Annotated in this window: 44 protein-coding genes and 1 pseudogene; 19 read left to right on the top strand and 26 right to left on the bottom strand. The window is 66.3% G+C overall.

Going from position 1 to position 57,671, the window contains the following annotated elements:
* Window positions 1-102 precede the first annotated feature (102 nt).
* The 3 genes from PI246_RS10655 to PI246_RS10645 are packed head-to-tail and all read right to left on the bottom strand — an operon-like array spanning window position 103 to window position 2,463.
* Window positions 103-1,104 (bottom strand): YheT family hydrolase, encoded by a 1,002-nt coding sequence (locus tag PI246_RS10655; RefSeq protein ID WP_320551275.1) that lies wholly within the window; start codon window positions 1,102-1,104, stop codon window positions 103-105.
* Window positions 1,101-1,901 (bottom strand): lysophospholipid acyltransferase family protein, encoded by an 801-nt coding sequence (locus PI246_RS10650; RefSeq protein ID WP_320551274.1) that lies wholly within the window; start codon window positions 1,899-1,901, stop codon window positions 1,101-1,103. Before PI246_RS10650 ends, PI246_RS10655 begins: the two co-directional genes overlap by 4 nt.
* A gap of 52 nt (window positions 1,902-1,953) precedes the next feature.
* Entirely contained in the window at window positions 1,954-2,463 is a 510-nt protein-coding gene (locus tag PI246_RS10645; RefSeq protein WP_320551273.1) for an Lrp/AsnC family transcriptional regulator, read from the bottom strand.
* A gap of 135 nt (window positions 2,464-2,598) precedes the next feature.
* Between PI246_RS10645 and phhA the strand changes: the two genes are divergently transcribed.
* Window positions 2,599-3,486, top strand: a complete 888-nt coding sequence (gene phhA / locus PI246_RS10640) for a phenylalanine 4-monooxygenase (protein ID WP_320551272.1) — start codon at window positions 2,599-2,601, stop codon at window positions 3,484-3,486.
* Window positions 3,487-3,556: 70 nt separating this feature from the next.
* Window positions 3,557-3,784, top strand: a complete 228-nt coding sequence (locus PI246_RS10635) for a hypothetical protein (protein WP_320551271.1) — start codon at window positions 3,557-3,559, stop codon at window positions 3,782-3,784.
* Between the two features lie 553 nt (window positions 3,785-4,337).
* Here PI246_RS10635 and PI246_RS10630 read toward each other — a convergent pair.
* The 6 genes from PI246_RS10630 to PI246_RS10605 all read right to left on the bottom strand — a co-directional run bounded on the left by PI246_RS10630 (window position 4,338) and on the right by PI246_RS10605 (window position 9,468).
* Window positions 4,338-5,045 (bottom strand): SGNH/GDSL hydrolase family protein, encoded by a 708-nt coding sequence (locus tag PI246_RS10630; RefSeq protein ID WP_320551270.1) that lies wholly within the window; start codon window positions 5,043-5,045, stop codon window positions 4,338-4,340.
* A gap of 19 nt (window positions 5,046-5,064) precedes the next feature.
* Entirely contained in the window at window positions 5,065-5,763 is a 699-nt protein-coding gene (locus tag PI246_RS10625; RefSeq protein ID WP_320551269.1) for an RES family NAD+ phosphorylase, read from the bottom strand.
* The gene (locus PI246_RS10620; RefSeq protein WP_320551268.1) at window positions 5,760-6,161 is read right to left on the bottom strand and encodes an MbcA/ParS/Xre antitoxin family protein; all 402 of its coding nucleotides are present in this window, start codon (window positions 6,159-6,161) and stop codon (window positions 5,760-5,762) included. The genes PI246_RS10625 and PI246_RS10620 overlap by 4 nt, the downstream gene beginning before the upstream one ends.
* Before the next feature lie 69 nt (window positions 6,162-6,230).
* Window positions 6,231-7,955, bottom strand: a complete 1,725-nt coding sequence (locus PI246_RS10615) for a DUF885 domain-containing protein (protein ID WP_320551267.1) — start codon at window positions 7,953-7,955, stop codon at window positions 6,231-6,233.
* Window positions 7,956-8,046: 91 nt separating this feature from the next.
* Window positions 8,047-8,751 (bottom strand): helix-turn-helix transcriptional regulator, encoded by a 705-nt coding sequence (locus tag PI246_RS10610; RefSeq protein WP_320551266.1) that lies wholly within the window; start codon window positions 8,749-8,751, stop codon window positions 8,047-8,049.
* A gap of 69 nt (window positions 8,752-8,820) precedes the next feature.
* The gene (locus tag PI246_RS10605; protein WP_320551265.1) at window positions 8,821-9,468 is read right to left on the bottom strand and encodes a glutathione S-transferase family protein; all 648 of its coding nucleotides are present in this window, start codon (window positions 9,466-9,468) and stop codon (window positions 8,821-8,823) included.
* A gap of 233 nt (window positions 9,469-9,701) precedes the next feature.
* Between PI246_RS10605 and PI246_RS10600 the strand changes: the two genes are divergently transcribed.
* Together PI246_RS10600 and PI246_RS10595 are read left to right on the top strand one after the other, a co-directional pair.
* Complete coding sequence (locus tag PI246_RS10600; RefSeq protein WP_320551264.1) at window positions 9,702-10,727, top strand: class 1 fructose-bisphosphatase; 1,026 nt, start codon at window positions 9,702-9,704, stop codon at window positions 10,725-10,727.
* Window positions 10,728-10,836: 109 nt separating this feature from the next.
* Window positions 10,837-11,760 (top strand): patatin-like phospholipase family protein, encoded by a 924-nt coding sequence (locus tag PI246_RS10595; RefSeq protein ID WP_320551263.1) that lies wholly within the window; start codon window positions 10,837-10,839, stop codon window positions 11,758-11,760.
* A gap of 17 nt (window positions 11,761-11,777) precedes the next feature.
* Here the strand turns inward: PI246_RS10595 and PI246_RS10590 are convergent, their stop codons facing one another.
* Window positions 11,778-12,374, bottom strand: coding sequence for a TetR/AcrR family transcriptional regulator (locus PI246_RS10590; protein WP_320551262.1), 597 nt, complete (start codon window positions 12,372-12,374; stop codon window positions 11,778-11,780).
* Window positions 12,375-12,574: 200 nt separating this feature from the next.
* On the opposite strand from PI246_RS10590, the gene PI246_RS10585 reads away from it, so the two are divergent.
* Window positions 12,575-14,014: a glycoside hydrolase family 19 protein gene (locus PI246_RS10585; protein ID WP_320551261.1), complete on the top strand. Its 1,440-nt coding sequence runs from the start codon at window positions 12,575-12,577 to the stop codon at window positions 14,012-14,014.
* Window positions 14,015-14,035: 21 nt separating this feature from the next.
* Here PI246_RS10585 and PI246_RS10580 read toward each other — a convergent pair whose 3' ends face one another.
* Complete coding sequence (locus PI246_RS10580) at window positions 14,036-14,995, bottom strand: glycoside hydrolase family 43 protein (RefSeq protein ID WP_320551260.1); 960 nt, start codon at window positions 14,993-14,995, stop codon at window positions 14,036-14,038.
* 55 nt (window positions 14,996-15,050) lie between these two features.
* Window positions 15,051-17,153 carry a TonB-dependent siderophore receptor gene (locus PI246_RS10575; protein WP_320551259.1) on the bottom strand — a complete coding sequence of 701 codons (2,103 nt, stop codon included), beginning with the start codon at window positions 17,151-17,153 and terminating at the stop codon, window positions 15,051-15,053.
* A 193-nt stretch (window positions 17,154-17,346) separates the two neighbouring features.
* On the opposite strand from PI246_RS10575, the gene PI246_RS10570 reads away from it, so the two are divergent.
* Window positions 17,347-18,429: an XdhC family protein gene (locus tag PI246_RS10570; protein ID WP_320551258.1), complete on the top strand. Its 1,083-nt coding sequence runs from the start codon at window positions 17,347-17,349 to the stop codon at window positions 18,427-18,429.
* A 15-nt stretch (window positions 18,430-18,444) separates the two neighbouring features.
* On the opposite strand, the gene paoC is transcribed toward PI246_RS10570, so the two are convergent.
* From paoC to paoA, 3 genes are read right to left on the bottom strand one after another with little or no spacing between them, the layout of a single operon-like run.
* Entirely contained in the window at window positions 18,445-20,637 is a 2,193-nt protein-coding gene (gene paoC, locus PI246_RS10565; RefSeq protein WP_320551257.1) for an aldehyde oxidoreductase molybdenum-binding subunit PaoC, read from the bottom strand.
* 4 nt (window positions 20,638-20,641) lie between these two features.
* Entirely contained in the window at window positions 20,642-21,595 is a 954-nt protein-coding gene (locus tag PI246_RS10560; RefSeq protein ID WP_320551256.1) for an FAD binding domain-containing protein, read from the bottom strand.
* Window positions 21,592-22,230: an aldehyde dehydrogenase iron-sulfur subunit PaoA gene (gene paoA / locus PI246_RS10555; RefSeq protein WP_320551255.1), complete on the bottom strand. Its 639-nt coding sequence runs from the start codon at window positions 22,228-22,230 to the stop codon at window positions 21,592-21,594. The genes PI246_RS10560 and paoA overlap by 4 nt, the downstream gene beginning before the upstream one ends.
* 121 nt (window positions 22,231-22,351) lie before the next feature.
* Between paoA and PI246_RS10550 the strand changes: the two genes are divergently transcribed.
* The 4 genes from PI246_RS10550 to PI246_RS10535 all read left to right on the top strand — a co-directional run bounded on the left by PI246_RS10550 (window position 22,352) and on the right by PI246_RS10535 (window position 27,192).
* Window positions 22,352-22,942, top strand: a complete 591-nt coding sequence (locus PI246_RS10550; protein WP_320551254.1) for a nucleotidyltransferase family protein — start codon at window positions 22,352-22,354, stop codon at window positions 22,940-22,942.
* Window positions 22,943-23,175: 233 nt separating this feature from the next.
* The gene (locus tag PI246_RS10545; protein ID WP_320551253.1) at window positions 23,176-24,174 is read left to right on the top strand and encodes a glycosyltransferase family 9 protein; all 999 of its coding nucleotides are present in this window, start codon (window positions 23,176-23,178) and stop codon (window positions 24,172-24,174) included.
* A 140-nt stretch (window positions 24,175-24,314) separates the two neighbouring features.
* Window positions 24,315-26,249, top strand: coding sequence for an LTA synthase family protein (locus tag PI246_RS10540; RefSeq protein WP_320551252.1), 1,935 nt, complete (start codon window positions 24,315-24,317; stop codon window positions 26,247-26,249).
* Between the two features lie 238 nt (window positions 26,250-26,487).
* On the top strand, window positions 26,488-27,192 hold the full coding sequence (locus PI246_RS10535) for a FadR/GntR family transcriptional regulator (protein ID WP_320551251.1): 705 nt from the start codon (window positions 26,488-26,490) through the stop codon (window positions 27,190-27,192).
* Between the two features lie 27 nt (window positions 27,193-27,219).
* Here PI246_RS10535 and PI246_RS10530 read toward each other — a convergent pair whose 3' ends face one another.
* Together PI246_RS10530 and PI246_RS10525 are read right to left on the bottom strand one after the other, a co-directional pair.
* Window positions 27,220-28,407: a glycoside hydrolase family 27 protein gene (locus PI246_RS10530; RefSeq protein WP_320551250.1), complete on the bottom strand. Its 1,188-nt coding sequence runs from the start codon at window positions 28,405-28,407 to the stop codon at window positions 27,220-27,222.
* Between the two features lie 25 nt (window positions 28,408-28,432).
* Window positions 28,433-31,321 carry a TonB-dependent receptor gene (locus PI246_RS10525; protein ID WP_320551249.1) on the bottom strand — a complete coding sequence of 963 codons (2,889 nt, stop codon included), beginning with the start codon at window positions 31,319-31,321 and terminating at the stop codon, window positions 28,433-28,435.
* A gap of 397 nt (window positions 31,322-31,718) precedes the next feature.
* Here PI246_RS10525 and PI246_RS10520 point away from each other — a divergent pair, with 397 nt between their 5' ends.
* A complete protein-coding gene (locus tag PI246_RS10520) occupies window positions 31,719-32,096 on the top strand; it encodes a VOC family protein (RefSeq protein ID WP_320551248.1) in 378 nt (125 codons plus the stop codon).
* 18 nt (window positions 32,097-32,114) lie between these two features.
* Here the strand turns inward: PI246_RS10520 and PI246_RS10515 are convergent, their stop codons facing one another.
* Window positions 32,115-33,560, bottom strand: coding sequence for a S41 family peptidase (locus tag PI246_RS10515; RefSeq protein ID WP_320551247.1), 1,446 nt, complete (start codon window positions 33,558-33,560; stop codon window positions 32,115-32,117).
* A 152-nt stretch (window positions 33,561-33,712) separates the two neighbouring features.
* On the opposite strand from PI246_RS10515, the gene PI246_RS10510 reads away from it, so the two are divergent.
* From PI246_RS10510 to PI246_RS10500, 3 genes are all read left to right on the top strand, one after another.
* Window positions 33,713-34,687 carry a serine hydrolase gene (locus PI246_RS10510; RefSeq protein WP_320551246.1) on the top strand — a complete coding sequence of 325 codons (975 nt, stop codon included), beginning with the start codon at window positions 33,713-33,715 and terminating at the stop codon, window positions 34,685-34,687.
* 125 nt (window positions 34,688-34,812) lie between these two features.
* Entirely contained in the window at window positions 34,813-35,256 is a 444-nt protein-coding gene (locus PI246_RS10505) for an Rrf2 family transcriptional regulator (RefSeq protein WP_320551245.1), read from the top strand.
* Between the two features lie 2 nt (window positions 35,257-35,258).
* The gene (locus PI246_RS10500) at window positions 35,259-35,996 is read left to right on the top strand and encodes an NAD(P)/FAD-dependent oxidoreductase (RefSeq protein ID WP_455429788.1); all 738 of its coding nucleotides are present in this window, start codon (window positions 35,259-35,261) and stop codon (window positions 35,994-35,996) included.
* A 521-nt stretch (window positions 35,997-36,517) separates the two neighbouring features.
* Here the strand turns inward: PI246_RS10500 and PI246_RS10495 are convergent.
* The 3 genes from PI246_RS10495 to PI246_RS10485 form a co-directional block, all read right to left on the bottom strand.
* Window positions 36,518-36,955 carry a DUF3617 domain-containing protein gene (locus PI246_RS10495; RefSeq protein ID WP_320551244.1) on the bottom strand — a complete coding sequence of 146 codons (438 nt, stop codon included), beginning with the start codon at window positions 36,953-36,955 and terminating at the stop codon, window positions 36,518-36,520.
* 78 nt (window positions 36,956-37,033) lie between these two features.
* Window positions 37,034-39,070, bottom strand: a complete 2,037-nt coding sequence (locus PI246_RS10490) for an alkaline phosphatase family protein (protein WP_320551243.1) — start codon at window positions 39,068-39,070, stop codon at window positions 37,034-37,036.
* Window positions 39,071-39,274: 204 nt separating this feature from the next.
* The gene (locus tag PI246_RS10485; RefSeq protein WP_320551242.1) at window positions 39,275-40,918 is read right to left on the bottom strand and encodes a multicopper oxidase family protein; all 1,644 of its coding nucleotides are present in this window, start codon (window positions 40,916-40,918) and stop codon (window positions 39,275-39,277) included.
* Window positions 40,919-41,427: 509 nt separating this feature from the next.
* Between PI246_RS10485 and PI246_RS10480 the strand changes: the two are divergent.
* Both PI246_RS10480 and PI246_RS10475 read left to right on the top strand, forming a co-directional pair.
* Window positions 41,428-41,815 (top strand): annotated as a pseudogene (locus PI246_RS10480) (transposase); the annotation flags it as partial.
* Between the two features lie 227 nt (window positions 41,816-42,042).
* The gene (locus PI246_RS10475; protein WP_320551241.1) at window positions 42,043-42,477 is read left to right on the top strand and encodes an aspartate 1-decarboxylase; all 435 of its coding nucleotides are present in this window, start codon (window positions 42,043-42,045) and stop codon (window positions 42,475-42,477) included.
* 55 nt (window positions 42,478-42,532) lie between these two features.
* Here the strand turns inward: PI246_RS10475 and PI246_RS10470 are convergent, their stop codons facing one another.
* The gene (locus PI246_RS10470; protein WP_320551240.1) at window positions 42,533-43,588 is read right to left on the bottom strand and encodes a hypothetical protein; all 1,056 of its coding nucleotides are present in this window, start codon (window positions 43,586-43,588) and stop codon (window positions 42,533-42,535) included.
* 63 nt (window positions 43,589-43,651) lie between these two features.
* On the opposite strand from PI246_RS10470, the gene PI246_RS10465 reads away from it, so the two are divergent.
* Together PI246_RS10465 and PI246_RS10460 are read left to right on the top strand one after the other, a co-directional pair.
* Window positions 43,652-44,428: a hypothetical protein gene (locus PI246_RS10465; RefSeq protein WP_320551239.1), complete on the top strand. Its 777-nt coding sequence runs from the start codon at window positions 43,652-43,654 to the stop codon at window positions 44,426-44,428.
* A gap of 41 nt (window positions 44,429-44,469) precedes the next feature.
* Window positions 44,470-45,213: a hypothetical protein gene (locus PI246_RS10460; RefSeq protein ID WP_320551238.1), complete on the top strand. Its 744-nt coding sequence runs from the start codon at window positions 44,470-44,472 to the stop codon at window positions 45,211-45,213.
* A gap of 33 nt (window positions 45,214-45,246) precedes the next feature.
* On the opposite strand, the gene PI246_RS10455 is transcribed toward PI246_RS10460, so the two are convergent.
* Complete coding sequence (locus tag PI246_RS10455) at window positions 45,247-46,077, bottom strand: thioesterase II family protein (protein ID WP_320551237.1); 831 nt, start codon at window positions 46,075-46,077, stop codon at window positions 45,247-45,249.
* A 58-nt stretch (window positions 46,078-46,135) separates the two neighbouring features.
* Here PI246_RS10455 and PI246_RS10450 point away from each other — a divergent pair, with 58 nt between their 5' ends.
* Complete coding sequence (locus PI246_RS10450; RefSeq protein WP_320551236.1) at window positions 46,136-47,278, top strand: alpha-hydroxy acid oxidase; 1,143 nt, start codon at window positions 46,136-46,138, stop codon at window positions 47,276-47,278.
* A gap of 15 nt (window positions 47,279-47,293) precedes the next feature.
* On the opposite strand, the gene PI246_RS10445 is transcribed toward PI246_RS10450, so the two are convergent.
* From PI246_RS10445 to PI246_RS10435, 3 genes are all read right to left on the bottom strand, one after another.
* Window positions 47,294-48,940: a cyclic peptide export ABC transporter gene (locus tag PI246_RS10445; RefSeq protein ID WP_320551235.1), complete on the bottom strand. Its 1,647-nt coding sequence runs from the start codon at window positions 48,938-48,940 to the stop codon at window positions 47,294-47,296.
* Window positions 48,937-53,667 (bottom strand): non-ribosomal peptide synthetase, encoded by a 4,731-nt coding sequence (locus PI246_RS10440; RefSeq protein ID WP_320551234.1) that lies wholly within the window; start codon window positions 53,665-53,667, stop codon window positions 48,937-48,939. Before PI246_RS10440 ends, PI246_RS10445 begins: the two co-directional genes overlap by 4 nt.
* A partial coding sequence (locus PI246_RS10435; protein ID WP_320551233.1) for an amino acid adenylation domain-containing protein occupies window positions 53,664-57,671 on the bottom strand: 4,008 nt, incomplete at its 5' end. The genes PI246_RS10440 and PI246_RS10435, both read right to left, overlap by 4 nt.

Raw genomic sequence — 57,671 nt, 5'->3', positions numbered from 1 at the left:
TGAACCGGTTGCCACCTCGCGTGGCGACGTGAGCGAGGACGACCGGGGGCGGACAGGCTCCGGTGGGGCGGTCACCTTAGGCCCGCCTTCGCGAAGGCGAGGTCAGCGCCGGATCGCGTCGAACCGGGCCGCGATGTAATCGTCGGTGAAGCTGGTCATGCCGAAGTCCCGGATGAACCCGCAATGGCCGCCATACCGGGCGATGTCCAGCTCGACGTTCGGCGGCAGGCGCAGCTGGTCGAAGGCGGCGACCGGGATCACGGGATCGTCGCGCGAGGTCAGGATGGTAGCCGGCAGGTGCAGATCCATCAGGCGATCGCCGGCGACCGAATAGCCGTCGAGGTAGGCCTCGAGGGAATCGAAATCGGTGTGGCGGACCACCAGCGAACGGGTGAGGTCACGCATGTTCTGGTTCAGCTCGGCCAGCTCGAAATAGGTCTGCTGCGGAAACGCCTGCTGCTTCAGGCGCAGCGAGCGGCGCCATTTCTGCATGAAATACGCCTGGTAGAACCACGGCGCGGCACTCTCCAGCGAAAACAGGCCTTCGCTCGGATCGATGATGGGGCACACGGCCATCACGTAGTCGAGCGTTATGCCCTTTGCTTGCGCCAGCATGCCGGCGCGCAGCGCAAAATTGCCGCCAAGCGAGAAACCGGCCACGCCCACGGCCTTCGCCGGGAACTGGCGCACGATCTCACCCAGCGCCACCACCACCTCGTCGATGCGGCAGGAGTGGAACAGCGCCTCGTTGAGCCCGTGGCTGTCGCCGTGATCGCGGAAATTGAGCCGGAACACGTCCCAGCCGTCTTCCAGCAGGCGGCTGCCGGTCTGCAGCACGTAGGTCGAATCGACGCTGCCTTCCCAGCCATGGAACAGGATGGCCAGGCCGCGGGATTCGCGCCCGGTGACCTGCGCGGTGTAGCGACCGCTGAGGCGATCGCCGTGGCCGACGTCGATCAGTACCTCGCGGGCGTTTTCCTGCACCTTTCTCGCGCGCCGCGGCAGCAGGCGGCGACGCACGCCGCTGGACGACAGCATGGTCTGGATATGACCGCTGCGCAGCGGCCAGGGCGGAACGAAGTCGGCGCCCGTCGGCAGGCTCATGACGACACGCCGTCTTCCAGCGCGGCGGCGATACGCTCGCGCGAGGTTTCGGCCATGCGACGGCGGCCGTCCGGCGACACCGGCACGGGCTCCAGGAAGTGCACCTCGACGTCCAGCGGCGCTTCGCCGAGCAGGCGCAGGAAATTGCCCATGAAGCTCTCGCCCACGCGGAACCCGGCATCGACGACGCGGCGGCCGTCGCGGGCGAAACGCAACGCCACCGGCTGCACCGGGACCTCGGCATCGAGCGCAGCCTGGAAGATGCGGGCGTGGAACACGCGCAGCACGCCCTCGTGCCCCGTGCCACCCTCGGGGAACACGGCTACCGAGCGACCCTGGCGCAAGCGCTCGACCATCACGGCCATCACCGACGCCAGGGAGTGGTTGTTGCCGCGGCGATGGAAGATCGTGCCCCCACGCGAGGCCATCCAGCCCACGAGCGGCCAGCTGGCGATCTCGGCCTTGGCCACGAAACAGGCCGCGCGCTGGGAATGCAGCAGTTCGATGTCGAGCCAGGAGGTGTGGTTGGCGACGAACAGCACCGGATCGGGCAGCGGCGTGCCGAAGCGGCGGCTGCGAAAGCCGAACACGCGCAGGAGCAGCGTCGACCACAACCGGATGGTGCGGTGCGCCAGCGGCTCGCGGCCGTTTTTCATCACCCCGCCCGCCCAGCTCAGGATCAGCGCGCAGATCACGATGCCGAACAGCACGTGGAGGATCAGCAACGGCACGCGCCACAGGTAACGCAGCGGACGCAGGCGGTCGTGAGGGGTCGGGTTGGTGGTGGCGGCGTCCATCGAGCGCACAAGATTAACGACGCGGCGGATCGCCCGCTAGGGGAAATCCCTATTACCTTGTCTGTCCGGGGTTTGCGGACCCCGTCGACGGCGCCAGGCCAAGGGGTAAGGCCGTGGAGGCCTTGACCGTGCGCAGCACGAAGCTGGTGTTCACGTCGGCGACGCCGGCGGCGTTGAGCAGGCGGTCGAGCAGGAAGCGGGAAAAGCCGTCGAGGTCGGGCACGTAAACCTGGAGGAGGTAGTCCATGTCGCCGGTGAGCGCGTAGCAGGAGACGACCTCGTCCCACGCCGCCACCCGCTCGATGAAGGCGTCGATGGCCTCGGACTCGTGATGGCGCAGCTGAACGCGGACAAAGGCCTGGAGGCCCAGCCCGAGGGCCCGCGGCTCCAGTCGGGCGCCGTATCCCGCGATGACCCCGTCGGCCTCCAGCCGCTGCATGCGACGCAGGCAGGCCGACGGCGAGAGATTGACCGCGGTGGCGAGGTCTGCATTGGTGATGCGTCCCTGGGCCTGGAGCACAGCGAGGATGCGCAGGTCGGTACGATCCAGCGAGGCTTGCACGATTCTGTCTCCTAGAGCGACCTAATGAGCACATTCTTGCACGATAGGCCGAAGTAATTGCAACAAAACAACCTCATTGCGCACCGTCGGCCCTAAGCTGTTGTGGTATCCCCACCCGCTCCTCAGGAGGCCGTCATGGACATCCCCCGTCGCGTCGAACACCAGCAGACCGATCGTGGCTATGTGCCCGTCTACGCGACCGGCACCGTGGAGCAACCGTGGGCAAGCTATTCGAAGACCGACCACGACGTCTGGGACACCCTCTACCGTCGGCAGCGCGAGCTGCTTCCCGCTTACGCCTGCCAGGCATTTCTGGACGGCCTGGACGCCTTCGGCATGGGCGAGGGCGGCATCCCCCGGTTCGAACACCTCAACGAGGTGCTGGGCAAGGCCACCGGCTGGCGGATCGTCGCGGTAGAAGGCCTGCTGCCGGACGAGGTGTTTTTCGACCACCTGGCGAATCGCCGGTTTCCGGTCAGTTGGTGGATCCGCAAGCCTGAACAGCTCGATTACCTCTCGGAGCCGGATCTGTTCCACGACCTGTTCGGCCACGTGCCGCTGCTGCTCAACCCGGTCTTCGCCGACTACATGCAGGCCTACGGCAAGGGCGGCATGAAGGCTCACGCCATCGGTCCGGAGGCGCTGATGAACCTGACCCGCCTATACTGGTACACGGTGGAGTTCGGCCTCATTCGCACCGACGCCGGGCTGCGCATCTACGGCGCCGGCATCGTCAGTTCGAAGGGCGAGTCGGTCTACGCCATCGATTCGGCGGCGCCCAACCGCATCGGGTTCGACCTGGAGCGGGTGATGAACACCCGGTACCGGATCGACACCTACCAGCAAACCTACTTCGTGATCGACGATTTCGAGCAGCTGTTCGATGCGACCGGGCCGGATTTCACCCCGATCTACGCCCGGCTGGCCGACAGCTCGCCCGTAGCCGCGGCGGACGTGTTGCCGACCGACACCGTCTACCAACGGGGCACCCGCGAGGGCTTCGCTAACGGCGCGGACAACTGAAACTCAACGGCGGGCTAACGATTCGACGTTTACGATGGCTTCCAGTTGTTGAAAACAGGGTGGAACCATCGTGGTCGTATTCGATATCCCTTTTGCTTCCGTCGGTCCGGGGCTCTGGTTGCTGCAGAAGAACGAGGCCGAGTTCGGTGAATTCTGTTCGCGCGATGACGCACTGGCCTGCGCCATCGCCGAAGGGCGCCGGATCGAAGCTGCCCGGGCCCGGGCCCGCGTGGTGCTGAACATCGAAGGCAACGACGGCCACTGGCGCGCGTTCGATACCTCGATCAAGCCGGTCTAAAAGGCCGCCCCTCCCCACGCCCCGTACGGGGCCGTGAGACGACGAAGCCGCGCGGCGCGACCCGTGCGGCTTTTTCTTACGTCTGCACGGATAACCGGACCCATCCCAGCGATCAGCACGACGAGCCGGTGGATGGTTCGACTGGGAGAGCCGTGGGGCTGTCGCGACCTTGTGGCGCCAGGGCACGTGGCACCTGGGGCGGTGTCGCAGGGAGACCTTGGTGTCCACCGTCGAGGCGAGTTCCGCGCTAGGGAGCGGCCGAAGGCCCTTTGGATATACGGGCCGCGCAAGCGGCTCATCTCTATCGAACGCGGAGGGCCTGTCCGAGCAGCGAGGGGGACATCGAAGGCTCTGGCCTTAACGCCTCACGCTCCGTGCGGACAAAATAAAACCCCGGCAGCCAGGGGAGGAGCTGCCGGGGTCGCGTCGGGTCCAGGCTATCAGGGGAAATAGCGGGACCCGGGACAGAAGGCGAATGGATCGGCCCTCTGCCAACAGGTCGCCTCTCGGCGATCGAAGACTTAGATAGGGCCGATGCCGTGAAGTTCCCGTATCACGCCCCCGGTGCGTTTGGACTCTGTTTAACTTCGGCGGCCGCCGCATGGGTGGCGAGCCACGGCCGCACCTGGGCGATCCATAGCGCGTAGCCCTTGGGGTTCATGTGCAGGCCGTCGCCGATGAAGAGCTCCTTGCGGGGTTGGCCTTTGGCATCGAGCATGGCCGGCGCGACATCGAGGAAGGTGACGTCCTTCTGCCGGCCGGCCCAGTCGCGGATCAGGTCATTGGCCTGGGCCACTTTCGCCAGCAGGGCCACGCGGGCCACGCTGGGCTTGATGGAAAGGAAGGCGATGGGCACGTCCGGCTGCGCCTGGCGCACCCGGGCCACGAAGGCGGCGAAGTCGTCGCGCACCTTCGCCGGCGTGTCGCCGCCTTCCAGGTCGTTGTCGCCGGCGTAGAGCACGATCGCCACCGGGTGATACGGCGTGACGATGCGGTCGGCGAACGCCGTGGCGTCGTCGAGATCGGAGCCACCGAAGCCGCGGTTGATCACCCGGTAGTTCGGGAAGTCGTGGGCCAGGGACGTCCACATGCGGATCGACGAGCTGCCGACGAAGAGCACCGCGTTCCGCGGCGGCGGCGTGGCCCGGTCGGTGGCCTCGAACGCCCGGATGTCGGGCTCCCAGCGAGCGTGGTCGTTGTCACGGGCGGCGGCGCCGAAAGCGAGGCCGAGGAGGAACAGGGCAAGGACGGGCTTTTTCATTCCTGCGACCGTACGCCTTTCAGGGCGTCGGGGGCAAACCGCGCTCCACCGCCGTCACCTTGAGCACCGCCTCGATGCGCCGGCCGTTCCAGCGGTAGATGAAGTGTTCGGCCTGCACGCAGGGCGCGACCAGGTCGGGGTAGAACAGCGCCGCGCATTCGCCGCCCGGGTGCCGCGCGCTGTCGTAGACGATGCCGTTGGAGCCCGCCTCGCGCAGCATCCGCGCCAGGCGGACGCTGGCCACGTAGGAATCGGCGTCGTGCTCGGCGGCCCAACCGCCGCGGATGTCGTGCAGCCGGCCGGCGACGGCCGTCCGGTAGCAGCGCACCTGCACGTCGGTCGGGGGCTCGTGGGTGGCCGCGAGAAAGGCCTCGCGATGGAAGACCGTCTCCTCGATCGCCGTCGGGATGCTGTGCGCGGCGTAGAACACGCCCCAGTGACCGTCGGAGAAGCGGCTGCCCTCGGGCGGGACGTGCGCGAACGCCGCCATGATCGGCGTGGTGCCGGGGCCGGATACCCGGCGCTCGGGTGGCACGAGGCTGAGCGCGCCCATCTCGTCGCGCAGGCGCGGGTTGGTCAGCGATTCGATGGCCATCACCGCGTCGATGTCCTTCGGATCGGCGATGCGGTCGAACAGCCCCACCGGCGGGAACCGGCTCGGCACGATGCGGTAGGCCTGGGTCCAGCGGATCCGTCGCTGCGGGGGCAGCGCGTTCATCCGTTCCAGCCGCGTTGCGCGTCCAGGTATTGCCGGACGACGTACAGGTCGGCCACGTTGCCCGAGAGCATGCGGTCGAGCGCGGACCGGCCGCCGAACAGCGCGGCCTGGTTGGGCCGGCGCACCCAGGCATCGGCCTGGGTGGGGTCGGGGAAGAGGATCTGGAGGTCCTTCCAGATACCCAGCAGGTAACTGATGCGCTCGACGACATCGCGCGACGGGGCGCCGTCCTGCTGTTTCTTCCACTTGAAGTAGGTCGATTCCGGCGGGTCGCCGAGCAGCGTGCGCTGTTCGGCCGCCTTGAGTTTCCAGTGTTCGGCCAGGGCGAAGAAGGCGCGGAGGGCGGCGCCGCCCAGGTCGGCGGCGTGGACGGGTTCGGCATGGATGGCGGGTCGCATCACGGCTTCACCTGTGGAGTTGTGATGCAGTCTACACCACAGGTGGAGTTTTTGCGATACCGCGCCGGCTTACCGCCGCGAGGCGATCCACGCGTCGATCTGCGCTTCGAGCACGGGCAGCGGCACCGAACCCAGCGCCAGCACGGTGTCGTGGAACGCGCGCAGGTCGAACTTCGGCCCCAGGGCTTTTTCCGCGCGCTCGCGCAGTTCGAGGATCTTCAGGTAGCCGAGCTCGTACGACAGCGCCTGTCCCGGCCAGCTGATGTAGCGATCGACCTCGTTGGCGATCTCGCGCTGGCTCAGCGCGGTGTTCTGGGTGAGGTAATCGATGGCCTGCTGGCGCGTCCAGCCGTCGTGGTGGATGCCGGTGTCGACCACGAGCCGACACGCACGCCACATCTGGTAGGTGAGGTAGCCGAAGCGCTCGTAGGGCGTGTGGTAGATGCCCATCTCGTTGCCGAGGTATTCCGAGTACAACGCCCAGCCCTCGCCGTAGGCCGAGATGTAGCCCTCCCGGCGGAACGCGGGCAACCCCTGCTGCTCGGCGGACAGCGCCAGCTGAAGGGCGTGGCCGGGCATCGACTCGTGCAGTGTGAGCGCGGGCATGTTGAACAGCGGGCGCGACGGCAGGTCGTAGGTGTTGACCAGGTAGGTATCGGGGCCGCCGCGCCCGGAGGTGTAGTAAGGCGCGATGTCGGCTGGCACCGGTTCGATGGCGAAGCGCTGGCGCGGCAACAGGCCGAAGTAGCTGCCCAGCTTCGCGTCCACCTGCTTGGCCACCCAGGCGGTGCGCATGAGCAGTTCGTCGGGCGTCTTGGCGTAGAACTGCGGGTCGGTGCGCAGGAAATGCAGAAACGCCGGGAAATCGCCCTTGAAACCGGTGTCCTTCATCGTCTGGAGCATCTGCGCGTGGATCGTCGCCACCTCGCGCAGGCCGATGGCGTGGATCTGGTCAGGCGAGAGGTCGAGCGTGGTGTACTCGCGGATCTGCTGGCGGTAATACGCCTTGCCATCGGGCAGGGCTTCGGCGGCCAGCGTGGGACGCGCCCGCGGCAGGTAGTCGTTGCGGAAGAACGCCAGCAGCTTCACGTAGGCGGGAATCACGTCGTTGGCGATCGCCGCGCGCGCCTGCGCCCTCAACGCATCGGCGTCCTTCGCCGGCATCGTCGCCGGCATATGCGCGAACGGCGCGTACAACGCGCTGTCCTCGGGAGCCTTCAGCCCGGCCACGGCGGCGATGGACGCGTCACGCCCGTCGAGCACCGCGCGCGGCACGGTGAAGCCGCGCGCCAGCCCCAGGCGCATGTTGGCGATTTCCTGGTCCATCCACGCCGGGACTTGTTTCAGCCGCGCGATGTAATCGCGGTATTGCGCCTGGGTGCGCAGGTCGTCGCCCTGCAAGACGTAGCCCACGTCGGACCAGAACGCCGAGTCGCTGTTGAACGGCATCTGCCACTGCATGAACCGTTGCGCGGCGGCGAGGTTGCGGATCTGCTCGCGGTACACCGCGTAGTCGACCCGCTCGCCGTCGCTCAGCGTCTTCGGGTCGATCCGGTCCAGCTGCGCCAGCACGTCGTTCCAGTAGGCGAGCCGCCGCGCCTGGCTGGCGGCGTCGACGTTATCCAGGCGACCCTCGCCCGGCTGCGCCTCGCCGGAGGCGAGGATGCCGGCCTGGCCATTTCGCCAGGCCCATTCCTTCGTATAGATCGACTTGAACGCGTCGTCGGCGGTAGAGGCATGGGCGGCGCCGGCGACGAGGCCGGCGAAGGCGAGGGTGCGTATCCAGGCGGACATGGGCGTTCCGGGGAGGGAAAGACCCCGATCATGGCACCGCCCATGGCAGCGCTCCACCGCCATGGGTCATACGTCGGCCCGATCGCGGCGGTTATTCGAGCCCGACGTAATGACGATGCATCGTATCGAGATAGGCGCGCAGGTCGCGACCAACCGTGTCGGTGAACGTCTCGCCCGATTCGCGGCAGGCTTCGACGCGGTCGGGACGGAAATTGCGGAACGCGTGGCGGTGACGGCACCACGCGCCCAGCGTCCACGACCCACCCCAGAACGACAGGCACAGCGGCTCCACCTCGCGCGTGCTGGCCCGGCCCTCGACGTCGCGGTAGTCCAGGCACAGCACGCGACGGCGCAGTACCGCGTCGTGCAGGCCGTCGAGCATCGACGCGATCTGGCTCTGCGTCGCATCGCGCCAGATGGGAGCGAAGATCTTCGACTGCGCCGCCCGTTCGCGCAGGTCGGGCGGGAGCACCGCTTCGATCTTGATCAACGCGGCCTGCGCCTCACGGGCCAGCCGTTCGCCGGCGAACGCGCGGACGAAGCGCGTGCCGGCAACGAGGGCCTCCAGTTCGTCGGCCGAGAACATCAGCGGCGGGATCTCCGAGCCCTTGCGCAGCACGTAGCCGACACCGGCTTCGCCCTCGATGGGCACGCCCGAGCGTTGCAGGTCGGCCACGTCGCGGTAGACCGTGCGCAGCGACACCTCGAGCGTGTCGGCGAGCTGCCGCGCGGGCAACGCCGTGCGGCGCCCGCGCAGGGCGTTGATGATGAGGAACAGGCGATCGGCGCGGCGCATCGGCGCATCATCGCTTTCCGCGCGGCGCGCGGGAAGCGATCGACGTCACGGTCGCGCATGACCGCCGCCTCACGCCGCCGTGCGGCGCTGCGCCCGGGCCAGCGCCTCGTCCTGGTCGGCGGCGCGGCGGATCGCCGGGCGCGCCATCAAGCGGTCGACGTAGGCCTCGAAGACGTCGCGTCGCGGCACCAGGCCCATCCCCAGCGCCCACGAGAGCGCATTGGCCCACAGCACGTCGGCGGCGGTGAAGCGTTCGCCGAGCAGCCACGGCCCCCTGGCCAGTTGGGCGTCCACCGTGTCGATCACCGTGTCGAAGTCGCCGTACGGCGAGAACGAGGTCGGCGCGGGTTCGCGCTTCATGTGGCGGTCCACCACGGCCGGTTCGAAACAGCCGCCGTAGAATGAGAGCCAGCGCAGGTAAGGGCCGCGCAGCGGATCGGAAAGGGCGGGCGCCAGGCCGGCCTCCGGGTAGAGGTCGGCGAGATAGACGAAGATCGCCGGGCGCTCGGTGATCAGCTCGCCCAGGTGGGCGATGGCCGGCACCTTGCCCATCGGGTTGACCTTCAGGAACGCGGGCCGCCGGTTCTCGCCCGCGGCGAGGTCGAGCAGGTGCATGTCGTACTGCGCGCCCAGCTCCTCCAACAGCATCAGCGTGCTGGTGGAACGGGTGTGCGGGGCGTGGTGAAACGCAACGCGCGGCGTCGTGGCGTGGTTCATGAGGCTCTCCCTGGTCGGTCGATCGTGTCTGGCGTGGGTCTGTTGCCACGGTACGGGGCCGTCCATGCGCAGGCCGCGCTGGCGTACCGGCGCATGAAGGACGGCGAGGCGTTCCATCCATCGATACATGCGGGTCCCCTCCCGTGGTTCGGTCGGGAGAGGATGAACGGGGGCTACTGACAACGTGCTGTCAGCAGCCCCACAATGGGCGCTTTCGCGCCAGAGCCCGTCCCATGACGAAACCGATTTCGCTGATCCAGTACCTGATCGAAGAAAAGCGCGCCGAGCGCATCACCGGCGAGCTGAGCCTGCTGATCGAGGTCGTGGCCCGCGCGTGCAAGCGCATCGCGGTCGCCACGGGCAAGGGCGCCCTGGGCGGGGTGCTCGGCAACGCCGGCTCGGACAACGTGCAGGGCGAGGCGCAGAAGAAGCTCGACGTGATCTCCAACGAAATCCTCCTAGAGGCCAACGCCTGGGGCGGTCATCTCGCCGCCTGCGCCTCGGAGGAAATGGAAGACCCGCAGCCGATTCCCGACGCCTACCCCAAGGGTCATCACCTGCTCCTGTTCGATCCGCTGGACGGCTCCTCGAACATCGACGTGAACGTCTCGGTGGGCACCATCTTCTCGGTGCTGCGTTGTCCGTACGGCGTGACCGAACCGGCCACGGCGGATTTCCTCCAGCCGGGCACCGCGCAGGTGGCGGCCGGTTACGTGGTGTATGGCCCCAGCACCCTGCTGGTGCTGACCTTCGGCCATGGTGTGAGCGAATTCACGCTCGATCGCGAGATCGGCAGCTTCATCCTCACCCGGCGCAACATCACCATCCCCGAGGAGACCGGCGAGTTCGCCATCAACATGTCGAACCAGCGCCACTGGGAAGCGCCGATGCAGCGTTACGTCGGCGAACTGCTGGCCGGCAAGGACGGCCCGCGCGGACGTGACTTCAACATGCGCTGGGTCGCCTCCATGGTGGCGGACGTGCATCGCATCATCACCCGCGGGGGCGTGTTCTTCTATCCGCTGGACGCCAAGATCACCGCCAAGGGCGGCACCGGCAAGCTGCGCCTCATGTACGAAGCCAACCCGATGGCCTTTATCGTCGAACAGGCCGGCGGCGCCGCCACCACCGGCCGCGAACGGATCATGGATCTGCAGCCCACCGGCCTGCACCAGCGCGTGCCGGTGTTCCTCGGCTCCAGGCAGGAGATCGCCATCGCGACGCGCTATCACCTGGAAGCGGACGGTACCCGTGCCTGAACGCCCGACCGCGGGCGGCCACGCCGCCCGCGTTTCGCCCTTCCGCCGCCCGGCGCCCGCCGCGCGGTGGACCGATCATCCGCCAGCCTTCCCTGCCCCCCGCCCTGACATGACCCCGCGCCGCGTCCGCTCCTGGCTCGTCCCGTTTTTCACCCTCCTGGTCGCCGGTTGCGGCGGACACGCCGCCGACACGCACCCGCAAGCCGCCCTGCCCGTGCTCGCACCCAAGCCGCGCATCGGCCTGGCGCTCGGTGGCGGTGCGGCCAAGGGCTTCGCGCACATCGGCGTCATCAAGATGCTGGAGGCCAGCGGCATCCATCCCGATGTGGTCTCAGGCACCAGCGCGGGCAGCGTCGTGGGCGTGCTCTACGCCAGCGGCATGGATGCCTTCCGCCTGCAGGAGCAGGCCTTCGCGCTCGACGAAGGCAGCATCCGCGACGTGCGCTTCTTCTCCGGCGGCCTCGTGCAGGGCCAGAAACTGCAGGACTACGTCAACCAGCTGATCGGCCAGCGGCCGATCGAGAAGCTGTCCAAACCCTTTGCCGCGGTCGCCACCGAACTGGAGAACGGCGAGCGCGCCGTCTTCATTCGCGGCAACGCGGGCCAGGCGGTGCGCGCCTCCAGCAGCATCCCCGGCGTGTTCGAGCCGGTGGAGATCAACGGACGGCACTTCGTCGATGGCGGCGTGGTGAGCCCGGTGCCGGTGGACGCGGCGCGCCAGCTTGGCGCCGACGTGGTCATCGCGGTGGATATCTCGGCACGGCCCGACGGCAGCAACCCCGCCAACATGGTCGGCATCGTGGGCCAGTCGATCACCATCATGGGGCGCCGGCTCGCCGAGCAGGAGCTGGGCCGCGCCGATGTCGTCATCCGGCCGAAGGTGGGCCAGATCGGCCCGACCGACTTCGACCAGAAGAACGTCGCCATCCTCGAAGGCGAGCGGGCGGCGCTCGCCGCGTTGCCCGCGATCCGGGCGAAGATCGCCGAGAAGGCCGCCGCCATGGGCAAGCCCCCGGTGCCCGCCACGCACTGAGCCGCCAGCGCGGCGACTCAGGCCGCCGCGCGTTCCGCCTCGACCAGTTCCACCGACGAACGACGGCCCAGCGCGAGGATGTCCTCCGACAACGCCGGATCGGCCACGGCGCGCGCCAGCGACATGCTGCCGACCATCGACGACATCACCGCGATCGCCAGCGTGCGGCGGCGGGCGGCCGCGATGTCCTGCGGCAACGTGGAGCCGATCAGGTCGAGCATCTCCTCGTAGCCTTCGGTGAACACCTCGCGCGTGGACGCGGGGCGCCGGCCCATCTCTCCCGACAGCGCGGCAGCCATGCAGCCGTGCTCCGGGTGGTCGCGATGCATCGTGGAAAGGTAAAGGTCGATCAGCGCGCGCCACGGCTCATCCGCCGACGCCGCCACCCGGATCGCGAAACGCTCCATCGCCGCGTTCGAACCGACGGCGATGCACTCGCGCACCAGGTCTTCCTTCGACCCGAAATGATTGTAGAAGCCACCCTGGGTCAGGCCGACGTCGTTCATCAGGCTGACCACGCCGACGGCATCGATGCCGTCGGCACGAAACCGCTCGGACGCCGCCTCGACGATGCGCTGGCGGGTCTGTTCCTTGTGGCCTTTCTCGTAACGCATGCTCCAACTCCCGGTGACGCTCCACCCAAAGCGGATTCTACGTGGCCTTGCAACGGCAAATGTCGACGCGCCGGTTGCGGATATTCGCAGCCAATTTTCAGAAAAGTTCCATATTCCCGCGTAGGTCGTCGCTGATAGCGTGACGTTTGCCCCTTGTGGCAAGCACCGTTCGCATCCCTTTGAGCCAAGGACGACGTCCCATGATCCTTCCCCTCCCTCGCCGCGCCCTTCGCGCGGCGTTTGCCGTCGCGTCGCTGTCCCTCTCCCCCCTGGCCGCCGCGCTCGACTACGACGCATCGCAGGTCTACGTCGCCGACTGCGTGGTGAACTGGCAGGCGCAGACCTACCGCGCCAAATGGTGGACCCCACCCGGCCACACGCCTGCCCATGTCGACACCGCGCCACATCCCTGGGACACCTCCTGGGAACGCGTCGCCACCGGCACGCCGACCGGCTGTCCCGGCGAGCCGGTCGCGCCGCCGGCCGGTCCCGGTCCCGGCCCGGACCCAGGGACGCCGCCGGAGGTGGTCACCGTGCCGTTGAGCCGCTTGCTCGCCGACGAAGCCGACCTGACCGCGTCGCCCCTGATGCAGTCGGTGCGCCACTCGGTGCGTACGCTCGACAATGCCCATGTCGAGGCCGTGGCACCACGCCGCGCGCAGAACCCGGTCAACGTCCGGCGCGTGGAGTCGATCGTCGACGAGGCGACGTTCGACTATCTGTTTCCGCTGCGGCAGCCCGAATACAGCTACCGCGGTTTCCTTCAGGCCACGGCGAAGTTCCCGGCGATGTGCGCCGACTACGACGACGGCCGCGATGCCGACGCCATCTGCCGCCGCACGCTCGCCACGATGTTCGCCCACTTCGCCCAGGAAACCGGCGGGCACGATGCGTGGCGCGAGCAGGAGGCCTACCGGCAGGGCCTGATGCACGTGCGCGAGATGGGTTTCGACGAGGGCAAGAGCGGCTACAACGGCGAGTGCGCCGCCACGGGCTGGAGCACCGAGGCGTGGCCGTGCGGCACCTGGCCCGATGGGCGCTTCAAGAGCTACTTTGGCCGTGGCGCCAAGCAGCTGTCGTATCACTTCAACTACGGGCCGTTCTCGGAGGCGATGTACGGTGACGTGCACGTGTTGCTCGACGCGCCCGAACGCGTGGCCGACACCTGGCTCAATCTCGCGAGCGCCAGCTTCTTCTACACCTACCCGCAGCCGCCCAAGCCGTCGATGCTGCACGTGATCGACGGCACCTGGCAGCCGAACGCGGCCGATCTCGCCGATGGCCGCGCACCGGGCTTCGGCGTGACCACGCTGATCATGAACGGCGGCGTCGAGTGTGGGGGCTCGGGCGCCGAACATGCCGCCTCGGCCAACCGCATCACCTACTATCGCGCGTTCGCCGCGAAGCTCGGGGTGCCCGTGCCACCGGATGAAACCCTTGGCTGCCGAGGCATGAAGGCCTTCGCCGAGAACGGTGCCGGCGCGTTGCCGCTGTACTGGGAAAACAACTGGCGCACCGAGCCGGGGTGCCAGCTGGTCTCCTACCAGACGGCGTTCTCGGCATTGAAAGACGGCGATTACGTGCGCTGCGTGCGGCGGGCGTTCCCGCACGTGGAGATCATCGACGACACCCGTTCGTAATCCGCGCGGCGTGCCCGCGCATCAGCGCAAGGGATGAGCGGGCACGCCTTCGTTGGTCATCTTCACCGGCAGGATGTTCCCTTTCGCGTCGAAGTACATGCGGTCGATCGCGACCTGGCGGTGGTTGCCGTCGGTGTCGCCCAGCGGGTGGCGGTGGTAGACGATGTACCAGCTGTCGTCGGCCGCCACGTGAAACAACGAGTGGTGGCCGGCGCCGGTGCCGATCGCCGGGTCCTGCTGGAGGATCTTGCCGATGCGCTTGAACGGCCCGGTCGGCTTGTCGGCGATGGCGTAGGCCACGGAGTAGTCCGGCCCGGTCCAGCCACCTTCGGACCACATCAGGTAATAACGGCCGTCGCGCTTGAACATCAGCGGGCCTTCGACATACCGCTCCGGCGTGATTTCCTTGTAGACCGTGCCATCGGCCATCGGCTCCACCCCGGTGAAATCCGGTTTCAGACGCACGATGTTCGCGTGCTTCCAGCCACCGTAGATCATGTACCACGTGCCGTCGTCGTCGTGGAACACGAACTGGTCGATCGGCTGGGCACCGTTGTGGAACGCGCCGATCAGCGGTTTGCCGAGCAGGTCCCTGAAAGGGCCTCCGGGCGCGTCCGCCACCGCCACGCCGATGCCACCGGGCTCGTTGTCGCTCTGGATGTCGTTCGCGGCGAAGAAGAAATAATACTTGCCGGCGTTATGCACGAGCGCGGGGGCCCACAGCGCTTTCTTCGCCCAGCCGATGGCCTTGATGTCGAGCACGTCGGCGTGCTTCGTCCAGTGCACGAGATCCGGCGACGAAAAGGCGTCGAAATGCGTCTGCTCGCCATACCGCACGGATGTGGTGGGGTAGATCCAGTACTGCTGGTCGAAGATGGCGGCTTCGGGATCGGCGTACCACCCGGGGAAAACAGGGTTGCCCGCTTGCGCGCCAGCGACCCATGCCAGCATCGCCAGGCCGATCAACGTACGAAGGCGCATCGTGTTCTCCCCAACCCCAACCAGGCGATCATCCTAACCGCTTTCGCGTCCTGGATCAGAACCGATAGCGGGCCATGCCCATGAGGCTGCGGCGCGGTCCGTAGAAGCAATCGCCACGGGCCAGGCACGATGCGTTGTAGACCTGGTCGGTGAGGTTCGCCGCGTTGACCGAGAAACGCCACGGCCCCTGGGTGTACGCGACCATCGCGTCGAGCAGCGTCTTCTTCGGGACGTGCAACGTGCCGGTCTCGTCGTCGTTCACGCCGATGTAGCGCGCGCCGAGGCCCAGGCTCAGGCCGTCGTCGTCGACGTCGTTCACGTGGTACACGCCCCATACCGAACCCTGGTTCTTCGGCAGGCCGGCCACGATCGTGCCGTCGCCGGGTCGCGCGTGCGTCCAGGTATAGCTGCCGATCAGGTCGAGGTGGTGGCCCAGTCGCGTCGAGGCTTCCAGTTCCACGCCCCGCGTTCGGGCTCGGCCCGCCTGGATCTGGTTCAACGGATTCTGCGGGTCCGGCGCCAGGCGGTTGTCTTCATGCAGGTCGAAGTAGGTGGCGGTGAGCAGGGTGGCGCTGCCGACCGGCTGGTACTTCAGGCCGGCCTCGTATTGCTTGCCGCGCAGCGGCTCGTAAGGGCGGTTGTAGGCGTCGAGGGAATCCAGCGGCTGGAACGATTCGGTGTAGCTCACGTAGGGCACCAGTCCACTGTCGAAGCGGTACATCAGGCCGTAACGCGCGGTGGTGGCGTTGTCCACGGAACGCTGGCCGCCCGTGACCTGGGTGGCGCGGTCGTGGCGGAAACCCACCGTACCGATCCAGTGCTCGCCCCAGTTGATCTGATCCTGCACGTACAGCCCCGTCTGCCGCGTGTGCGACGACGGCGAGGGGAAGACATCCGGCGGTACGAAGCCGTTGCCATACACCGGCGCGTACAGATCGAAGGGCACGGCGTCATAGCCGTTGCCCTGCTTCGCATCGGTATGCGAATAGGCCACGTCCAGGCCGAACAGGACGCGATGGTGCACGCCACCGGCATCGGCGTCGGCCTGCAGGTGCGTATCGGTCACCAGGCGCTTGTAACGCTTGAGCGAGACGTAGCTGTAACGCGCGACCGTTCGCTGGGCATCGTCGAGGAAGGGATCCGCCGGATCGGAATAGACGTTCGGATAAAGCGTGCGGTAGTCGACGTTATCGTGCGAGTAGCGCGCGTTCTGCACGAACTTCCAGGTATCGTCGAAGCGGTGTTCGAAGAACGACGAGACCGAACGCTGGCTGGTGTCGTACGCATCGAAGCCGGGCTCGCTCGTGAAGCGGTTCGTGGGGATGCGGCCGTTCGGGTTGGGCAGCAGCGTGCCGGCATGCGGAAGGAAATTAAGCGTCGTGCCGTTATGGTCGAACTGAAGGTTCGCCAGCAGGGTCCATTGCGTATCGGCATCGGGCATCCAGGTGATCGCGGGGGCGATCGCCTTGCGGTCGTCCGGCACGTGGTCGATCTGCGCGTCGGCATCGCGGTAGACGCCGATTAGGCGATAGGCCCAATGCCCCGCCGTATCGAGCGGACCGGTAAAATCGAACGCCATCTGCTTGCGTGCGTTGTTGCCCCATTGGGCTTCCACCTCGTGCGAGGCGATGAACTGCGGACGCTTCGACACCAGCGCGATCAGGCCACCCGTGGTGCCCTGCCCGTACAGCACCGACGACGGCCCGCGCACGATCTCCAGGCGGTCGAGGAAATAAGGCTCCGTACGCGCGTAGGCGCCGCCGAACGACTGGCGCAGGCCATCGAGATATTGCACGAACGAGGTCCCGCGCAGAAAGGCGTCGTCGCCGCGGCTGTCCACGCCGTAGGCGTCGGCACGCACGCCGGCCGAGTAACGCAGGGCGTCCTGCACCGTCAACGCGCCCTGGTCGAGCATCTGCGTGGACGACACCACGGAAATGGCCTGCGCCGTTTCGATAACGGGCGTGTCGGTCTTCGTGGCGCTGGTGGCGTCCTGGCGGGTGTATCCCACGTTCGCACGGGTACCCGTCACCGCGACGGGCGCGAGTTGCACCGCGTGGTCGTCGGTTCCGCCCCCCGTGGCGTCCTGAGCATGAACGACCGCGGGAAGCAGGGCCCCGGCGATAAGAAGGGCGAGAGGGTTCTTGGACAGGCGCATGGTAGTTCCCTGGGCGAGCGCACGCTTGCGTCGTGTGGACGACATCATGAATGAGAATCGATCTCATTCATGATGTCGGAAAGTGGCTCGTGACGCAATCTTTTGCGGAGCCGCCCGCCGCCTTGACCCCGGCCCGACGTGGATTCGGTTAGCGTCGCCAGCTTCCTGGCGCGACGACGAAAGGCGTTATCCGATGAACTCGGCCGATGAATTCCGCACCCTGGTCGACGCGCTGCTGGCCCTGCGCGAGCGTGGCGGGCGCGGTGCGCTCGCCACGCTCACCCGCACGCGCGGGTCGACGTTCCGGCGGGTCGGTGCACGCATGCTCGTGCACGAGGACGGCGACGTCGTCTGCGAGTTGTCCGGCGGCTGCCCACAGCGGGACATCGTCGAGCGGGCGCTGGAAGCAATGCGCGAGGAGGCACCGCGACTGCTCCACTACAACGCGCAGAACGGGCTCGACCTGATGATGGACATGGGCTGCGGCGGCGAGCTCGAGGTGATGGTGGAGCCGTTGGCGCCACCAAGGCCCCTCGCGGTGCTCGATGTACTGGCCGATGGCATCGCCCGCCGCCGGAGCGGCCGCCTCGTGACGCTGTTCGCGCTCGACGGCCTGCCGGTGATGCCGCGCCGCCAGGTGTGGCTCGACGGCGCGCTCCGCCACGACGAGTTCGACGACGACGCCCTGGGCGATATCGTGGCCGGGCTACCGCCTGACGACGGCCACCGGGCGGCGACCCTCGCCTTGCTGTCGCCCCGGGGGCGCGCCGACGTCCTGGTGGAACCGCTCCGTCCCCCGCACCGTCTCGTGCTTGTCGGCAGCGGCGCCACGGCGCGCGCCATGCTGCCGCTCGCCGCCGCGCTCGGCTGGGCGGTCACGCTGGTCGAGGCGAACCCCGATCGCCTTCGCGACGTTCGCGCCGTCGACGGCGTGACCCGGCTATGCGCCGGACCCGGCACCGTCATGGCGACGATCCTGCCCGACGCGCAGACCTCGGTCGTCGTCATGACGCACAATTTCGAGCAGGACATGGCCTACCTACGCGTCCTGCAGGAGGCGCCATTGGCGTACCTGGGCACGCTCGGGTCGCGCGAGAGGGCGCGACGCGTGTTCGAAGACGGGCGATTCGCACGCACGGTGCACGCCCCCGCCGGCCTCGACATCGGGTCGGAATCCCCGGCCGAAATCGCGCTGGCGATTACCGCCGAAATCGTGGCGACGCGACGTGGCCACGCCGGTGGCTCGCTGCGCGACGGGGACGGCGCCATCCACTGACGCCGTCCCCGTCGCTCACACCGCCGGCAGACCCGGCAGCAACTTGTCCAGGGTGACCGGGTAGTCCCGCACGCGCACGCCCGTGGCGTTATACACCGCGTTGGCGACCGCCGCGGCCACGCCGCAGATGCCGAGCTCGCCCACGCCCTTGGCCTTCATCGGCGACGACACGGGGTCGGTCTCGTCGAGGAACACCACCTCCTGGTGTGGGATGTCCGCGTGTACGGGCACTTCATAGCCGGCAAGGTCATGGTTCACGAAAAAGCCGAGGCGTTTGTCGACCACCAGGTCTTCCATCAGCGCCGCGCCGACACCCATCGTCATCGCGCCGATCACCTGGCTGCGTGCGGAGATCGGGTTGAGGATGCGACCGGCCGCGCAGACGGCGAGCATGCGGCGTACACGAATCTCGCCCGTCGCCGAATGCACCCCCACCTCGACAAAGTGCGCGCCGAAGGTGGACTGCTGGAAACGCTTGGCCAGGTCGCCGTATTCGATGGTGTCCTCGGCCACGAGTTCGCCGCCCGACGCGGCCTGGGCGAGTGGCAGGCTACGACCGCCCGCCGAGACCCTGCCGTTGTCGAACTCGGCGGTCGCCGGGTCCAGGCCGAGTTTGCGCGCCACGGCCTCGCGCAGCTTCACGCAGGCCGCGTAGACGCCCGCCGTGGCGCTGTTGCCACCCCATTGCCCACCGGAGCCGGCGGAAACCGGAAACGTCGAATCGCCCAACCGGACCGTGATCTTCCCGATCGGCAGGCCGAGCATTTCCGCCGCCGTCTGCGCGATGATCGTATAGCTGCCGGTGCCGATATCGGTCATGTCGGTTTCCACGGTCGCGCTGCCGTCCGGCGCCAATCGCACGCGCGCGGCGGACGTCATCACCAGGTTGTCGCGAAACGCCGAGGCCACCCCCATGCCAAGCCACCACGGGCCGTCGCGTCGCGCGCCCGGCGCCGTCGGGCGATCCTTCCAGCCGAACCGTTCGGCGCCTTCGCGCATGCACTCGACGAAATGCCGTTGTGAGAACGGCCGATCTGGTTTTTCCGGGTCTACTTGCGTGTCGTTGAGGATGCGGAACTGCACCGGATCCATCTTCAGCTTCTCGGCCATTTCGTCCATGGCGATTTCCAGCGCCATCAATCCCGGCGCCTCGCCCGGCGCGCGCATGGCGTTGCCCTCGGGCAGGTCGAGCACGGCCAGGCGCATCGCGGTCATGCGGTTGGCGCCCGCGTAGAGCAGCCGCGTCTGATTGACGGCCGTTTCCGGCCCGCCACCGGGCAGGTCGCCCGACCAGCTCTCGTGGCCGATGGCCGTGATCCGGCCGTCCCGGTCGGCGCCGATGCGGATGCGCTGGATCGTGGCCGGACGATGCGTGGTGTTGTTGAAGATCAGCGGACGCGGCAGCGTAAGCGCCACGGGACGCTTCGCAGCGCGGGCACCGAGGGCGGCCAGCACGGCGTCGGCGCGCACGAACAACTTGCCGCCGAATCCGCCGCCAATGTAAGGGGAAATAAGCCGTACGCTGTCCTTCGGCAGGCCGAGCGTGGTCGCGACGTCGCCCTGGCTCCAGTGGATCATCTGGTTGGACGTCCATAGGGTGAGCCTGTCGCCGTCCCACGCGGCGATGGACGCGTGCGGCTCCATCATGGCGTGCGACTGGTCGGGCGTGGTGTACGTCGCGTCGAGGGTGATCGGCGCGGCGGCGTAGGCACCGGCGAAGTCGCCGGCGCCGCTGTCGGCGTCGTCACCGGGTTTGGTGGCACCCGCACGGGCGGTCGCGAGGTCGAAGGCGCCTTTTTCCCTTGCGTAATCCACCTTGACGAGGGCGGCGGCCCGGCGAGCCTGTTCGAAGGTCTCCGCCACCACCACGGCCAGCGCCTGGTGATAGTGCTGCACCTGCGGACCGCCAAGCAGCGCGGCGGTGTTGTACTTGCCCTTGCCGAGCTTGCCGGCGTCGCGGGCGGTCACGATCGCGAGCACGCCCGGCGCGCGCCGCGCCGCGCGGGTATCGATCGCCGTGACCCGGCCCTTGGCGATCGTCGCAGGCACGATGTAGCCGTAGGCATGGTCGGGCACGGCGTCATGGCGTTCGTACGCGTAACGGGCCGTCCCGGTGGTCTTCAGTGGGCCGTCGATGCGCGGGTGCGGCTGGCCGACCACCTTGAGGCGGTCGATGGGGTTGGTGGTGGCGGGCGTGTCGAATTTCATGGCGTCAGCCCTCCTTCGCCTGGGCCAGCACCGCGGCCAGCGTGCGCTCGACCAGCGGGACCTTCATCGCGTTCTGTGCGGTCGGCTGGGCATCGGCGAGCAGTCGCGCGCTGACGGCCCTGGCACCCTGGGGCAGCGCGGCCTCCGCCGCCTCCACCCGCCACGGCACGTGGGCGACGCCGCCGACGGCCAGGCGCCCGGTGCCGTCTTTCTGCACCACGGCCGCCACCGAGACGAGCGCGAAGGCGTAAGACGCCCGGTCGCGCACCTTGTGGTACAGGTGCGTGCCGCCCAGGGGACGCGGCAACGTGACGGCCGTTATCAGCTCACCGGGCGTCAACGTGTTCTCGATGTGGGGGGTGTTGCCCGGCAGCGTATAGAAATCGGCGAGGGGTATCCGGCGCGTGGCGCCATCGGGTTTGACCGTTTCCACGGTGGCATCCAGCGCGCGCATCGCCACCGCCATGTCGCTTGGGTGGGTCGCGATGCAGGCTTTGCTGACGCCGACGATGCCCAACGACCGGCTGAACCCGCCCAACGCGGCACAACCGCTGCCAGGCAGCCGCTTGTTGCAGGCCTGATGCGTGTCGTAAAAATACGGACACCGCGTGCGCTGGAGCAGGTTGCCCGCCGTCGTGGCCTTGTTGCGCAACTGGCCGGAGGCCCCGGCCAGCAGCGCACGCGAGAGCAGCGCGTAATCCTTGCGCACCCGCCGGTCCGCGGCCAGATCCGTGTTGCGCACCAACGCACCGATGCGCAGGCCGCCGTCGTCGGTCGGCGAGACCGTATCCAGGTCGAGCCCGTTGACGTCGATCAGGTGGTCGGGCTCTTCCACGCCGATCTTCATGAGATCGAGCAGATTGGTGCCGCCGGCGATGAATTTCGCGTTGCGCGTGCGCGCGGCCGCGGCGGCCGCCTGCGCGGGCGACGTGGCGCGCTCATAGGTGAAGGGTTTCATGCGCCGGCTCCCGCGACCTCGGTGATTGCTTCGACGATGTTGGAATACGCGCCGCAACGGCAGAGGTTGCCGCTCATGCGTTCGCGCAGCTCGTCGCGGGTGAGCGACGCGCGAGCCTGGATATCCGCGGTGACGTGGCTGGGCACGTCGCGGCGGATCTCGTCGAGGGTGCCGACGGCGCTGCAGATCTGTCCCGGCGTGCAGTATCCGCACTGGTATCCGTCGTGCTTGACGAACGCCGCCTGCATCGGATGCATCCGCTCGGGCGTGCCGAGGCCTTCGATCGTGGTGATCTTCGCGCCCTCGTGCATCACCGCAAGGGTAAGGCAGCTGTTGATGCGCCGGCCATCGACAAGCACCGTGCACGCGCCGCACTGGCCATGGTCGCAGCCCTTTTTCGTGCCGGTAAGGTGCATGTGCTCGCGAAGCGCGTCGAGCAGCGTGGTGCGCGTGTCCAGCACCAGGGCCTGCGGCGCGCCGTTGACCTCAAGCGACACCTTCGCGGTCACCGGCGCGCGTTCGTCGTCGGTCGTGGCGGCGCGCGCGATGAAAGGCGGTGCGGCGGCCAGCGTCGCCGAGGCTGCGCTGAGTTTGAGAAAGCCTCGGCGGGAAACCCGCAGATCATTGGTGTCCATGGCGTGACCTCGATGCCGTTGGGTGGTCGGGTAGGCGCCTTGGGAGAGTAACCAGAAACCCCCGCCGTCATGGTGTAGCTTTGATGAAGCCGCCGCGCACGCGCGGCACACGGAAACGACGATGACGGCACGACACGACGCCGTGCTCCTGGCGGCCGGCGGCAGCCGGCGCCTGGGCCACCCCAAGCAGATGCTCACCGTCGGGGGCGAAACCCTGCTGGTGCGCGCCGCGCGCCTGCTCGCCGCTACCGGACCCGGCCGGCTTGTGGTGGTGCTCGGTGCGCACGCCGACGCACTGGCGTCCTGGCTCGACGAAGGCATCGTTCGGGTGAATCCCGACTGGCGTGACGGCATGGCCTCGTCGTTGCAGGTGGCGGCCCGCGCGCTGGACGATCGCGAGCGCCCGGTGCTGGTCGCGGTGGTCGACCAGCCCGCGCTCGATGCGATGCACCTCGCCCACCTGCTCGCCGCCTACGACGGGCGACGCGACGTGGTCACGGCGTACGGCGACGCACGTGGCGTTCCCGCCGTCGTGCGCGCCTCGACCCTGCGACGCGCGCCATCGCTCCAGGGCGACCAGGGCCTGCGCGCGCTGTGGGCCGGCGAGTCGCCGCTGGCTGTGCGCGCGGACGCGCTGGAACGCGACATCGACACACCCGGTGATGTCGACATCGCGATGCGTGACGGCCTGCTCGACCCTGCGCGCGGCTGACCGACCATGGGGGTTCCGCGCACCCCCTCGGCATTCACGAGATTGAAACCTCGTTGCACAGCAAGTTCTAAGGTTGCGCTGGCATCGTAGGCGCACGACCTGGTCGGTCCAGGCGCCAGAGGTGCGTTATGACGAGGGCCCTACCCCTTACCCGGACATCCACCGCGGCTCCCTCGCGCGCGCCGCAGCACGGACGCCTCCAGGCGTGGCGGCGCCGCACGGTACGCTGGTTGATGGGACGGCTGCTGCCGCCGACGGGTAACGAGGTGACAGCCGGCTCCCTGCCACCTTCCGGCATCCAGCGCGTGCTGGTCTGCCGGCCCAACCATCGCCTGGGCAACACCGTGCTGATGACCCCGCTGATGGCGGAGCTGGAGCGTCTCTACCCGGGCGCGGAGGTCGACGTGCTCGGCGCCGGCGCCGCGCCTCGCGGCGTCTATGGCGGCTACGCCGCGCTGGGCGATCTCTTCCTCCTGGCGCCGAAGGCGGTTCGCCATCCGATCGCCACGGTGGCGACGATCCGCGCCCTGCGCAGGAAGCGCTACGACCTGGTGATCGACGCGGCGGCCGGTTCGTCCTCCGGCAAGCTGCTCGCCTCGCTGGCCACGGCGCGCTTTCGTCTCGGCGTCGACACGGCGGGCGATACGCTGCCCTTGCACCTGGCGGCCAGGCCCGTCCACGCGCTGCGCTGGGCCGCGGGCCGGGACATGGCGCGGCCGATGCCCCGCCTGGACCTGCGCCTGTCGGACACCGAGCGGTGCACCGGCCGGGCCACCCTTGAGCGCGTGCTGGCGGCCGCGCCGGGCGGCGACGCGCCGGTGCTGGCGATCTTTCCCAACGCGACGGGGGCCAAGCGCTACGACGAGGCCTGGTGGACCACGTTCCTCGCCGAGCTGACCTCGCATACCGGACCGTTGCGGATCGTCGAGCTGGTGGCCGCCGACGGCCGCTCGCGGGTGAATGACCGTTACCCCACCTATTTCACCAGCGACCTGCGCAAGCTGTCGGCCTTCATCGAGGCGGCAGGCATGTACATCAGTGCCGACTGCGGGGTGATGCACCTGGCAGGGGCAACGCAGGCCCTGACCCTTGGGCTATTCGGCACGACGGACGCACGCCGCTATGCGCCCTACGGCGGGATGAACCTGGCGATCCGCTCGGAGGACGGCAACGCGGCCGGGGCGGCGTTGCGGGCGGCCGAGGCGATCGGGCGATGGCGCGCGATGCGGTGAAGGGGCGCGATCCGGCGGCAGCCGGCACGGGGGTGACTAAGCCTGGCATAAGGTTCGGGAAAGCGTGCCGTAAGCGTACCCTCTTACGCTGCTGGCTCGTGCCAGCCTGAGGGCTTGCTTACCACACGAGGCCTGATTCCTTGGTATCCCAGACATCCCGGGCGCTCCGCCAGCGCTTCAAGCCCCTTGCCTGGTTCGGCGTGCTGTTCGTCGCCGTCGCGTTCCTTGTCCGCCTGATCCTGCTGGTCAAGACAGGCAAGGACGTCCCGCCCAATCCACTGCAGTGGCTCTATCTGTTCGGCGTCGGCCTGGGCTACGACCTCATCACCCTGCTCTACGTGGGGTGGCCGATGCTGCTGGTGCTATGGCTGCTGCCGACGCGCGCGTATCTGTCCACCTGGGGACGGCGCATCTTCTTCGGCTTCGCCTTCGTGCTCGCGTTCGGCGTGCTCTACGTGGGCGCGGCGGAACTGGTCTTCTGGGGCGAGTTCGGCGCTCGTTTCAACTTTATCGCGGTGGACTACCTCGTCTATACCCACGAGGTGGTCGGCAACATCCGTGAGTCGTATCCGATCGTGACCTGGACGATCCTCCTGGTGCTGGCCACGCTGGCGGTGGTCTGGTTCAGCCGGCGCCGCATCCGCCCGCGTGACGATGGTTCGCGCTTCCTCGGCCGCACCGCCGTCGTGGGCGTCTGGCTCGCACTCACGGTCGCGGTGAGCTTCGCCTTCGACGCCTCGATGAAGGACCAGTCGCGCAACAACTACGTCAACGAGCTGGCAGGGGACGGCATCTATCAGTTCTTCGCCGCGTTCCGCGACAACCAGCTCGATTACGGCAAGTACTACCCGACCCTCCCGGACGCCGTGGCCTTCGGCCGCCTGCGCACCCTGCTCAAGACCCCGGACGCCACGTTCACCAGCAACGATCCGATGGACATCACCCGGCAGATCGCCAACATGGGGCCGGAGAAGAAGCTCAACGTGGTGCTGATCAGCGTCGAGAGCCTGTCCGGCGACTACGTCGAAGGCCTGGACGTCTCCAAACACCGTCACCTGACGCCCAACCTCGACGCCCTGGCCTCCAAGAGCCTGTTCTTCACCCAGCTCTACGCCAACGGCACACGCACCGTGCGCGGCCTCGAGGCTCTGGCACTGTCCGTGCCGCCCACCCCGGGCGAGTCGATCGTCAAGCGTCCCGACAACGAACACCTCTGGTCGCTGGCCGACGTGTTCAACGCGAAGGGCTACACCTCCGAGTTCGTCTACGGCGGCTACGGCTACTTCGACAACATGAACCACTTCTTTGCCAACAACGGCTACGACGCGGTCGACCGCAACGCCATCGATGCGAAGGACATCCATGCCGAGAACGTATGGGGCGTGGCGGACGAAGACCTGTACACGCTGGTCATCAAGCGCATGGACGACGCCTACGCCAAGGGCAAGCCGTATTTCGGCCACGTGATGACCACCTCGAACCATCGGCCGTTCACTTTCCCCGAAGGCCGCGTGTCGCTGCCCCAGGGCAGGCGCCCGGCCGCGGTGCAGTACACCGACTGGGCGATCGGCGACTTCCTCAAACGCGCCTCGACCAAGCCGTGGTTCGACGACACGGTGTTCATCATCACCGCCGACCACTGCGCCACCAGTGCGGGCAAGACCAGCCTGCCGCTCGACCGCTACCACATCCCCCTCTACATCTACTCGCCCAAGCACATCGCCCCGGCCCACGTCGACCGGCTCATGAGCCAGATCGACATTCCGCCGACCCTGCTGGGCCTGCTCAACTTCAGCTACCCGTCGCGCTTCTACGGCTACGACCTGTTCAAGCTGGAGCCGGGCCGCGAGCGCGCCTTCGTGAGCACCTACCAGGAACTGGGCTACCTGCACGGCGACGTACTCGCCTCGCTGATTCCCCGCCAGCCGGTGAAGGAAATGATCCCGCAGCGGACCACGGGCGACGCCGAGCCGATGAACCGTCCCGACAAGGAAGACGCGGACGACGCCATCACCTACTACCAGACGGCCGCCTACCTGTTCACCCATGGCCTGATGCGGCACGCCACGCACTGAGCCGGCGGACGCCTGCGCGGTTTCGGCGATAAGCCGGGCCGTCGGCCGGGGGACGATCCGTTCGTGCCCCCGGCCTTGCCCGTGTTTCACGGCTGTCTTGCCTCTTCCCGCGGTACACGCCGGGCACGCATGCCCGCCGGCGGCGGCGTGTGCTATAAATTCCCGCATCGCCTCCTATTTGTATGACAAATTCCATGCGATGCGGGATTCCGGCGCAACAGCCAAGAAGGGAAAGCGAATGGTGAAGCTGGCGACCGTGCGGAACCTGCACCATCAGGTCATCCAAGAGCTGGGCCGACTGATCGTCAGCGGCGAACTGGCGATCGGACAAAACCTGCCCCGCGAGGAAGTGCTGGCCGAACGCATGAACGTCAGTCGCACCGCCTTGCGCGAGGCGATGAAGGTGCTCTCGGCCAAGGGGCTGATCGAATCCCGGCAAAAGACCGGCACCCGCGTCCGCGAAGAGATGTACTGGAACCAGCTCGACGCCGACGTGCTCGCCTGGCGCTGCGAGTCGATGCCGACCGATGCGTTCGTCGAGAAACTGGTCGAGATGCGCGAGCTCATCGAGCCGGCCGCCGCGGCCGCCGCGGCGAAACGCCGGACGCCCGACCAACTGGCGCAGATCGAGGCCGCGTACCTCGCGATGGAAGCGGCCGAAGATCTCGACGCCTGGGCCATCGCCGACCTCGCCTTCCATGAAGCGGTGCTGCGCGCGACCAACAACGAGCTGATGTCGTCGCTGTTCTCGGTGATCGAAAGCGCGCTGGGCACCTACTTCGTGCTGTCGGCGCGCAATTCGGCGAACTTCAAGAACGCCCTGCCCCAGCACCACAAGGTCTACGAGGCGATCCGCCGTCGTCAGCCGGAAGTCGCCCGGCAGGGCATGATGAAGATGGTGGCCGATTCGCGCAGCAACCTGCGCCGCCAACGCACCCGTTGAGGCCATCGCCCCAACGGGCGGTTCCCCTTACGGGCTGACGCGATACATCATCGTGGCGTGCGGTGCGAGCGAGCCCTTGATGGTGCCGTCGCCCTGGCGATCGGTGTGCGCCCACAGGTCGCGCAGCGTGTAGCGGCCCGGGCTGAGGCCCAGCTGCGCGGGGCTCACGTCGATGTCTTTCGCCGCGTCCGTCTCGTTGAACACGACCACCGCGTGCGACCCGCCCTGCAGCGGCTTGACGATGACGTGCACGCCGCCGGCATCGCTCACCTGCTTGCCCTGCACGCCGAGCGGATCCTGGTTGACCGCGATCACGTCCTTATTGAGCAGGATCTTTAGCGCGTCGGGTTTGATCTTGCGCAGGTCGGTGCCGATCAGGAGCGGCGCGTTCATGATCGACCACAGGCTGAAGTGGCTGCGGTATTCCACGTCGGTCATGCCGCCGTTGCCTACCTCGAGCATGTCCGGGTCGTTCCAGTGCCCCATGCTGGCGTAGCCATCGAGCACGACGTTCTGTTTGAAGATCTTCAGCATCGAGGCGTAGTTGTCGCTGATGTCCCCGGTGGTGCGCCACGAACCGGCGTCGATGGGCGGCTTGCCCGCCCACAGCCACGGCTTGTTCTCGCCCCACTCGCACACGCTGAAGAAGATCGTTCGGCCACTGCCACGCAGGGCCTCGGCCATCGCCGCATAGCGCTGGGTGGCCTCGATTTTCTGGTTGTTGCAGTTGTCGTACTTGAGGTAGTCGACGTCCCACGCGGCGAACGAGGCGGCATCGTCCTTCTCGTGTCCCAGCCCCCCCGGGAACCCACGGTTTTCCTGCAACGGCTCGCACGTGGACGTGCCTGCGCTCGAATACAGGCCGAACTTGAGGCCTTTCGAATGGATGTAGGCCGCGAGCGCCTTGATGCCGCTGGGAAAGCGCTTGGGGTTGGGTTGCAGGTGCCCGTCCTTGTCGCGCTGCCAGTTCGCCCAGCAGTCGTCGATGTTGACGTACTGGTAGCCGGCGTCCTTCAGGCCGAGGCTCACGAACTTGTCCGCGATGCCGCGGATCATCGCCTCGTTGAACTCATCGCGGCAGTGCGTGGAATTCCAGTTGTTGAATCCCATCTGCGGAAGCGGTCCGCTGCCGTCCGCCGCGCGCGCGGGGGGAATCGCCAGGCCCAGCATGCCCAGGAGCATGCCGAGCGCCGTGCCTCGCAGGAGGCTTGCCATGGAAATGTTCATCGATGCTCCCGGATCAGAAGGTGCCACGCACGCCAACGGTGTACTGCGTACCGTCTGCTTCGGCGTAAAGGAAACGGTTGCGATAGACCGAGTAGTCGTAGAGGTGCTCGTGGGTGAGGTTGGTGCCGGACACGAACACGGAAAGGTTCTTGTTGATCGCGTAGCTGGCACTGAGGTCGAGCTGGCCATACGACGTGCGCGTGGCCGGCTGGGCACCCGCCCCGTAGGAAATGCTCTCCAGGTAGGAGCCGCGCCAGTTGTATGCCAGTCGCACCTGCACCGGTCCCTTCTCGTAATAGGCGCTGAGGTTGCCCGAGTTGCCGATGCCAGGCACCGCGAACGCGCCCGCGGTGGAGATCAGGCCCGGGCTGAGCGAGGTGCTGCTCGACACGTGCGTGTAGTTGAACGCCATGCCCAGGCCGTCGAACGGATCGGGCAGCACGTTCTTGAACTGATAGTTGAAGGTCAGTTCCTCGCCGTAGATTTTCGACGCGTTGAGGTTCACCGGCTGGGTGAGCGTCCAGGTGAGCGGATTGCCGCTGGCCGAGTCGTTGAGGAAGGTGGTGGGCGTGCTCACCAGCGTGGTGAAGTTGCCGACTTTCTTGTGGAAGCCTTCGATCGCCACGTAGCTGGCGTCGTTGATGTACCACTCCAGGCCCATGTCGAAGTTGGTGGACGTGTAGGGCTGCAGCGCCGGGTTGCCGCGCGAGATCGTCAACGAATTGGGTCGCGTGCCGAAGCTGGTGTTGTAGTAGAGATTGCTCAACTGCGGCGGCGTCAGCGTCTTGGAGTACGCGAAGCGGTAGATTAGGTTGTCGAGCAGGTTCCACTTGAAGTTCAGCGACGGCAACCACTTGTGATAGCCGCCATCGGCCGACTGGGCCTGGAGCCCACCGTAGGCCACCTGGCCGTTACTGGTGTCGTTCGGGTCGATGCGGTAGCTGATCGGCGGCTGGTTGATGGCCGTCGAGGTGGAGGTCACGTTGATGTAGCGCACGCCCAGGTCCAGCCCCCACGGCATGTTCCACAGCGTGCCTTCCAGTTCGGCCTTGGCGAAGACCGACTTCTGCTTCTCGGCCACCTTGTTGTAGCTGCCCGGGTTGATGGCGGCGTCGAAGGTGCCGCCGTTGGCCGCGAGGCCGGCGAGCAGGGCCTCACGCTTGTCGGCCGGCAGTTGGTTGTAAGCCGCGGGCGAGGCCAGCCAGGCCAGATAGGCGCGCGGATCGTACGCCACCCATTGCTGCGGCTGTCCCGGCGAGGTCACGCCCGTGACGCGAGCCGGCGGCGTGTAGAGATAGGCACCCACCGCGTTCGGGTCCACCGGAACGCCGTAACCGCAATACGCGTTGCACAGGATGCTGTTCGGCGTGCCATAGCTCACCGACGTCACCGACTGCCGGGTGTATTCGCCGCCGAAGACCAGCCGCGACAGCGTGCCGTCGGTGAAGCTCTTGTCCAGCTTGATCTGGTACTGGTCGACCTTGTTGGTCACGTTGTTGCCCGAACCGGCATTGCAGCAATGCGCGTCCAGGTTGGTGACGTCGGTGGACGACAGGATGTTGGAATACGCCGGTGGACGGTTGTCGCCGCCGTTGGTCCAGGTCGGGTTGACGCCGAAGTTCTTTGCGCCCATCACGAGGAAGTAGCCATCGGGGCTGACCTTGTTCCACGCCTTGGAGTCGGAGATGTCGAGACTGATCTTGGTGTTCGGGTCGACGTCGAAGCCGAGATTCAAGCCGTTCTGGTAACTCTTCTCGTAACTCGGGCTCGACGACAGGATGTAGTCGTTCGCCATCGTCGAGTTGCTGCGCGCCTTGCGCGTGAAGCTGGTGACCGTGTTGTTGGCGTCGGTCGTGAGCGACTGGATGTCGTTCGTATTGCCGTACTCGCCGAACGCGCGCTGGAGGTTGTCGACCTTGTAGCTCGAATAGAGCGTATCCAGCTGCACGGTCAGGCGGTCGATCGGCTTCCAGTCGATCGCGCCGCTGACGCCCTTGCGGGTGCGGGTCTCGTCGATGTAGTTGCTCTGCAAGGTCTCGGGAACGGCGACGTGTTCGTACCGGGGATCGTTCAGACCGGCGGACTGCGAAATGTTCTGGTCGGCGTACCACGAGTTCGCCTGGGTATTGAGCTGGGTGTCCTTGCGCTTGTAATACGTGGCCGAAACCATGTAACCGAAGGTATGGTCGTTGTTGGTCCAGCCGAAGACGCCCGAGGCCTTGGGCGTGGTCTTGCCTTTCCAGTCGCCGTCGATGTTGCTGTTGACGCCGGCCGCGCTCCAGGCACCGTGGATACCGGTGAAGTCGAGCGGGCGCGCCGTCTGGATGTTGACCACGCCGCCGATGTCCACTTCGGGAATGTCGGCCGACGAGGTCTTGTTGACCTGCGCCACGCTGATGATTTCGGAGGGCAGCACGTCGAAGTTGAAGGCACGCGAACCCGAGGCCGTGGCCATCTGACGGTTGTTGACCGTGACGGCGACGAATTCCGGGCCAAAGCCACGCACGGCGATCTGGCTCGACTCGCCGCCGCTGCGGTTCACCGACACGCCGGGTACGCGTTGCAGGGCGTCGGCCACGTTGGGATCGGGAAACTTGCCCGTCTCTTCGGCGGAGATCGAGTCGACCACGTTGACCGAGTCGCGCTTGATCTCCTGCGCGCGCTGCAACGCCGCCAGCTGGCCGGTGACGGCGACCGCGCCCAGTTCGGTCACCTTCTTGTCGCCGGCCTTCGCCTGTGGATCCTGCGGCGCGGGAGTGGACGGCGCGGCGCTCGTCGAACTCGCGGCGGGTGCCGTCGTGGCTGCCTGGGCCCGCACCGGTCCGACGTGCCCCAGCAGGCCGACCATACCCGTGGCTACCAGCGCCGCGCGAACGGCGAACGCCATCTTCGTAAGCTGCATGACTACCTCCCCTCGAATGGAATCGCTCACATCGACATGCAAACCCTGCGGCGAGCGGGCCGCCCTTCCCCAGGACACGCCGGCTGCCGCTCCCCCTATTTGTAGTATTTTAAGATAATACTCACGCGCTTCCCTGCAAGCCGCGGCGCAACACGGCACCGGCCTGGCGGCTCGGTGTCATGAATGCAGGGGTTACCGTGCCAAAAACGTCAGCGTCGTCGTGCGCCGAATGTTGCACCGCAGTCGCGAGCACTCCCCGGTTGCCGACACTCGCGGCGGTCCGCCTCCCTCGACAGGCCGGCCCGCCGATGCGATGCCTCACTGGAAAACCCACCCCCGGCACCGCACATTCCGTGCGACATTGCCCACCGACGCCCAACACCCCGAGGAGCTCGCGATGCCGTTGATCGACCACATCGAATTCGCCGTGACGGATGCGGAAGCCTCCCGTCGGTTCTACGAACAGGCCCTTGCCCCGCTGGGCGTCACGCTCGTCATCAGCCGCGACGCCAACGGGCGCACGCGCCACGGTTTCGGCCGCGACGGCTACCCGAGCCTGTGGATCCACGACCAAGGCACCCCCGGCGACGGGCACGTCGCCATCCAGGCCGACAGCCGCGAGGCGGTCAACGCGTTCCACCAGGCGGCATTGGCAGCCGGCGGTCGGGACAACGGGCCGCCGGGCATCCGCTCGCACTACCAGGCGAATTACTACGCCGCCTTCGTGCTGGATCCGGACGGGTTCAACGTGGAGGCGCTCTACCTCGGCGCCTGACGCGCGCGCGAGGGCAACTTAGCGCAGGCCCGCGATCCAGCGTTCCAGCCCGGCGGTATCGGTGAGGTCGCCCGGGTAAGCGTCGCGTGGCACCAGGGGAACGTTGCTGCCACGTCGGCGCCCCCGGTAGACCTTCATCGGTACCGCCAGCGCCATGTGGCCACTCGGTAGCGTGGTTTGACGAATGTCCATGTAGGCGGTATCCGCGCTCGTTTCCTGGCCGACGTGGACGGCGCCCAGGGCGAGGAACAGGTCGGCGGCGTCGAGGCAGGCCGACGCGCAGCCGCTGTCGGTGACCATGACGATCCGTGCGTGGGTCACCGGGGGTGCCGGCGTGGGCGGCTTGGCGTCGTCGATTTCCGCGTAATAAGGTTGGCCCTTCGCCAACGCCGCCTGCATCCCCTCGACGACACGCTTGCCCCATGCGAGGTTTTCCGGCGGCGCGTCGGCATGGGCCTGCCACATGCGCAGGTAGGAATGCATCTGAGCGATGTTGTCGCGGGAGGCCCGCCAGTCGACGCGGCTAGGCTCCAGGTTGACGGCACCGACCGCCTGCTCGCCCCACAACGCCTGGGCGATACGCTGGCTCCACCCGGAGTCACCGCCGTTGTTGCCGCGCAGGTCCAGCACCACGCGTGGCGCCCCGAGGATCGTATTCCGCTGCGATCGCACCTGGGCGATCAACGGTTCAAGCGCCTTGGCCGCCGGATGCTCGGGGTTACCGTCGAAGTCGCTGAGCGCGATCCACACCGTGCCGTCGGGGAGCGTCCGCAGACCGATCGGTTCGGCCTTGCGCCGGTACGCCTCGGCGAAACGGCGGACGAGTTCCTTCTCGTCGATGGGCCGCCATGCCAGGTCCACCGTGCGACGCGTGCCGTCCACGTCGAACGTGCATCGGGTGGGGCGCTGGATCCATGGATTGCCGACGTCGGTGAAAAGTCGCTTGCCGCGCATGACACGCGACGCGTGAAGGTTCCAGCGGCCGCTCCCCCCCAAGCCGCCGACGTTGTCGCGGGCGAGTGCCGCGGCCTCCTTGCCGTCGCAGGCGACGAGGCGCGCGCCCAGGGGCACCGGGGCGTCCGCGGCGCGAGTCACCACACGCTGTTCGTCCTTTTCATCGAACGTGGTGAGAAATCCAGGCCACCGCGTCGCCAGGGGAGGCGGATCGACGTCCTCGGGGATGAAGACCGCAAGATGGCCGTCGTCGAACGTGGCCGCGTAAGCGATCAGGGCATAAAGGTAGCCCGCATAGGTCGTGGTGCGACCCGCCCGCTGCAACGCCAGCGCCAGGCCCCGGTCGTTCTTGGTCGCAAAGCCAGGATTCTCGGGATCGACGGAGCCGGGATGGTTGCGGGCGATGTCATCATGCATGGCCCGGGCGTCCGTGCGCAGGCTGGTCGCCCAATCCTGTGCCGAAGCGGCAGGCACGATGAGCAGCAACAGGGCTGCCAGCAGCGGTTTCATACCTTTCCCCTCACGTGTCGTGCCCGATGCTCGTCGAGACGAACGGCACGGGCAAGCGACGAAAGTCACGCCTTCGCTCCGTCCCCTCCCTCGCCACGAAAAACGCCGAACCGTGGTACAGGATGACGGCCGACTCCCCCGAGGTTCTCCCCATGCTCAAGTATCCCCTGCTCGCCCTGTCCCTGGCCTTCGCATCCACCACGGTCATCGCCGCGGAGCGTCCCGAGGCCTTGCAGGCGTCGCTGCAAAAGCTCGCCGACGAGGCCCGGCCAGCCCGGTTCGGCATCGTCGTCGAGCTCGACAACGGCGTCACCGCCCGGGTCAACGACGACCGCCCCTATATGATGATGAGCACGTTCAAGGCGCCGGTCGCGGCGGCCGTGCTCAACCTCGTCGATGCGGGCAAGCTGACACTCGATCGCACGGTGCACCTGACACCGGCCGACGTGACCCCCGGCTCCGCCGTGCCGTCGGTCGGTGCCCGCATCGCGAAAGGCGCGGCGGATGTCACGGTGAGCGAACTGTTGACCGCGGCGGTGACGCAGAGCGACAACACCGCCGTGGACGCCTTGATCCGCCTGATCGGTGGCGGCCCGGTGGTCACCGATTACCTCAAGAGCAAGGGCGTCGAAGGCATGCGCATCGACATGGACGAGCGGGGCGTAGGCCGTGTCTTCGACGGTCTGGCCGATGGCACGACCGAACCGGCGAACGAGACGGCAGCGGCCAGGGATGCGCGTCGGCGCGCAGGCTACGAGGCCGCGATCGCCATGCAGGAGAACACCACGACGCTCGCTGGCGCAGCGCGCTTCCTCGACAAGCTCCAGGCGGGCCAGCTGCTGTCGCCCGTGTCGACGCGGTACCTGCTCTCCCTGATGCAGGCCCAAGTCATCCCCAACCGTATTCGCGCGGGGGTGCCGAAGGACTTCACCATCGCCGACAAGACCGGCACCGGTGCGAGCAACGGCAAGCGCATCGCCGCCTGGAACGACATGGCGATCATCACCGCCCCCAACGGCCGGCACGCGGTCGTCGGCGCCTTCCTGCGCGACACCACGTCGACCGACGCGCAACGCGCCGCGTGGTTCAAACGACTGGGTGAGCTGGTTTCCCACGAGCTGATGTAGACGGCAGCCCTGTCCGCAACACGCCGCTCACGTCGCACACCACGGGCGAAGCCGGGTTCATCCGCTGCGCCCGTTTACGCTGCCGGGAGTTGACACACGCTCGATTTCGTAACATTGTAAGTTACATGAAGCACGATAGCCGCCTGTCTTCCGTCCTGCATGCCTTGCTGCACATGGCCGAGCACGACGGCCCGATGACGTCCGACGCCTTGGCCCAATGCCTCGGCACGCACCCCGTCGTGGTGCGGCGAACGATGGGCTATCTCCGCGAGGCCGGCATCGTCGCGTCCGAACGCGGCCATGCCGGCGGATGGCGCATCCAGGCAGATCTGCACGCCGTCACCCTGCGGCAGCTTCACGACGCCCTGGGCGAGCCCGCGATGTTCGCGATCGGACACCGCGACGAGGCACCGCAGTGCCTGGTGGAACAAGCCGTCAACGCCGCCCTCGAGCGCACGCTGGCCGACGCCGAGGCGCTTCTGCTGCAACGCTTTTCGGAGATCACCCTCGCCGATCTGGCTGCGGATTTCGCCCGCCGCCACGCGGCGGTACGTCGCATCAGGAGATAACCATGCGCTATGACGTCATCGTTGTTGGCGGAAGCTACGCCGGCATGGGCGCGGCCCTGCAGTTGGTGCGCGCCCGTAAGTCCGTCCTGATCGTCGATGCGGGTGAGCGACGCAACCGTTTCGCCAGCCACTCGCATGGCTTCCTCACCCAGGACGGCGCCGACGCATCGGCGATCGCCGCCATCGCGCGCGAGCAGTTGCTGGCGTATCCCACCGTGCAATGGCTGGACGCACGCGTCGAGGCGATATCCGGTGGACCGGATGACTTCACCGTCACCCTTGCGCACGGCGAAACCCACCACGCGCGACGCATCCTCCTGGCCACGGGCGTGACCGATCAACTGCCCGCCATCCCCGGCCTGGCCGAACGCTGGGGCAAGGCCGTTTTCCACTGCCCCTACTGCCATGGCTACGAACTCGGAAAAGGCCGGATCGGCATCCTCGGGACCGGCCCGAACTCGATTCACCAGGCCAGCTTCCTCACCGAGTGGGGTGAGGTGACGTTGTTCGTCAACGATGCCGTGACGCTGTCGCCGGAGCAGCGGGACGACCTGTTGCGACTCGGCGTATCGATTGAAGCATCGCCCATCGATACGTTGGTGGGGCACGCGGATGTGCGAACCGCCGATGGACGGTCCCACCACTTCGCGAGACTTTTCGTCGCTGCGCGCTGCGCACCGTCGAGCCCCCTGGCGGAGGCGCTCGGTTGTGAGCTGGAGGAGACGCCCATGGGGAGCTAGGTGCGCGTGGACGCCGAGCAGCGCACGTCTGTGCCCGGTGTCTTCGCATGCGGCGACCTGTCGAAAGCGCCCCATTCGGTATCGCTGGCCGTGGCGAGCGGCGCGTGGGCGGGCGCGCAGATTCATCGGTCGCTGTTCGCGGCGCGGTAGGGAGTTCGGCAGTCTGCAAGCGTATTGTGCCGAGCCTGACGCCGTTTTCCAGATCACTCTTCCTGGCACGTTCGTCATCTTGAGCGACGGCACGCCGCATGGAGATCACCTTTACCCCGCATCCCTGGATTGCGATGCGTCGCGTCATACCTGTTGGGTCCACACGCCGATAGGAGCTCCAAAAGCGAGTGGGCCACGCGGACAGGCATGCGCGAGCGACGCATGAGCAGCGTACTTCGGAACGACATTGACATGGCCTTCGGACCATGGCGCAGCAACTTCACGTGATCTCGCCCTTCAACTTCTGTCGAACGGCGAAAGTGTGCAAGCGGTCGCCGTCGAGCCCACTGACGTCATCGCCGACCACCGCATCAATCCTCCGGACTGGTACACGCCGCGTAACGATCCCCCTCGACCTGGATCACCTCGCCGTGGCCTGCCACTGAAACGCTACCGGTGTAGTGCTTGGCGCTGTCGAAGTCGACATGCGCGGACGCCGCCGGTGATCCCTTGCAGGTGAGCTTCCACGTGAGCGATGTCGTGCGGCGTTGGGGATCCGTCGTGGTGCACTCGCCTTGCGCCGGGGTCCACGCAGCGAACGTCGTCCAGGGGTCGGCGCCTTCGTCCACGCAATGCCATGTCACCGTCGGCGCACCGGCCTTGCCGTTTTCCACATGCCGCACCTGGATCTTCCACAGCCCCGGCATGGCACCGAAATCGCCCGCATCGGCGTGCACGGGTCTCACCATCGTGGTGGCGACAAGACACACAACGGCGGCGACCCACCGGCGGTAACGCAAACCATTCATGATCATTCGACTCCTTGCCAGACCGAAAGCCCTGCCCGCTTTCGCGGGCAAGGCCGGTATCTGGCGCTATCGTAAGGATCAGTCGGCGATGGCGCTGGCGTCGTAGACATCCTTGCGCCCGAAGTTGAACATGTCCATGAGGTTGCCGATGGCCGGGGCATTCACCGGCACGTACGGGTTCTCCCTGAACGACACCGGGTTGGGCAGGTTGTCGCGGCTACGGCTGGAGATCTGGTCCCTCAGCTTCCAGTTGGCTTCGACGAATTTGTCGAACGAAACATGGTCGTAGTACGTGTGCACGACCCGGCCGCCGGTGGAGTACTTCGACACCACCAAAAGCGGGATGCGCGTGCCGTCACCGAAGAAGTCGATCGGCTGGATGTAGCCCGAGTCATAGTAGCCACCGCCTTCATCGAAGGTCACCATGATCACGGTGTCGTCCCACACCTTGGGATTGGCCTTGGCCATCTCGACGATCTTGCGCACGTAGCCTTCGAACAGGTCCAGCTTGGACGAAGCGGGATGACCATCGAGGATGCCATCCGGCTTGGCGATGGACACGGCCGGCAGCGTGTCGTTCTGGATGTCGGTGTAGAGGTCGTTGAGGTCCTGGTTCTTCGCGCGCAGTTCCGGGTTGGTCATGACCTGCGTGGAATACAGGAACGGATTGCAGATGTTGCAGAACGTGCCGCCCTCGCCGTCTTCCTTGCCTTGCGCAAAGCCCTCCCCGTAGTACTTCCACGACACATGGTGCTTCTCCAGCAGCAGCGCCAGGTTCTCCTGCATGGTCGGCGGGATGGTGAACTGGTCGTCGCCCAGCGGTGCCGGCGTGCCATCACCCAGGTAGCCCGGGTTGTAGTTGTTCACCAGGTAGTAGGCCTTCGGTTTGCAGTCGGTGCCCTTGAACGTCTCGTACGGGAGCGAACGCAGGTAGTTCCTGATCTCTTTCACGCCCGGCTGGCTTTCGTCGGAGCAGTTGACGTACGAACCGCCGGCGTAGCCGTCCTGCTTCCACCAGTTGTCGGTGCCGAACTGCGTGTCCGGGTTTTCGATCTGGTTTTCCGGCGGGGTCGCCGGCTTGCCGTTGGCATCGGCGTAGTAGATCAGGGTGCCGTAGCCCAGCATGATGTGGTTGGCGCCCGTGCCACCCATGACCGACTGGTGGAAGTTGTCGCTCAGCGCGTACGTCTGGGCCAGTTCCTTGAAGTAGGGCGCATCGCCCTGGGCCATATTCAGGAACTGCATGGCGGTGGCGCCTTCACCGGTGCTCTGGTCGGTGAAGTTCGCCGGCAGCCGCTTGCCGTTGGTACCCGCGCCGATGGTGGTTTCCACCCAGGGGAACAGGTCGTTGAGACAACCGCTGGGATTGCTGGCCGTGGCGTGCCGGGCGCTGCAGTCGAGCTGCTGCCACATCTGGAAGAAGCGGTGCACCGGGCTATTGGCGTAGGCGTCGTAACTGATCGACGCGTGCATGTCGACCGGTGCGTTGGGAAGCCTGGCCGGAAACCGGGTATCCACCACGTGCGTAGGCAGGCCCGTACCGCCGCTGGCGAGCATGTCGTAGGTGCCATCGGGCAGGGCCGGCTCGATGGCCTGCGCCTGCGTCGCGGACGCAAACGGTGCTGCTGTCGGCGCGCCACCGGTATTCATCTGCGGAAGTGTCTTGTACTTGCCGACCTTCCTCGGGGACATGTCGTACGCACCGGTGCTCGAGGCCATGAACTGCGCGGCACGATCCACGTTCGGACCGGGCGTGCCGTCGGCACGGACAATGCCTTTCGACAGCAGGTTGTCCACCGACTGTCCCTTCGGCGGCGTGTACGTGCCATACACGTGATCGAACGTGCGGTTTTCGCCGATCAGCAGGATCACGTGCTTGATCGGGGTGGCGGTGCGATCGCTGTTGTCCTCGCCGTGGGGCGACTTGTGCATCAAGACCACACCACCGGGAAGACCCACCGGGTTCTTGAACGGCGCGACCGGTACATTCTGGCGGAACGGCGCGTCGTGGTCCGGTGGCGTGGCGTCCTGGGCGCCGACGATGCCGGCGACGCCGACCGACAGCGTGCCCATCAACAACGGCATGAGCCGCGTGCGTTGCAACCATGTAGCCATGGTGTATCTCTCCCTACCTGAAGTCGTCCCCCTGATTGGTGTCGACCGAGGTTATGGGGCCCGTCGACCGTCGTGAGCATCGTCTTCGCATATGACCGATCGTTGGCACGCGCGCGACAATGCGCGAGGTCGTGATGACGCTCACGTGTCAACGCAAGATATTTCGAACGATGGCGCGCGCCGCGACGAAATCGCGATACTGACTCACACCAGTTCGTAAGGACGCATCATCTCGTTGTCCTCATGTTCGAGGTAATGGCAATGCCAGACGTATTTGCCAGGCTCGCCGTCGAAGTGCGCGACGATGCGGGTGACCATGCCAGGATCGCATCGCACGGTGTCTTTCCATCCGGCTTCGTGCGCCGGCGGAGGTATCGACGGCCCGGTGAACTTCAGTTCCTTGTGGGCATTCCATGCGAAGAGATCGAATGGACGGCGTTCTACCACCTGGAAGCGCACCAGGTGCAAGTGGATCGGATGCGCATCGCCCGTCACGTTGACGAACGTCCACGTTTCGACGGTGCCCTTCCTGGGCTTCTCGCTGATGGGATCGCTCCACATCTTTCCATCGAGCAGCATCGTCATCGGATTGCCACCGGAGTCGTCCTGTTCGCCCAGGGCGAGCACGCGATCCTGCACCGCGGTGGAGGGATCGATGCGTGGCACCGGACGTAACGTGGCCGGCACCACCGACGTGTCGCGGCGACCCTTGGCGCGAACGCGGAACTCGACGATACCCTCCGCCTGGTGGCGTAGCTGCACTGACTGCCCCGCATACGCGCTGAAGTCGACGATCACGTCGGCGCGTTCGGCGGGATACAGTTCGATGCCCAGGCGATCGACGGGCGCGGCCAGCAGGCCCTGGTCGCTACCGATCTGACGGAACGGCTTGCCGTGGGACAGCGACAGGTGGAAGAAGCTGGTGTTTGCGACGTTGATCAGCCGAAAGCGGTAGCGCCGCGGTTCCACGTCGAGATAGGGATACAGCTTGCCGTTGCATAGCACCGCATCGCCGTGGCATTCGGATACCCACGGCGCTTCGGGGTCGTCCGATACCGGATAGTAGAGCTTGCCGCTCTTGGCGAGCAGGCGGTCATAGAGCGTCAGGGGGATGTCGAATTCGCCCGAGGGCAACCCGAGGGCTTGCTCGTCGTCATCGTGCACAAGAAAACTGCCGAACAGGCCCGCGTAGATGTTCAACCGCGTGATGCCCATGGCGTGATCGTGATACCACAACGTGGTGGCATCCTGGTCACCCGCGTAAAGGGCGGTGGCCGATTTGCCCGGCACGTACCAGTCTTCCGGCCAACCATCGTTGGGTGCGGACACCCGCGCGCCATGCACGTGCGTGACGGTGCGGACCTCGGGTCTGGACTTCTCCGCGCCGTGGATACCGTGGTCGATCGGCAGGAAATGGCGCGTCGGGAGTTCGTTGACCCAGTCCACCAATACCGGCTCGCCTCGCCGCGTCACGATCGTGGGGCCCGGTGTGGAGCCGGCATAACCCCATTGCGGCGTCGGCGGCAGATCCCGGTGTACCTTGGCGCTGAAGGCACGCATGGGCATGCGGTAAACGGGAAGCTGCCGGGCACCGAACGCGGGATGGGCACGCTTGCCGGTCGGCAAGGCGATCGGCGGCACGGGCAGCGCGTCGACGAACCGCGCCAGCGTCAACGGATTCACCAACGGCGCGTTCGGCGCAGCGAGGCCAGGCATGGTCATGCGTTGTGGCATGGGCATGGTCATCGGCATGTCCATCGCGCGGGCCACGCGCGAGGTGTCGATGAGAACGGATGCACCGACCAGTCCGCCGGCGACGCTCAGGAAATGGCGTCGGGAAGTATCCATGGGAAGCATCGTCGATTGGCTGTCGAGCGGATCACCGTAGGTCGGCTGGATGACAGGGATGTTTCAGTGCGGGACACCCGTCACGTCGCGCGTAGCGCTCGCTCCACGATGCGGTATAAGCCGGACGCAGAGCGTGCCCTTATACCAAGTACCAGATCAGCGTAAATCGACGCTACTTTTCACAGAGCGCTTCTGAGCGAGGAAAGCTTACTTGTCGATCCTTGCTGGTAAGGGATGAGTGCGCGGTTGGTGTCGTTCGGTCAGTCCGAGTGGCATCCGCCTGGAACTTGTAGATCGTAAGCGTTTTTATGGCGTAGTTCTCCCAAACAGCCTGGTCAGAACCAGTATGGTTGCGGACAAGCTTGTCGTAGGAGGCCTTCGACTCGGCAACGTGACCTGCCTTAAAGGCCAAATACGCCAGAACAGCTTGGTCTTCGACACGACGAGTGACCTGCCCCACGGAGCCGTACCACGTGAAGCTGCAAAGTCCGTCAACTGAGAGGACGGGTATGAAGAAGAGTCGTTTCACCACCGAGCAGATCATTAGCCTCATCAAACAGGCCGACGCAGGTATGGCGGTCTCGGAGCTGGCCCGCCAAAATGGTTTCAGTCCCGCCAGCTTCTACGCCTGGCAGGCCGAGTACGGCGGCATGGAGGCCGAGGACGCCAGGCGGCTGAAAGACATCGAGTCTGAGAACCGTCGGCTGAAGCGTCTGTTGGCGGAGGCGTACTTGGACATCGAGGCGCTGAAGGTCGGGTTCGGGGTAAACGCTAGCCCCGCAACGCAAGCGCGAAGCAATCCGGCGCATGTGTGAGCTGATCCCGATCAGCGAGCGCCGGGCTTGCCGCCTTGCGGGGCTGTCCCGCGATGCGTTCGGTCATGAATCCGTGCCGACATCACCTCCAGGCACGCCTCCTCGCCCTCCGGCGACGACCACGCGTTGCCCCGCGATCCGACGCATCGAAACGCCATGGAAAAGGCATGCGAGGAATTCGAAAGAAAAGGCTAAGCCGACGTGGACGATGCCGTCGCTTCGCATTAGGCGGTGCCCCATGAATATGCTAGTGTGCCAGCGGCATGTCGATGCGATTGACTAGAGAAGCATTTCGAACAGGAGATTGAAATGATTCGCCTGATGCACGCGAAGCTCCATCGCGCCAAGATCACAGCCTGTAATGTCGATTACATGGGTAGCTTGACGATCGACCCCTTGTGGATGAAGGAGGTGGGCATTCTCCCGCTGGAAGAGGTCCAAGTCGTCAACGTGACCAATGCCAATCGTTTCGTCACGTATGCCATTCCGGGGACACCGGGAGCGGGTGAGATTGAACCCAATGGCGCCTGCGCGCATCTGTGCAGCGAAGGCGACATCGTCATCATCTACGCCATGGAGTCGGTGCCTCGCCACCAGGTCGTCGATGGGGGGCATGTGGCGAGGGTGCTGGTGTTCGACGGCGATGGAACCACCAGCCTGCTGCGCCAGACGGTGAACACCGACGGCAGCGAATTTTCTTTCGATTCCCACGACGTCGCGCAGGAAGGCCTCGCCACGGTCTAGCGCATTCGATCCGGTCGCGGCGACGATGCTTGTGTTGTCGCGGCCGGATGCGGTTTCAGGTCATCGGCGGCAGCGGCGGCCCCGAAACGATGTAGCGCGAGAAGATCCGTCCACACGCCGCATCCATGCGCCGCCCCATGCGGCTTCGCCGCGGTGTGACAATGGGGTTCGTCCGTTCTCGAATGAGCGCACAAAGGGTATTCGCATCGTATTGCGCACTAGCGCTCGTGTCCTGCCCCGGCTTGACGACGGCGTGTGCGATCAGTTCGAAGCGTTCCGCCCAGAGCGCTTTCAGTAATAGGCTCGGCGACATCACGTTCAAGGTCAATGCGCCCCGTGCGGCGGCGGTATCGACTTCTTCCGCGGAGGCTGCGCATTGCATGGACCAGTGCTCGCCCATGCGCTGGTGATGGCGCAGGTGCAGCGCCCCGGGGAAGCCGCTCGCGCCGCCGGCGGCCCTGACGTTGACCGAATTCAGGAAGACGTTACCCGGATCGCCGGGATCGGCCAGGCCGTGCCAGGCGTAGGCGTTGACGGCGATGGCCGTGCCGAAGAAGAAGCGGACGCCGAATATGAGCAGCGCGGCAACCGGATTGTGGATCGCGACGACGACGAGGAAGAGCATCCAGTACGACGCGCCCGCCAGCAGTTGGCGCAAGGGACGTTTTTTGCCCTTGCGCCGCAGATAGGCGATGACGTCGAGGGCGAAAGCGAAGCTGACGCCACACGTCAGGGCAAAGATGCAGAAGTCGAAGAAACTCTTGCGATCGTGCTTCACGGTCGACTGCACGTCGTCCGGGCCGTTGTTCTCGACGTGATGGATGTAGATATGCTGCACGCGATAGTAAGCGGGCATCCGGCAGAACAGAGGGTTGAGGGCCAGGCGCAGGTAGCGGTTCATCGCCCGTGGAACGAACCGCCGCCATCCCGACGAACCTTCGCGGGGCCGGAACAGGTGGTTGTGGATATCGGTATGGTCCAGGGTTTCATGGACCAGGCTGCTGCCGACGGCGACCATCGCGACATAGGACAACCCCGCGAACCACGACACGTGACGAGGAAGGATGACCGCCGCGGCCAGGGGAACGATCAATACGCTGCCGCCGATCACGGAGCGAAGGAAGATGGCGTTCAACGGGATCCGCAGGCAGGAGGCGAAACGGCGCTCGAGTGGATGCCGGCCGATGGCGTCCTGTATCGCATCCGGATCGGGCAGCACGCTCGCGTGGAAGTGCGCCATGATCAACACGTACATCAACACGACCCACACGAGCGCGTACGCGGCCCAGCGCAGGTACGCTTCGCGCAGGGGAATGTCTACGATTCCGGCACCGAGGGCGGCGGTCAGCAGGGCGGTGGCAAGGAGCCATGCCAACGGGTGACGGGAAAGGGGCTTGCCCAGGCCCAAGGCTCGATCGAATGCCGCGCCCACCCACATCACGAAGGACATGAGACGTTCGAACAGGAAATGCACGGTGACATAGAGAACGGCGAAGGGCAGGATGCAGAAACGCCCGGCCAATACGGCAACTTCCCTGAAACGCATGATGTGGAACCCCTATGGCCCAGGACGAGTCTACACGTGGCATCGGCGGCGGCCAATGAAGCGAGCCTGATGGACACGGGCAATCGGTTGCGTGGCAAGGAAAAAGCGGTGTACGCTGGCGCGAGCCCATACCTTCGGTACGGGCGCCCGTATCGCAAGGCCATCACCTGTGTGACGCCAAGGGGGATCAAGGACGAACCGGACACGCACAGGGGTCAACCCGCCACCACGGTGGCGCGCCCGGACACCGCAGACAGTCGCCGCATGGGTGACGTGGCGAAAGTGTGCGTGACGCCCATGGATGGCGTTCCGGATTTTCACGACGTCCGTCACGATATCAACATCGAAGCGGTCGCTCGTCTCGTCCATGCGCGGCGTCGACGAACCGGGAGTCGCCGCTCGTGATTCGACCATCATCCATCCACTCATTGACGATCGAGGTAGCGATGAGCGAGGCACCGGACTACATCACCGAACATGCCGTCTTCGATGCGGGCACGTGCCGTGCCGTGCTCGATGCCCTCCCTAAAGCCGCCGGGGCCTACGTCGACCGCTATCCCGCCACGCCGGGAAAGTTCGTCACCTACGGCCGCGCGGCCTATCTCGACATCTGCATGCCGGACGCCGACGCGCAGGAGCAGTATTATTCGAAGGTCGCCGCCTCCAACCGGGTGTTGATGGATGCCATGGGCGAGATGTATGCCCAGCTGAAATCGGTGGTCGGCGGCATTCTCGGCGCCCCCGTCACCTACCGCCCCGACGTGCTGGGCGTACCTGGCCTTCACGTGATCCGCGGCGATGCCATCAACATCACCCAGGGGTTCGGCGTACATTTCGACACGCAATACGAAAGGCTGCGCCTACCCGTGCCCATGGATGAGGACACCTACCCCATCTCCTTCACCTTGCCGCTGTTGATGCCGAAGAACGGCACGGGTCTGCAGGTATACGACCTGAATTCGAAAGACCTCGGCCGACTTTCCGACCCGGGCGAGACGAGGTCCCTGAGCGAACTTGCCCAGCTTTGCGGATCCAGGTACCTGCCGTACTCCGTCGGAACGCTGGTCTTCCATCACGGCCTGCTCGGACACCACGCGGCGTCGAGCGCCGTCGCCGGTGAGGACGACGAACGCATTACCGTGCAAGGCCACGGCGTGCTTTGTGGCGGCGAGTGGATTCTTTATTGGTGAGCCCGACGTATCGCGGGCAGTCGTATCGGCCGGTTAGTGATCCAGGGCGGTAAGATTCAGGTAACCGGCCAAGGTCTCGCGTATCCGTCCCACGACCGCCGCGCGCTGCGACTGAATGAAGAAATGCCCACCATCGAGCCATGCGAAGTCGACCTCGCACTCGGTCTCCCGGCTCCATGACCGAATGCGGGAAGCCTCGCAATCATCGTCTTCACGCCCGGCGAGGACCGTCATCGGCATCGGCAGCGAAGGGCCCGGCACGTAAGCGTAGTTCTCCGCCAGCGTAAAGTCGGCGCGAATCGTCGGCAGCACCAATTCCATCAATTCCCGATGCTCGAGTATCTCCGGCGGGGTTCCGTCGAAGCGTTTGAGTTCCTCGATGAGCTCGGCGTCGGGAAGACGATGCAGATACTTCGAAGGTGACCGGTCCGACGGTGCCTCGCAGCCGGACACGAACAGGTGCCGCAATCGACCTCGTGCATGCGCGGGAAGACCTCGGGCGATCTCGAAGGCCAGCAACGCACCGAGGCTATGTCCGAATAGTGCGCACGGCAGTGCGTCTTGTCCGATCCGTTCGGCCACGGCCGGCACCAGGCTACCGAGCAGGGCATTCATGTCGGTGATGGCCGGCTCATGAAAGAGATTGCCGCGGCCAGGCAACTGGATCGCGCACACTTCGATGTCCGGTGCGAGCGACTCCTGCCAATCGAGGTAGCCCACGGCACTGCCACCGGCGTAAGCAAGGCAGAACAGACGCATGCGTGGCCGCGCCAGCGGGCGGCGCATGAACCATCCGGAAGCCGCCTTGGGCATGGACTGAACGGCCTGTTCCACGATCTGAATCGTCTTCTGCGAGTCACCCATGCTTTTTCCATCATACAGTGAATAAAATCGTGGAAATGCCTGTTCATGGAGTGCCGGCTTGAACGCCATCGCCTGCATCGACGATCTACGTCGCGTCGCCCGATCCCGTCTTCCGAGGGTACTCTACGATTACGTTCATGGGGGCTCATGGACGGAATCGGCGTGCAGGGCGAACGTCGAGGATTTCCGCGACGTCCTCCTGCTCCAGCGGGTGGGACGCGACGTTTCCAGCCGCTCGACGCGTACGCGGATGCTGGGCCAGAACGCCTCGATGCCGGTCGCCCTCGCGCCCGCGGGCCTCACCGGCCTGCTCTATCCCGACGGCGAGATTGCCGCCGCCCGCGCGGCGCGTGGCATGGGCGTACCTTTCACGCTTTCGACGATGTCCATCTGCTCGATCGAAGACATCGCCCGTCACGTCGGCGGCGACTTCTGGTTCCAGCTCTACGTCATGCGCGACCGGGCCTTCGTACGGCGGCTGGTCGACCGGGCCCGCGATGCCGGCTGTCCCGTGCTCGTGCTCACGCTCGACCTCCAGGCGCAAGGCATACGTTACCGGGACCTGCACAATCGCCTGTCCGTGCCGCTACGCATCACCCCGTCCACGCTGTGGGACATGGCGACGCGGCCACGTTGGGCGATGCGCCTGTTGCGCGCGCGTCGCCGCCGGTTCGGAAACCTCCTGGATGCCCACGAAGGCGATACCTCGATGCGTGGGCTGGCCGCATGGACCCAGGCTCAGTTCGACCCGACGCTCAGCTGGGAGGACGTCGCCTGGATCCGGGATCTCTGGCCCGGCAAGCTCGTGCTCAAGGGCATCACCGATCCCGCGGATGCCCGACAGGCTGCCCACCTGGGTGCCGACGGCGTGATCGTATCGAACCATGGCGGACGACAGCTCGACGCCGTTCCCTCCAGCATTCGCATGTTGGAACACGTCGTCGGCGAAGTCGGTAGCCAGTTGGAAGTTCACCTGGACGGCGGAGTTCGTGACGGCCAGGATGTGGTTCGCGCGCTGGGCCTGGGTGCCAAGGGCGTTTTCGTCGGCAGGCCCTACCTTTATGGCCTGGCCGCCACCGGCGAAGACGGCGTGCGGCAATGCCTCGAACTCCTTCGACGTGACATGGACCTGGTGATGGCGTTCTGCGGGGTGTGCGACGTGACGGAGATAGACCGGCGAGTCATCTTCGGAACGCGCTGACGCCGCGCACTCGGGTCAGACGGCGGCCGCCCTGCGCGCCGCGTCCACCTCGACGTCGAGCAGCCGTCCATCACCCAGGCGCAGTACCCTGTCCGCGCAATCGAAGTAGGCGTCGTCATGGGAGATGACGATCACCATCTTCCCCCGGGCGCGCAGGTCCGGCAGAAGTTCGCGATAGAACACGCGCTTGAATTCCGGATCCTGGTCGGCCGCCCATTCGTCGAAGAGATAGATCGGCCGGTCTTCCATGAAGCTGGCGACGAGCGCCAACCGCTTGCGCTGCCCTGACGATAGCTTGATGGTCGAGAAGCGCCCGCCATCGGCCGTCACCTTGCTCTGCAGCCCGAAGCGGGCGATGTAGGCGTTCGCCCTGTGATCCATCGCTTCGCGATCCTTCTGCAGCAACTGCTCGAAGAGGTGGAAGTCCGCGAACACGGCCGAAAAGTGCTGCCGATACCGATCACGATTATCCGAATCCACGATCACGCCATCGAGAAGTATCGTCCCGCCCATCGGTTCGTACAAGCCCAGCAGCAGCATGCCGAGCGTCGTCTTTCCGCTGCCGTTACCGCCGACGATGAAGGTGATCTCGCCCGAGCGCAGTTCCACGTCGATCGGTCCAAGCGTATAACTGAGTTCGTCCAGTTCGTCGCGGTAGCGGTAGAGCACCGATTGCAACGAGAGCGACGACGGCGCGCGCGTCCACGGGTCCCGCGTGTCGGATCGCGCATCGTCCGCCCCGGATTCCGGCAGCGTCTTGTCCAGCAGCTCAATGCGCCGCAGGGCGATCTCGCCGTTGCGCAGGCTCTGTATCGACGTCGTCAGGACCTGGATCGGTCCAAGGATGTACAGCAGCGCGAAGGCGAACTGCGTGAGTTCGGCACCGGGATGCTGGCCCCAGAACGGCGCGGCAAACAGCACCACTCCCATGATCAGGTAAAACAGTATGTTTCCAAAGGTGCTGACCAGGGCGAAGAGCGACAGTGAATCGTTTGCCAGCTTGCGCTGCAATGCGGCCTGCCTGGAAAGCACCTCGCTGAGGAAATAATTGGCGCGATCATTGTTGAGCTGGAGCTCGCGGCTTCCGTCGATCAAGTCGCGCAGCGCCGCATTCAAGTCGTCCAGTTGCACGCGCATGGCCACCAGCTTGCGGAAGGGAATGCGCTCCAGCGCAAAATAGAAAGCCAGTGTCGACCCCAACAGCACCACGAACGGCAGGAACAGGCTCAGCGAGAGCCAGGCCATGTAGACCAGGCAGGCGAGGAGCAACACGAGCTGGCCGAGCAAAAAGGGCATCTGCTGGAATGACTGCGTCACCATCAGGATGTCGTTGTTAAGGATGGTGTAAAGCTCCCTGCGACCGATCTTCTGCAGCGTGGCGTGCCGCGTCGCCAGTATCTTCCGGCTCAGGTCGACACGCATCCTGTACATGGCGCCCTGGATGAGGCGTATCGACGCGATTCCCGCCAACGAACCGGCGATCACGGTCAACAGGCACAACCCGACGAAAGGCCAGATCAGGACGAGCCCGTTCTTCGCACTGATGGATCGCGCTATCACGGAAATCAGTCCCGCCGCGGCCACGCCGGCCACGGAGCCCGCGAACACGGTAAATGCCAGCAAGCCCGCGGATTGCCGGAAGACGTATCCGAGAAGTCTCATGGCCCCACCTCCATCTTCGAGGCCTCAGGTATCTTGCACCGCCTCACTTCGTCCGCGAACGCCGCATCGAAGCGTTCGATCGCCTCGTGATCGAACAGTTCGGCGTTGTAGTTCCAGGAGACATGCAGATTCCTGTCGATGATGGAGCAGACGAACATGATGTAGTTTTCGCCGAGGGCGAGCGATTCCCTGTTCTCGACCTTTGGGTAGGCTTCGTCGGTGAGCGGCAGCGGCAACGTCGTATACGTCGGTTCGCTCGCGTGCGATGGCAGCGCGCCCGTACGGGTACGGCCCAGGAAGTTGAAGTTGATGCGCGGTTCCGGAAGGTCGGCGAGCCGTTGCCGAACGGCCGGATCCGGATGAAGGAACTTGAGCAGCCCGAAACTCTTGTCGCGCGGAAGATCGTGTACCTGCCTGCACAGGTCCGGCATGCCGTCTTCGATGGGCGCGCCGATATCCACGTCGAGAAGCAGGGGATACATCGTGGCAATCCAGCCGACCATGCGATCGAGGTTTGGCCCACCGTCCGGCTGCTTTCGCCCGTTGTCGATCACGTTCATCCACAGGTAGTCGCGTCCCGACCACCGTGCGTACGCACGGGCGAACAATGCGATCAACCAGGCCTCGAGCTGCTTGCCGTCCTGGTGATCGACCGAATCGAGAAGGGCCGATGCATCGTGTTCCCGGGGCCAGTTGGTAAAGCACCAGACATAGCACTTGCCGTCCGGTCGGCTCAGGGGAATGCCCAGGTCACCGCGAGCGCCCGCTCGCGACCAGTAATCCAGCCGCGCCAGGCAGGCCGGGCTGTGCGCATAATCTTCGAGGTAGCCGACGTATTGCCGGTAAGTGACGGGCAACGGGGGGAGCTTCGGCGGCAGTCCCCGTGCGAGTTGGTCGACCACGTGGGCGAACTCCTGGCCGATGATGTTCATCGACACGCCGTCGATCACGTAATGGTGCGCGCAGCACAATAAACGGTAAGGCTGCCCCGGGCCCCCGTCGAGCATGGCCAGCTGGATCAGCGGCCCTCGCTCGATGCTGGCCGTCTCGACCATGCGCCGGTGTTCCGCGGTCATCAAGGCGATGTCGCCGCCGCTCACGGCTGACGCATCGCGGATCGTGAACGCCACCGTGCCGTCGAAGGGGGCGATGCGAGCCTCCCAGCTTCCATCGTCCCGGCACACGAAGTTCTGCCGAAGGGCGTCATGGCGTTCGACCAGCACCTTGAATGCCTCATGGGCGCGCTCGGGCGTGCACGACTCGGGCAGGCCGAACAGGGAAAAGAGATTCCACCAATCGCGCGTTTGCCTGCTGGACACGCCGAACGCATGCCGGATGTTCGGGATGATCGCGACCGGTCCGCCTCCCCCGATGTCCCCGGATGCGCCGTCGGCTCCATCCGTGCGAACCCGGGGGCCCAGCTGGCGAATCGTCGGATGTTCGAAGATGTCGCGTATGTCCAGATGCATGTCGTCGAGCGAGATTCCCGTGACGAACCGGGCAGCCAGCATCGAATCGCCGCCTGCGGTGAAGAAATCGGCGTCGATGTCGACATGTTCCGGCGGCATGCCCAGCAGCTTCGCCCAATGAGCGGCAAGCTTGCTCTCCACGGCATTGCGCGGCGGCGTACGAGCGGTCCGCGCGACGACGTCCATACGCTCGAGCGCCTTGCGGTCGATTTTTCCATGGGGCGTTAGCGGCCAGGCCTCGACCGGCACGAAATGGGACGGCACCATGTAATCGGGGAGCACGGCCTTGAGCGAGGCCCGCCAGCGTACCGAACGATCCTCCGGCGACGACTCCCACGATCCGACCACGTAGGCGATCAGGCGTCGGTGCCCCGCCTCGTCCTCGACGGCAAGCACGATCGCCCCCTCGATGCCCGGCAGGCTCTCCAACCGCCGCTCGATTTCGCCCGGTTCGACCCGGAAGCCGCGAACCTTGACCTGCGCGTCGTTGCGCCCCGCATAGAGGATCGCCCCGTCGGACGCGTACTCGCCCATGTCGCCGGTGCGATAAAGGAGGGCCCCGCCTTCCTTCGAAAAGGGATCGGCGACAAATCGCTCGGCCGTCAGGGCGTCGCGGTGCAGATACCCTTGGGCGACACCGGCGCCGCCCAGGTAGAGTTCGCCCGGCGCCCCCGCCGGTACCTCCTGCATGTACCTGTCCAGGATATGCACCCGCGTACCGCGCAACGGAAACCCGATCGGCACCGGGTCGGCCTGCCCGGGCAAGCACTGCCAGGCGCTCGCGCAGACCGTCGCCTCGCTCGGTCCGTACGCGTTGAATAACCGGCGTCCACGGACGAACCGTCGTGCCAGTTCGGCTTTCATGACTTCCCCTGCGACGACAAGCGTTCGCACGGACGATAGATCTTCCGGTTCCAGCAGGGCCAGCACCGAGGGCGGCAAGGTGAGATGCGTGATCGCGTGGTCCGCGATCGCCTGCTGCAACGGACCGCCCGGCAACAGGTGTTCCGCATCGGCTAGGCAGAGGGTCGCCCCCGCGGCAAACGCCATCGCGATCTCGAAGATGCTGGCGTCGAAGCTCGTCGAGGAGAATTGCAGGATGCGGCTGCCGGGGGAGGGATCGAACAGCCCGATTTGCTGCCGCGCCAGGTTGGCCAGCCCGCGATGCACGTTGACCACGCCCTTGGGCTTGCCCGTGGAACCCGAGGTATAGATGACGTAGGCGGGGGTCTCCCCACCGATATCACCGGCTACCAGGTCGGATGCGGCGCAGCCATCGATATGCGCGGAGGTCGCGGTGTCGTCGAGCACGAACGTGCGCAGCAGCCCGAGCGCGGGCAGGTCGGGTTCGACGGATGCCGTCGTGAGCAACGCAGCCGGCGCGCTGTCTTCCAACAGATACGCCAGCCGTTGCTCCGGGTAGGTCGGATCGACCGGCACGTAAACGGCGCCCAGCTTGAGCACGGCCAACATGCCCGTCACGACCTCGACACCCCGATGCATGCACAGCGCCACGCGCTCGCCGGTGCCGATGCCCTGCGCCCGCAGGAAATGCGCTAGCCGGTTGGCTCGTTCATTGAGCTGTCCATACGTCAGGCATCGATCCCGATAGCGCAGGGCCGGCGCATCCGGAGCGGTTTCGGCGTGGCGCTCGACCAGCCCATGCAGGAATACGTCCGCCGGCGTTTCCCAAGGGGGATTGAAGGTTTCCCGCTGGCGATGACACACGTGCGGGGGCAGTACGCCGATATGGCCAAGGATGGTCCCCTCCGGACGGGACAAGGCGTCGACCAGGCCCTGGAGTGAATACCGCAGGCATTCCAGCACCGTCTCGCCCCGTATGCCCGGGGCGGCCTTGACCGTGCAGGCGAGGCCACCGTCCCAGTCGTCGACGATAACGGTCAAGGGATACGTGCTCGACTCCTCGCTGGATTCCAGCCGGATGCCGTCCCATGCGCGCGCCTGGACCGACGCCCCGGTGGACGCCGAGGCGCTCCGCCGATAGTTCATCACCACGGCGAAGAGCGGCGCCTGTGCCGGCAACCCGGTGCAACGCCGGGCCAGCGACAAGGGTGCCTGCTCGTGTTCGAGGAGCAGCCCGAGTGCCTGGTGCATCGCCTGAAGTGCGGTGCCCACGTCCAACGCACCGGACGGCGCACGCAAGGGAAGCGTATTCAGGAACATGCCTACCGCCTGGGTCACGTCCCGCGCACCGTGGTTGCGCCCGGTCAACACCGTGCCGAGCACCACGTCGTCCCCACCGCTGCAGGCGGCGACCACGCGCGCCAGCGCGAGATGCGCCAGCGATGCGACACCAACCCGCTGCTCTTTCGCGCAGCGGCGCAACGCGTGCGCCAACGCCGGCTCGAGCGTCGCCTGGCGTACGCTCAGGCTTTCGCCGCCGGATTCGTGCCGCATCACGCCGAACGGTGCGGCGACCGTATCCACGTCCTGCAGCTGCTCGCGAAAAAACGCTTCGTGGCGCTCCATGTCCTCGTCGCGTGGCGTTTGCAGGCAGCGATGATAGGGAATGGGTTCGGCAAGCCCGGCCGATCGGCCATCGAGATAGGCCTGGACCTCCGCGATGACGATATCCAGCGAGAGGTGGTCGCACACGATGTGGTGGAACAGCAGCGCTAGCCGGTAGCGACCATCGGCGTCGGGCACCGTGACGGCCGAGAACAGCGGCGCCCTGGTCAGGTCGATCCGGGCATGTCGAGGATCGGTTTCCTCCTCGAGTATCGCTTGCGGCGAACGACCCGCGGGCACCTCGAGCGCGATCACCGGCAAGGCGACCTGTCGCCAAACGACCTGCACGGGATGCGCTAGCCCTTGCCAATGCACGGAGGAACGCAACGCCGCATGGCGATTGATGACGCTCCCGAGCGCGGCGAGGAATGCCTCCATGCGCGCGTGGCTATCGAAGACCAGCATCATGCGCACGATGTAGGGGTCGCTCGCCTCGTTAAGGCGATGCTGCAGGAGGATGCCTTCCTGCAGGGGCGAAAGCCCATGGGTTGACTCGATACCGGCTCCGTCCGGCGCCTGTGCGGACAGGCTCGCCAGGGTCGATGCGTCCAGCTCGACGTCGATACCGGACCTGCACCGGGAAAGCAGTGCCTCCTTGTGTGAGCGCAGTTCCTCCACCAGGATCGGATCGAGCATGCCCCGGGGGGCATCGACGACAAGTTCCCCGCCCTCGCCACGGAGCGATATCCCGCGCGATTCGAGTTTCGCCAGCAACATTTCCACGCTCACAGGCGTATCTCCTCGCGGACGCCGCGCCCCGCCGGCTCCGCCTCCATCCGGCTCGCCAGCACGCTCAGCACCGGCATCGTGAATACGTCGCGCGCACCCACCGCGAAACCTTGCGAACGTAGCCGCTCGATCATCGTGATCACCAACAGGGAGTGTCCGCCCAGTTCAAAGAAATGATCGTCGCGGCCGACCTCGGCGACGTCGAGAAGCTCTTTCCACAAGCCGGCCAGCACCCGTTCGCTTTCCGTCCGCGGCGTTTCACGCGTGCGATCGGACATCGCTCTCACCGGGCTGGGCAGGGCGGCCCTGTCCACCTTGCCGTGGGCGGTCAACGGGAACGCCTCCATGACCACGATGGCCGACGGCACCAGGTGCTCGGGCAACCTCTCGGACAGCTGACGGCGCAGCCGCACGGGATCTCCCGAGGCGTCGTTCGCGACGACGTAGAGAACCAGTCGGGATTCCGCTCCGGCATCCCGTTGCGGCAATGCCAACGCCTGACGCACCTCGCCCACCGCGATGGCGGCAGCCTCGACCTCACCGGGTTCGATGCGGTAGCCCCTGAGCTTGAACTGCTGGTCGTTGCGACCAAGGAACTCGATGCGGCCATCCGGCAGCCAGCGCCCAAGGTCGCCGGTCCGGTACATGCGTCCCGTGCCCGACGCGTCGAAGGGATCGGCGACGAACCGTTCATCCGTCCAGTCTGGCCGGTTCCAGTATCCGCGCCCGACGGCGGGCCCCGCGATGCAGATTTCGCCGACGCTTCCCGGGACGCACAAGGCATCGCCGGGACCGAGGACGTAGGCCCTCGCATGGGCCAGCGGCCGGCCTATGGAAAGGCGTTCCACGTGGTCAGGGTCGATCCGGTCGGCGCACGAGAACGTGGTGCATTCGGTCGGTCCATAGCAATGCACGAGTCGCCCCGGCGCCTTCGTCCTGGCGACGTTCGCCACCACCGCGACGTCCGCTTTGTCGCCGCCGAACAACAGGCACTTCAATCGGGGGAAGATATCGGCGGCGGAGGCCGCGTAGCGATCGAGGAGTCCGACCGTCAAGTGCAGGATGGTGACGCCATGGGAGGCAAGCAAGCGCGCGCAGGAATCCGGATCCAGCAGGGTGTGCTGCGGAACCACCAGCAGGGTCGCACCGTTCAGGAGCGTGCTCCACGTCTCCCAGGCCGCCGCGTCGAACGCCGGGTTGGCGCAATAGGCCACGCGGTCGTCCACGTCGATGGGAACATGGCGACGATCGGCGACGAGCGAGAGGACGTTGCGGTGTTCGAGCATCACGCCCTTCGGCGCACCCGTCGAGCCGGAGGTGTAGATGATGTAGGCAAGGTCATCGCCACGTACGCCCACCGGCACCTGCTGCGCGTTGCCACCCCACGACGTCTCGTCGTCAGCGATCGAGCGGATGTCCAGCACCGGCATCGACCGCGATGCCGATACGTTGGCTCCGGCGCCACGTCCGGTCAGCACGGCGGAGGGAGCGCAGTCCACCAGCATCGCTTCGACGCGTGCAAGGGGATAACCGGGGTCGATCGGCACGTATGCCGCGCCCGTTTTGAGCACGCCGAGTTGCCCGACGATCATGTCGGCGCTTCGCTCGCCGACGATCGCCACCCGGTGGCCGGTGCCGATGCCCATGGACCGCAACGCCCTGGCCAAGCGTTCCGCGCAACCGTCCAATGCCTCGTAGCTGAGCGTTGTATCGCCGTCGATGAGCGCGACGGCGCCTTGCCGTTCACGGGCCACGCGCTCGAACGCCTCGTGCAGCGTACCCTCCACGCCCCGTGCCGCATCCACTCCCGACCATTCGAGCAAGCTCCGCCGGTCCGCTTCGCCGAGCATGGCGAGCGCGCCGATCGGCGTGTCGATGTTCTTCACGAAGCCGTCGAGCAGCGTGAGGAAATAGCCCGTGATCCGCTCGATCGTCGAAGCCTCGAAGAGCTGGGAAGAATATTCGAAGGTCCCCTCGATGTTCGTACCGCTCTCGCGCAGGGACAGCGCGAGGTCGAAAGGCGTCGTCCGGTGCTCCAGTTCAAACGATGTCGCCTCAAGCCCGGCCAACCCCCGGCCTGCCGTGGACGGCGTATTGTTGAAGCCGAACATCACCTGCACGAACGGGTTGTACCGCATGTCACGCGCAGGCCTCATCATCTCCACCACGTGCTCGAACGGCAGGTCCTGGTGGTCCAGGGCTCCGAGCATCGACGCACGGACCTCGGCCAGCCAGTCCGATCCGCGCGTGTGCGCTCGTGGCTTCATCCGCAGGGCGAGGGTGTTGACGAGAAAACCGATCAAGCGCTCGCTCTCGGCACGTTGCCGGTTGGCCACGGCCATGCCCACGACGATGTCCTGCTGGCCGCTCAACCGTGACAACAACACGCCCCAGACCGCCATCAGCAACATGGACAAGGTGCATTCGTGGCGGCTGGCCAGCGACCGCAATGCCTGCGAGCGCTCGACGCCAAGACTCAGGTACTGCAGGCGTCCGGCGTGGTTGCCGACCCTGGGACGCGGATGGTCGGTCGGCAGTTCCAGCAACGGCGGCGCGCCATCGAGCTGGTTTCGCCAGTAAGTGCTCTGCCTCTCCCAGGGCTCACCATCGAGCCAGGTGAGCTGCCAGGCGGCATAGTCCGCGTACTGGATGTCCAGTGGCGGGAGCGGATCTTCCCCACCAGACCGGAACGCCGTGTAGAGGGTAGATATCTCATCGGTGAGGATATCGAGCGACCAGCCGTCGGAAACCATGTGGTGCTGGGTGAGAATCAGCACGTGCTCACGATCGGCGGTCCGCAGCAGGCTCACCCGTAACAGGGGTCCCTTGGCCAGGTCGAACGGCGTCGATGCCTGGCGATTCGCATGTTGCGTAATGGCCTGCTGCCGCGATGGATCGTCCCGACCGCGAAGATCGATCACCTCCAGCGGGAAGGCCGCTTCGATCGGACCGATGCACTGCACGGGTGCGTCGCCCATGGTCGTGAAGGTGGTCCGCAGGATCTCGTGCCGTTGCACGAGACGCGCGAAGGCGGCGCGCATGGCCGCGACGTCAAGCTCTCCCCGCAATCGCATTCCCGTCGACACGTGGTAGGCCGACGATGCGCCCATCTCGAGCCGGTCCAGCAACCACAGCCTCTTCTGCGACCAGGACAGCGGAATGGGCCGGTCACGCGGCGTCCGCGGGATGGCGCCTTCCGTCACCGTTTCCGCCGTGGCGACCGCCGCCGTGAACTCCCGCAGCCGCGGATGATTGAAGAGGTCGCCCACGGCGACCTCGATCCCCCATTGCTTGCGCATCGCGGACACGAGTTGTATGGCCCGCAGCGAGTGCCCCCCGAGGTCGAAGAAGCTGTCCTCCCGACCGATCGTTTCCTGCGAAAGCAGGTTGCCCCACAGTGCCGCCATGCGGATCTCGCGCTCGCCTTGGGGCTTCTCCTTGCGAACCGCCGTCTCACCTGCCTCCGCCGGATCGGGCAGCGCCCGCCTGTCCAGCTTTCCGTTGGCGGTCAAGGGCATCGCGTCGAGTACCACGACGTGCGCCGGTATCATGTGCGCGGCTAGGCGACGGCTGAGACTCTGGCGCAGTGCCGCCGTGTCCAGTTCGACGCCTTCCTCGGCAATCAGGTAGGCAACCAACAGCTTCTCCCCGGACGAGTCTTCGCGTACGGCGACGTGCGCCTGGCGCACGCCCTCGCACTCGTGCAGCCGCGCCTCGATCTCGCCCGGCTCCACCCGAAACCCCCGCAACTTCAGCTGACCGTCCGTGCGGCCCAGGAACTCGATCACCCCGTCCGCCCGGTAACGCACCCGGTCCCCCGTCCGGTACATCCGCGCCTCTGCCTCGTCCGAGAACGGATCCGCCACGAACCGTTCCGCTGTCAGCTCCGGGCGATTCAAATAACCCCGAGCCACCCCCGGACCGCCTACGTGCAACTCGCCCGCCACGCCCACCGGCACCGGCTCGCCCCGCTCGTCCAGTACGTATACCCGCGTGTTCGCGAT

Source organism: Luteibacter sahnii, assembly GCF_034063545.1.
Classification (GTDB): domain Bacteria; phylum Pseudomonadota; class Gammaproteobacteria; order Xanthomonadales; family Rhodanobacteraceae; genus Luteibacter; species Luteibacter sahnii.
This window is presented reverse-complemented; position numbering and strand designations above follow the sequence as displayed.

Excerpts from the sequence above, each read along its gene's own strand:
- PI246_RS10655 (WP_320551275.1), bottom strand. The coding sequence starts at position 1,104 with ATGAGCCTGCCGACGGGCGCCGACTTCGTTCCGCCCTGGCCGCTGCGC.
- PI246_RS10650 (WP_320551274.1), bottom strand. The coding sequence starts at position 1,901 with ATGGACGCCGCCACCACCAACCCGACCCCTCACGACCGCCTGCGTCCG.
- phhA (WP_320551272.1), top strand. The coding sequence starts at position 2,599 with ATGGACATCCCCCGTCGCGTCGAACACCAGCAGACCGATCGTGGCTAT.
- PI246_RS10630 (WP_320551270.1), bottom strand. The coding sequence starts at position 5,045 with ATGAAAAAGCCCGTCCTTGCCCTGTTCCTCCTCGGCCTCGCTTTCGGC.
- PI246_RS10625 (WP_320551269.1), bottom strand. The coding sequence starts at position 5,763 with ATGAACGCGCTGCCCCCGCAGCGACGGATCCGCTGGACCCAGGCCTAC.
- PI246_RS10620 (WP_320551268.1), bottom strand. The coding sequence starts at position 6,161 with ATGCGACCCGCCATCCATGCCGAACCCGTCCACGCCGCCGACCTGGGC.
- PI246_RS10615 (WP_320551267.1), bottom strand. The coding sequence starts at position 7,955 with ATGTCCGCCTGGATACGCACCCTCGCCTTCGCCGGCCTCGTCGCCGGC.
- PI246_RS10610 (WP_320551266.1), bottom strand. The coding sequence starts at position 8,751 with ATGCGCCGCGCCGATCGCCTGTTCCTCATCATCAACGCCCTGCGCGGG.
- PI246_RS10605 (WP_320551265.1), bottom strand. The coding sequence starts at position 9,468 with ATGAACCACGCCACGACGCCGCGCGTTGCGTTTCACCACGCCCCGCAC.
- PI246_RS10600 (WP_320551264.1), top strand. The coding sequence starts at position 9,702 with ATGACGAAACCGATTTCGCTGATCCAGTACCTGATCGAAGAAAAGCGC.
- PI246_RS10595 (WP_320551263.1), top strand. The coding sequence starts at position 10,837 with ATGACCCCGCGCCGCGTCCGCTCCTGGCTCGTCCCGTTTTTCACCCTC.
- PI246_RS10590 (WP_320551262.1), bottom strand. The coding sequence starts at position 12,374 with ATGCGTTACGAGAAAGGCCACAAGGAACAGACCCGCCAGCGCATCGTC.
- PI246_RS10585 (WP_320551261.1), top strand. The coding sequence starts at position 12,575 with ATGATCCTTCCCCTCCCTCGCCGCGCCCTTCGCGCGGCGTTTGCCGTC.
- PI246_RS10580 (WP_320551260.1), bottom strand. The coding sequence starts at position 14,995 with ATGCGCCTTCGTACGTTGATCGGCCTGGCGATGCTGGCATGGGTCGCT.
- PI246_RS10575 (WP_320551259.1), bottom strand. The coding sequence starts at position 17,153 with ATGCGCCTGTCCAAGAACCCTCTCGCCCTTCTTATCGCCGGGGCCCTG.
- PI246_RS10570 (WP_320551258.1), top strand. The coding sequence starts at position 17,347 with ATGAACTCGGCCGATGAATTCCGCACCCTGGTCGACGCGCTGCTGGCC.
- paoC (WP_320551257.1), bottom strand. The coding sequence starts at position 20,637 with ATGAAATTCGACACGCCCGCCACCACCAACCCCATCGACCGCCTCAAG.
- PI246_RS10560 (WP_320551256.1), bottom strand. The coding sequence starts at position 21,595 with ATGAAACCCTTCACCTATGAGCGCGCCACGTCGCCCGCGCAGGCGGCC.
- paoA (WP_320551255.1), bottom strand. The coding sequence starts at position 22,230 with ATGGACACCAATGATCTGCGGGTTTCCCGCCGAGGCTTTCTCAAACTC.
- PI246_RS10550 (WP_320551254.1), top strand. The coding sequence starts at position 22,352 with ATGACGGCACGACACGACGCCGTGCTCCTGGCGGCCGGCGGCAGCCGG.
- PI246_RS10545 (WP_320551253.1), top strand. The coding sequence starts at position 23,176 with ATGGGACGGCTGCTGCCGCCGACGGGTAACGAGGTGACAGCCGGCTCC.
- PI246_RS10535 (WP_320551251.1), top strand. The coding sequence starts at position 26,488 with ATGGTGAAGCTGGCGACCGTGCGGAACCTGCACCATCAGGTCATCCAA.
- PI246_RS10530 (WP_320551250.1), bottom strand. The coding sequence starts at position 28,407 with ATGGCAAGCCTCCTGCGAGGCACGGCGCTCGGCATGCTCCTGGGCATG.
- PI246_RS10525 (WP_320551249.1), bottom strand. The coding sequence starts at position 31,321 with ATGCAGCTTACGAAGATGGCGTTCGCCGTTCGCGCGGCGCTGGTAGCC.
- PI246_RS10520 (WP_320551248.1), top strand. The coding sequence starts at position 31,719 with ATGCCGTTGATCGACCACATCGAATTCGCCGTGACGGATGCGGAAGCC.
- PI246_RS10515 (WP_320551247.1), bottom strand. The coding sequence starts at position 33,560 with ATGAAACCGCTGCTGGCAGCCCTGTTGCTGCTCATCGTGCCTGCCGCT.
- PI246_RS10510 (WP_320551246.1), top strand. The coding sequence starts at position 33,713 with ATGCTCAAGTATCCCCTGCTCGCCCTGTCCCTGGCCTTCGCATCCACC.
- PI246_RS10505 (WP_320551245.1), top strand. The coding sequence starts at position 34,813 with ATGAAGCACGATAGCCGCCTGTCTTCCGTCCTGCATGCCTTGCTGCAC.
- PI246_RS10500 (WP_455429788.1), top strand. The coding sequence starts at position 35,259 with ATGCGCTATGACGTCATCGTTGTTGGCGGAAGCTACGCCGGCATGGGC.
- PI246_RS10495 (WP_320551244.1), bottom strand. The coding sequence starts at position 36,955 with ATGAATGGTTTGCGTTACCGCCGGTGGGTCGCCGCCGTTGTGTGTCTT.
- PI246_RS10490 (WP_320551243.1), bottom strand. The coding sequence starts at position 39,070 with ATGGCTACATGGTTGCAACGCACGCGGCTCATGCCGTTGTTGATGGGC.
- PI246_RS10485 (WP_320551242.1), bottom strand. The coding sequence starts at position 40,918 with ATGGATACTTCCCGACGCCATTTCCTGAGCGTCGCCGGCGGACTGGTC.
- PI246_RS10475 (WP_320551241.1), top strand. The coding sequence starts at position 42,043 with ATGATTCGCCTGATGCACGCGAAGCTCCATCGCGCCAAGATCACAGCC.
- PI246_RS10465 (WP_320551239.1), top strand. The coding sequence starts at position 43,652 with ATGCCGGCCGATGGCGTCCTGTATCGCATCCGGATCGGGCAGCACGCT.
- PI246_RS10460 (WP_320551238.1), top strand. The coding sequence starts at position 44,470 with ATGAGCGAGGCACCGGACTACATCACCGAACATGCCGTCTTCGATGCG.
- PI246_RS10455 (WP_320551237.1), bottom strand. The coding sequence starts at position 46,077 with ATGGGTGACTCGCAGAAGACGATTCAGATCGTGGAACAGGCCGTTCAG.
- PI246_RS10445 (WP_320551235.1), bottom strand. The coding sequence starts at position 48,940 with ATGAGACTTCTCGGATACGTCTTCCGGCAATCCGCGGGCTTGCTGGCA.